The sequence below is a fragment of the Streptomyces sp. NPDC060184 genome (assembly GCF_042728795.1).
In the GTDB taxonomy this organism is placed as follows: Bacteria; Actinomycetota; Actinomycetes; order Streptomycetales; family Streptomycetaceae; genus Streptomyces.
On record NZ_JBHWYX010000048.1, the window covers coordinates 1 to 57671 of the forward strand.

Annotated in this window: 47 protein-coding genes (1 of these 47 running past the window's edge); 9 read left to right on the top strand and 38 right to left on the bottom strand. The window is 72.6% G+C overall.

The annotated features are described in order from the left end of the window. Nucleotides 1-104 precede the first annotated feature (104 nt). From fxsT to fxsA, 4 genes are all read right to left on the bottom strand, one after another. Nucleotides 105-4037 (bottom strand): FxSxx-COOH system tetratricopeptide repeat protein, encoded by a 3933-nt coding sequence (gene fxsT, locus ACFWEE_RS26615; RefSeq protein WP_386892793.1) that lies wholly within the window; start codon nt 4035-4037, stop codon nt 105-107. After that, nucleotides 4034-5359: a TIR-like protein FxsC gene (locus ACFWEE_RS26620; RefSeq protein ID WP_386892794.1), complete on the bottom strand. Its 1326-nt coding sequence runs from the start codon at nt 5357-5359 to the stop codon at nt 4034-4036. Before ACFWEE_RS26620 ends, fxsT begins: the two co-directional genes overlap by 4 nt. A gap of 153 nt (nt 5360-5512) precedes the next feature. Beyond that, entirely contained in the window at nt 5513-7783 is a 2271-nt protein-coding gene (fxsBH, locus tag ACFWEE_RS26625; RefSeq protein WP_386892795.1) for a radical SAM/SPASM protein FxsBH, inactivated beta-hydroxylase extension form, read from the bottom strand. An 84-nt stretch (nt 7784-7867) separates the two neighbouring features. Further along, nucleotides 7868-8035, bottom strand: coding sequence for an FxSxx-COOH cyclophane-containing RiPP peptide (gene fxsA, locus ACFWEE_RS26630; RefSeq protein WP_386892797.1), 168 nt, complete (start codon nt 8033-8035; stop codon nt 7868-7870). 211 nt (nt 8036-8246) lie between these two features. Between fxsA and ACFWEE_RS26635 the strand changes: the two genes are divergently transcribed. Beyond that, entirely contained in the window at nt 8247-9176 is a 930-nt protein-coding gene (locus ACFWEE_RS26635; RefSeq protein WP_386892798.1) for a DUF4231 domain-containing protein, read from the top strand. A gap of 28 nt (nt 9177-9204) precedes the next feature. On the opposite strand, the gene ACFWEE_RS26640 is transcribed toward ACFWEE_RS26635, so the two are convergent. From ACFWEE_RS26640 to ACFWEE_RS26675, 8 genes are all read right to left on the bottom strand, one after another. Next, nucleotides 9205-9684: a hypothetical protein gene (locus ACFWEE_RS26640; RefSeq protein ID WP_386892799.1), complete on the bottom strand. Its 480-nt coding sequence runs from the start codon at nt 9682-9684 to the stop codon at nt 9205-9207. Between the two features lie 304 nt (nt 9685-9988). Beyond that, nucleotides 9989-10888: a S1 family peptidase gene (locus ACFWEE_RS26645; protein ID WP_386892801.1), complete on the bottom strand. Its 900-nt coding sequence runs from the start codon at nt 10886-10888 to the stop codon at nt 9989-9991. A 264-nt stretch (nt 10889-11152) separates the two neighbouring features. Next, nucleotides 11153-11938 carry a DUF1684 domain-containing protein gene (locus ACFWEE_RS26650; protein ID WP_386892802.1) on the bottom strand — a complete coding sequence of 262 codons (786 nt, stop codon included), beginning with the start codon at nt 11936-11938 and terminating at the stop codon, nt 11153-11155. 4 nt (nt 11939-11942) lie between these two features. Next, entirely contained in the window at nt 11943-13223 is a 1281-nt protein-coding gene (locus ACFWEE_RS26655; RefSeq protein WP_386892869.1) for an NtaA/DmoA family FMN-dependent monooxygenase, read from the bottom strand. Nucleotides 13224-13237: 14 nt separating this feature from the next. Beyond that, nucleotides 13238-14314 carry an LLM class flavin-dependent oxidoreductase gene (locus ACFWEE_RS26660; RefSeq protein WP_386892804.1) on the bottom strand — a complete coding sequence of 359 codons (1077 nt, stop codon included), beginning with the start codon at nt 14312-14314 and terminating at the stop codon, nt 13238-13240. Between the two features lie 83 nt (nt 14315-14397). Beyond that, nucleotides 14398-15150: an amino acid ABC transporter ATP-binding protein gene (locus tag ACFWEE_RS26665; protein WP_386892871.1), complete on the bottom strand. Its 753-nt coding sequence runs from the start codon at nt 15148-15150 to the stop codon at nt 14398-14400. A 128-nt stretch (nt 15151-15278) separates the two neighbouring features. Further along, nucleotides 15279-17120 (bottom strand): FAD/NAD(P)-binding protein, encoded by a 1842-nt coding sequence (locus ACFWEE_RS26670; RefSeq protein ID WP_386892806.1) that lies wholly within the window; start codon nt 17118-17120, stop codon nt 15279-15281. Then, a complete protein-coding gene (locus ACFWEE_RS26675; protein WP_386892808.1) occupies nt 17117-18016 on the bottom strand; it encodes an amino acid ABC transporter permease in 900 nt (299 codons plus the stop codon). The genes ACFWEE_RS26670 and ACFWEE_RS26675 overlap by 4 nt, the downstream gene beginning before the upstream one ends. A gap of 554 nt (nt 18017-18570) precedes the next feature. Here ACFWEE_RS26675 and ACFWEE_RS26680 point away from each other — a divergent pair. Further along, nucleotides 18571-19503, top strand: coding sequence for an ABC transporter substrate-binding protein (locus ACFWEE_RS26680; protein WP_386892809.1), 933 nt, complete (start codon nt 18571-18573; stop codon nt 19501-19503). A 135-nt stretch (nt 19504-19638) separates the two neighbouring features. On the opposite strand, the gene ACFWEE_RS26685 is transcribed toward ACFWEE_RS26680, so the two are convergent. Next, a complete protein-coding gene (locus tag ACFWEE_RS26685; protein ID WP_386892811.1) occupies nt 19639-20838 on the bottom strand; it encodes a DUF5685 family protein in 1200 nt (399 codons plus the stop codon). Nucleotides 20839-21151: 313 nt separating this feature from the next. Here ACFWEE_RS26685 and ACFWEE_RS26690 point away from each other — a divergent pair, with 313 nt between their 5' ends. Beyond that, nucleotides 21152-21595: a cell division protein SepF gene (locus ACFWEE_RS26690; protein ID WP_327174961.1), complete on the top strand. Its 444-nt coding sequence runs from the start codon at nt 21152-21154 to the stop codon at nt 21593-21595. A gap of 61 nt (nt 21596-21656) precedes the next feature. Here the strand turns inward: ACFWEE_RS26690 and ACFWEE_RS26695 are convergent, their stop codons facing one another. Together ACFWEE_RS26695 and ACFWEE_RS26700 are read right to left on the bottom strand one after the other, a co-directional pair. After that, nucleotides 21657-22874 carry an acyl-CoA dehydrogenase family protein gene (locus tag ACFWEE_RS26695; protein WP_386892813.1) on the bottom strand — a complete coding sequence of 406 codons (1218 nt, stop codon included), beginning with the start codon at nt 22872-22874 and terminating at the stop codon, nt 21657-21659. A gap of 112 nt (nt 22875-22986) precedes the next feature. Beyond that, nucleotides 22987-24771 (bottom strand): MFS transporter, encoded by a 1785-nt coding sequence (locus tag ACFWEE_RS26700; protein WP_386892815.1) that lies wholly within the window; start codon nt 24769-24771, stop codon nt 22987-22989. Nucleotides 24772-25248: 477 nt separating this feature from the next. Here ACFWEE_RS26700 and ACFWEE_RS26705 point away from each other — a divergent pair, with 477 nt between their 5' ends. Further along, the gene (locus ACFWEE_RS26705) at nt 25249-26259 is read left to right on the top strand and encodes a phosphatase PAP2 family protein (RefSeq protein ID WP_386892817.1); all 1011 of its coding nucleotides are present in this window, start codon (nt 25249-25251) and stop codon (nt 26257-26259) included. 97 nt (nt 26260-26356) lie between these two features. Here the strand turns inward: ACFWEE_RS26705 and ACFWEE_RS26710 are convergent, their stop codons facing one another. After that, complete coding sequence (locus ACFWEE_RS26710; RefSeq protein WP_386892818.1) at nt 26357-26572, bottom strand: I78 family peptidase inhibitor; 216 nt, start codon at nt 26570-26572, stop codon at nt 26357-26359. A gap of 370 nt (nt 26573-26942) precedes the next feature. Beyond that, entirely contained in the window at nt 26943-27926 is a 984-nt protein-coding gene (locus tag ACFWEE_RS26715; protein WP_386892819.1) for a helix-turn-helix transcriptional regulator, read from the bottom strand. A 422-nt stretch (nt 27927-28348) separates the two neighbouring features. Between ACFWEE_RS26715 and ACFWEE_RS26720 the strand changes: the two genes are divergently transcribed. Continuing rightward, complete coding sequence (locus ACFWEE_RS26720) at nt 28349-29131, top strand: hypothetical protein (protein WP_386892820.1); 783 nt, start codon at nt 28349-28351, stop codon at nt 29129-29131. 137 nt (nt 29132-29268) lie between these two features. After that, nucleotides 29269-29589 (top strand): hypothetical protein, encoded by a 321-nt coding sequence (locus ACFWEE_RS26725; RefSeq protein WP_386892822.1) that lies wholly within the window; start codon nt 29269-29271, stop codon nt 29587-29589. 131 nt (nt 29590-29720) lie between these two features. Here the strand turns inward: ACFWEE_RS26725 and der are convergent, their stop codons facing one another. The 5 genes from der to aroH all read right to left on the bottom strand — a co-directional run bounded on the left by der (nt 29721) and on the right by aroH (nt 34244). After that, nucleotides 29721-31190, bottom strand: a complete 1470-nt coding sequence (gene der, locus ACFWEE_RS26730; protein WP_386892824.1) for a ribosome biogenesis GTPase Der — start codon at nt 31188-31190, stop codon at nt 29721-29723. Nucleotides 31191-31246: 56 nt separating this feature from the next. Next, entirely contained in the window at nt 31247-31915 is a 669-nt protein-coding gene (locus tag ACFWEE_RS26735; protein WP_386892826.1) for a lysophospholipid acyltransferase family protein, read from the bottom strand. After that, entirely contained in the window at nt 31912-32607 is a 696-nt protein-coding gene (gene cmk / locus ACFWEE_RS26740) for a (d)CMP kinase (RefSeq protein WP_386892827.1), read from the bottom strand. The genes ACFWEE_RS26735 and cmk overlap by 4 nt, the downstream gene beginning before the upstream one ends. Before the next feature lie 189 nt (nt 32608-32796). After that, nucleotides 32797-33882: a prephenate dehydrogenase gene (locus tag ACFWEE_RS26745; protein WP_386892829.1), complete on the bottom strand. Its 1086-nt coding sequence runs from the start codon at nt 33880-33882 to the stop codon at nt 32797-32799. After that, a complete protein-coding gene (aroH, locus tag ACFWEE_RS26750; RefSeq protein WP_386892830.1) occupies nt 33879-34244 on the bottom strand; it encodes a chorismate mutase in 366 nt (121 codons plus the stop codon). Before aroH ends, ACFWEE_RS26745 begins: the two co-directional genes overlap by 4 nt. Nucleotides 34245-34585: 341 nt before the next feature. Here aroH and ACFWEE_RS26755 point away from each other — a divergent pair, with 341 nt between their 5' ends. Beyond that, nucleotides 34586-35020, top strand: a complete 435-nt coding sequence (locus ACFWEE_RS26755; protein WP_386892831.1) for a Rieske (2Fe-2S) protein — start codon at nt 34586-34588, stop codon at nt 35018-35020. A 191-nt stretch (nt 35021-35211) separates the two neighbouring features. Further along, the gene (locus ACFWEE_RS26760) at nt 35212-35910 is read left to right on the top strand and encodes a DNA polymerase beta superfamily protein (protein WP_386892833.1); all 699 of its coding nucleotides are present in this window, start codon (nt 35212-35214) and stop codon (nt 35908-35910) included. 16 nt (nt 35911-35926) lie between these two features. Here ACFWEE_RS26760 and ACFWEE_RS26765 read toward each other — a convergent pair whose 3' ends face one another. From ACFWEE_RS26765 to ACFWEE_RS26840, 16 genes are all read right to left on the bottom strand, one after another. Further along, nucleotides 35927-38110: an MMPL family transporter gene (locus ACFWEE_RS26765; protein WP_386892834.1), complete on the bottom strand. Its 2184-nt coding sequence runs from the start codon at nt 38108-38110 to the stop codon at nt 35927-35929. 490 nt (nt 38111-38600) lie between these two features. After that, a complete protein-coding gene (locus ACFWEE_RS26770; RefSeq protein WP_386892836.1) occupies nt 38601-39269 on the bottom strand; it encodes a response regulator in 669 nt (222 codons plus the stop codon). Beyond that, nucleotides 39266-40426 carry a sensor histidine kinase gene (locus tag ACFWEE_RS26775; protein WP_386892837.1) on the bottom strand — a complete coding sequence of 387 codons (1161 nt, stop codon included), beginning with the start codon at nt 40424-40426 and terminating at the stop codon, nt 39266-39268. Before ACFWEE_RS26775 ends, ACFWEE_RS26770 begins: the two co-directional genes overlap by 4 nt. Before the next feature lie 121 nt (nt 40427-40547). After that, nucleotides 40548-41573 carry an ADP-ribosylglycohydrolase family protein gene (locus ACFWEE_RS26780; protein WP_386892839.1) on the bottom strand — a complete coding sequence of 342 codons (1026 nt, stop codon included), beginning with the start codon at nt 41571-41573 and terminating at the stop codon, nt 40548-40550. Next, nucleotides 41570-42337: an NUDIX domain-containing protein gene (locus tag ACFWEE_RS26785; protein WP_386892840.1), complete on the bottom strand. Its 768-nt coding sequence runs from the start codon at nt 42335-42337 to the stop codon at nt 41570-41572. The genes ACFWEE_RS26780 and ACFWEE_RS26785 overlap by 4 nt, the downstream gene beginning before the upstream one ends. Continuing rightward, nucleotides 42334-43413: an AAA family ATPase gene (locus tag ACFWEE_RS26790; RefSeq protein ID WP_386892842.1), complete on the bottom strand. Its 1080-nt coding sequence runs from the start codon at nt 43411-43413 to the stop codon at nt 42334-42336. Before ACFWEE_RS26790 ends, ACFWEE_RS26785 begins: the two co-directional genes overlap by 4 nt. Further along, a complete protein-coding gene (gene pnuC / locus ACFWEE_RS26795; RefSeq protein ID WP_386892844.1) occupies nt 43410-44081 on the bottom strand; it encodes a nicotinamide riboside transporter PnuC in 672 nt (223 codons plus the stop codon). The genes ACFWEE_RS26790 and pnuC overlap by 4 nt, the downstream gene beginning before the upstream one ends. A gap of 134 nt (nt 44082-44215) precedes the next feature. Next, on the bottom strand, nt 44216-45418 hold the full coding sequence (locus ACFWEE_RS26800; RefSeq protein WP_386892846.1) for a pseudouridine synthase: 1203 nt from the start codon (nt 45416-45418) through the stop codon (nt 44216-44218). Then, nucleotides 45418-46095, bottom strand: coding sequence for an SMC-Scp complex subunit ScpB (gene scpB, locus ACFWEE_RS26805; RefSeq protein WP_386892873.1), 678 nt, complete (start codon nt 46093-46095; stop codon nt 45418-45420). The genes ACFWEE_RS26800 and scpB overlap by 1 nt, the downstream gene beginning before the upstream one ends. Before the next feature lie 98 nt (nt 46096-46193). Beyond that, complete coding sequence (locus ACFWEE_RS26810) at nt 46194-47243, bottom strand: segregation and condensation protein A (protein WP_386892875.1); 1050 nt, start codon at nt 47241-47243, stop codon at nt 46194-46196. Nucleotides 47244-47393: 150 nt separating this feature from the next. Further along, nucleotides 47394-47984 carry a hypothetical protein gene (locus ACFWEE_RS26815; protein WP_386892877.1) on the bottom strand — a complete coding sequence of 197 codons (591 nt, stop codon included), beginning with the start codon at nt 47982-47984 and terminating at the stop codon, nt 47394-47396. Further along, complete coding sequence (locus ACFWEE_RS26820; RefSeq protein WP_327174979.1) at nt 47981-49099, bottom strand: ParA family protein; 1119 nt, start codon at nt 49097-49099, stop codon at nt 47981-47983. Before ACFWEE_RS26820 ends, ACFWEE_RS26815 begins: the two co-directional genes overlap by 4 nt. A 380-nt stretch (nt 49100-49479) precedes the next feature. Further along, nucleotides 49480-50595 carry an alanine dehydrogenase gene (gene ald, locus ACFWEE_RS26825; RefSeq protein ID WP_386892879.1) on the bottom strand — a complete coding sequence of 372 codons (1116 nt, stop codon included), beginning with the start codon at nt 50593-50595 and terminating at the stop codon, nt 49480-49482. Nucleotides 50596-50773: 178 nt separating this feature from the next. Beyond that, nucleotides 50774-52894: a tetratricopeptide repeat protein gene (locus ACFWEE_RS26830; protein ID WP_386892848.1), complete on the bottom strand. Its 2121-nt coding sequence runs from the start codon at nt 52892-52894 to the stop codon at nt 50774-50776. Nucleotides 52895-53122: 228 nt separating this feature from the next. Next, nucleotides 53123-53749, bottom strand: coding sequence for an NUDIX domain-containing protein (locus ACFWEE_RS26835; RefSeq protein ID WP_386892849.1), 627 nt, complete (start codon nt 53747-53749; stop codon nt 53123-53125). A gap of 84 nt (nt 53750-53833) precedes the next feature. After that, entirely contained in the window at nt 53834-55498 is a 1665-nt protein-coding gene (locus tag ACFWEE_RS26840; protein WP_386892850.1) for a CTP synthase, read from the bottom strand. A 443-nt stretch (nt 55499-55941) separates the two neighbouring features. Here ACFWEE_RS26840 and ACFWEE_RS26845 point away from each other — a divergent pair, with 443 nt between their 5' ends. After that, on the top strand, nt 55942-57671 hold the 5' portion of the coding sequence (locus ACFWEE_RS26845) for a glycoside hydrolase family 15 protein (RefSeq protein ID WP_386892881.1). Its footprint extends 100 nt past the window's final position; only the first 1730 of its 1830 coding nucleotides appear in the window; it begins with the start codon at nt 55942-55944; its stop codon lies off the right edge, out of view.

The following is a 57671-nucleotide window of genomic DNA, read 5'->3' on the forward strand; positions in this document are numbered from 1 at the left end:
GGTTGGTGTCCGCCGGGGGGGGGGGGGGGGTCTTTTTTACTTCACCACCCCCCCGGGGGGGGGGGGGGGGCCCCCGGGGGGGGGCCCCCGCCCCTCCCGTGCGCTCACACCTGGATCGGTTCAAGCTCCCGCTCGAACCTCCTCCCGTCCCGCGCGATCCGCGTCATCGGGTGGTCGTCACCGAGCTGGCGGGCCAGCTCCCCCACGATCCGCGCCCGCAACTGCTGGGCCTCCTCGCGCCGGCCGAGGTCCTCCAGCGTGACCGCCGTGTTCCCGATCATGGCCAGCGCCTCCGGGTGCTGCGGCCCGAGAGCCTTGCCGAGCTGCCCGGCGAGGACTTGCTCCGTCTCCAGCACCAGCTCCGCGTCCCCGAGCACCGCCGTCGCGCTGGCCAGGTTCATCACGCAGAAGAGCGTGTGCGGGTGGTCCCTGCCGAACAGCTCCCGCATCAGGTCGACGACCCGCCGCGACATCTTCGCCGCCTCCTCGGCCTCCCCCGATCCCAGCAGGTAGACGGCCAGGTTGTTCTGCGCGGCCAGGGTGTACGGGTGCCGCTCCCCCGGCACCACCAGGTACTGCTCGACCACCTCCCGCGCCGCGTCCCTCGCCTGGACCGCCTCACCGATCGCGTAGAAGTCGGCAGCCAGGTTGAGGTCGCAGGCCAGCGACTCCGGGTTGGGCGTGGAGTACTTCGCACGGTACCTGGCCCGGGTGGCCAGCGTCAGCCTGCGGGCGTCCTCCAGCTGACCCGCCCGTCGCAGCGCCACCGCGAGCGCCTTGGCGGCGGAGAGCGTGCCGGGGAAGGCGGGACCGAGCGTCCTCTTGTAGCTGTCGTACGTACGGCTGAGCAGCGCCACGGAGTCCTCGTACCGGCCCACGTCGCGCAGGTCGCGGGCGAGGCTCACCGCGGAGGACAGGCTGTACGGATGCTCCGCGCCGAGCACCTCGCTGCGCCGGTCGTACACCTCCTGGTCGATCTCCCGGGCCCGGGAGTACTGCCCGACCAGTCGCAGGTTGAGCGCCAGGTTGTTCGCCGCCGCGAGGGTCCTCGGGTGGCCGTCGTGGAAGATCTGCCCGAACCCCTCACGGGCCTCGTTGGCCAGCTCGATCGCCCGGCCGTACTCCCCGAGCATGCCGAGGTCGGTCGCCAGGCTGCTCGTCGTCATGTAGGTGTGGGGGTGCTCCGCGCCCAGGATGTCGCGCTGCCGCTGGAGGGTGATCTCATCGAGCTCCTTCGCCTCCACGTAACGTCCGCGCGAGCGGTAGATGTTGGAGATGTGGAAGCAGAGGTAGAGGTACTGGATGTCCTCCTTCCCCAGCATCTCCGCCCAGGCGGTGCGGAGTTCGGCACCCAGCGCGCCCGCCGTGCGGACGTCGCCGCGCTTCCAGAGGTAGCGGACGCGGTCGATCAGCAGTCTGCGGGTCTCCGGCTCCCCGCAGAGGCGTGCCCCGGACGGCCCCAGGTGCGGCCAGATGGTGGCGAACCGCGCCCAGTTCTCCGGGTTGTCGATCGGCTCGTCGTCGTCCGGCCGGGCCCCGGCCAGGACGCGGTGGACCACGTGCCGGGCCTCGCGCTGCTCCTCCTCGCTGAGCTGCGCCTTGATGACGGCCTGCACCAGCCGGTGCACCTGGATCGAGTTGGAGACCTGGTCGACCTTGGCGAGCGCGAAACGGCCGATCTCCCGGATGACCCGGCCGAGGACGAGCTTCTCCTGGAGGGAGGAGTCGTACGGCTTGAGCGCCTCGATCATCTCCTTGCTGTAGAGGAGGCTCGCGCTGATCGGCTCGGGTGCGAAGAAGGCGCAGAGCTGGAGCAGCCGCACCGCGGCGGGCGACCGTTCCTTGAGCCGCTCGATGGAGACGTTCCAGGTGGCGGCCACCGGTTCCGGGTAGCCGGCCGGCTGGTTGAGGGACAGCACCTGGGCGGCCTGCTCGGCCAGCTGGTCGAGGTAGGTGTCGACGGGGGTCGCGGTCTCCGCGATCCAGGCGGCGGCCTGTTCGACGGCGAGCGGCAGGTCGCCGACGGCCGTGGCGACCCGCGCGGCGTCCTCCTCGCTGAGGCCGGGGGCGCGGCGGCGGAGGTGTTCGACGGACTCCTCGCGCAGGAAGACGTCGACGGGCAGCGCGTCGCCGTGCTGCGACCAGGTCTGGTTCCGCGACGTCACCAGGATGTGGCCGGAGCCCCCCTGCGGGAAGTAGCGCCTGATCCGTTCGGGGTCGTCCGCGTTGTCGAAGACCAGCAGCCACCGGTCGGTGGGTACCCCGCGGCGCAGCAGGTCGACGGCTTCCTTGGAGGCCGCCGCCATGTCGTCGCCGCCCTGGGTACCCAGCCGGGCGGCGAGTTCCGCGAGTCCGGCGACCACGTCGTCGGTCTGCTCGGAGGAGATCCACCACACCAGGTCGTAGTCGGCCATGAAGCGGTGCACGTACTCCAGCGCCACCTGCGTCTTGCCGACGCCGCCGAGGCCGTACAGGGTCTGCGGCTGGGGCAGCACCACCGCCATGCCGCCGCCGAGCTGGTCGCGCATGCGTTCCAGCACCAGGGAGCGGCCGGTGAATCCGGGGTTGCGCGGCGGGGCGTTCCAGATCTTCGGGACCGTGCCGGGGAACCGGGGTCCCGGCGCCGACCCGTCGCCCAGGTGGGGCGGGCGGTCCAGCGCGCGCAGCAGGGCCGCCGCGGCGTGGGCCTCGTCGAGCCGGAAGAGGTCCACCGGGTTGCGGTCGATGTAGGCGGAGGTGAGCCGGACGTCTCCGACGCGGAACAGGATCTGGCGCCGGCCGCCGGCCTGGTCCTCGGCGCTGGAGCGCTGCCACAGTTCGGTGGCGCGCTGGGACTTGAGGTAGGCGCTGGAGAGCAGGACGACGGTGCGGGCGGCGGTCTCCGGCGCGGTGACGGGCGGTTCGCGGTCCTCGCGTTCGGTGGAGACGTCGCGCGGTACGACACGGAAGCCGGCCCGGGTGAGGACGGACTCGATCCAGTCCGCCCACATCCGGTTCTCCGCCACGTAGTTGAGGAAGATGTCGGCGGGGAGCGTGGGCCGGCGCCGGGTGAAGGCGTCGCGGATGCGCAGCCGGACGTCCTCCGCGACCGGCGGCATGGAGGTGACCTCCTGGTCGGTGACGACCGCCACGAGCCGTTCGAAGGCGGAGAGCAGCGAGTTGGTGAGTCCGGCTTCGTCGCCGAAGGTCGCGAGCGTCTCCTCGTACGCGTAGTAGGGGCGGTACGGGATCTCCACCGCCCCCCAGTAGGCGGTGAGTTCGTCGCCGGACAGGTCGCGCGGCAGCCGGTCGAACTTGAAGCGGGCGAGGGCCCGTCCGGCGTCGGCCTTCTCCTTCTCGCCCTCGTCGATGCGCATCGGGACGGGGTAGATCGCGATGGGCCGCCCGCTGTAGCGCTCGGCGGTCTGGCGGGCCACGGAGGCGGCGCCGTCGATGGACTGGTCGCTGAGGGTGAAGCAGTCCACCAGGACGTCGGGGAGGTGGACGGTGCAGATGTCGGCGATGTCGCTGAGGCCGGTCCGGCTGTCGATGAGGACGTAGTCGTAGTTGGACTTCATGTCGTCGCGCAGGGCGTCGAAGAAGCTTCCGCCGCCGAGCCGGTCGTAGAAGTTGTCCCAGTCGAACGTGGAGACGGCGGCGGAGTACTCGCGGTTCTGGCGTCCGGCCGAGACGAAGTCGAGGGTGCCTCCCCGGGGGAACTCCCAGCCGAGCGTCTCCGGTGTCAGGGAGACGGCGTGCTGCTGGATGCGCGCGTAGTCGCGGTGCCAGTCGTCGGGGCGCTGCGCGGGGCTGGTGGCGGCCCAGGCGTATTCGGTGATGAGGTCGATGACACCGGTGGTGGCGCCGAGGGTGGCGGGGTCGAGGAAGGGGTGGAAGAACCGGTGCAGGCCCGGTGCCTCCAGGTCCCAGTCGACGGCCAGGACCCGCTTGCCGTTGGCGGCCAGGATCCAGGCGGTGTTGGCCAGGGCCATGGTGCGCCCCGTGCCTCCCTTGTACGAGTAGAAAGTGACGATCCGCCCGTCACGGCCGGCTGTCATACGTCCTCCGCTTGCGTCCCAGGGTCGAGCGTGTCGGGTATGAACTGTGTGTGGCCCATGGGCCCCGTCAGCCGGGTGCGTTCGCCGTGGCCGCCGCCGCTGCCGGGCGGGTAGACGGTCGCGTTGCGCAGATACTGCTGCGCGGCGACTTCGACGACCTGCGGCAGGATCTGGCCGAACGCCTCCATCGTGGGCACTCCTTTGGCCGCGACGCGGCAGAAGGCGCGTCCCTGGCTCATCTTGACGGGCATGGTCCGTTCGAGGAGCGCGGTGAGTTCCGCTTCCTCGGCGGTGCTCTGCGGGTCGTCGCGGTTCCACGGCACGACCAGGGTCACCCAGGGCCTGTTGTCGGCGTCGAGCGCGGCGAGTCTGCGGCGGCGGTCCTCGTCCCGGAGCGCCCACCGGTCGAGTATGAGGATCTCCGGTGTGGTGGGCGCCCGCTTCTCCGCGGAGAGTCCCCGGTCCTCGGACTGTCCCTGGTCCTCGTCGAACGAGCCGATCACGGCCTGGTAGTTGAGCGAGCGGACGAGTTCCTCGGTGACGTAGGCCAGCGGGCGCGCGGCGGCCGGGTGGTAGGGGTTCCAGTCCTGCGGGTTGTCGCCGTAGTAGGCCTCGTCCCGTCCGGGCGGAAGATCGTGGCGGGTGGGTGCGGCGATGGTGATCCGCATCGGCTTCGGTGCCCCCGCACCGCTGCTGCGGGACCCGAAGGCACTGGGGGCGAGGCGGTAGTCGACGGGTCTTCCGGTGTCGATCCGCACGGTGTCGGCGACGGTGACGATGCGTTTGGCCAGCTCGTACACGGCTCTTTCGTACTCCTGGGCGAAGAGCCGGAGTTTGATCAGACCGTAGAGCCCGTCACTGACGTAGCGTTCCCCGAAGTCCCGGTGGTTGAACTGGATGCGCTCGGCGGAGCCCGGTAACTGGCTGGGCGGCACCGGCACCCAGAGTGCCGGGACGATCGCCTCGGCGGGCTGGTTGGAGCGGGCGCGATGATGGATCGCCCGCTGCTCGAAGGCGTACCACTCCTTGCCGCACATCTCACTGGCGAAGTAGCGCGGCGAGAACAGGGGAACGAAGACCCGGCAGGTGGCGAGCACCGCGCCGAGCCGTTCCGACCAGCCCTCGCCGGATCGTATTTCCCGGTCCATGAACCCCGCGGTGGTACCCGCGGGGAGATCGGTCATGGCCATCACATGGCCGCAGAGATCTTGGAAAAGGCGTTCGACCCACATATCCGGGTCCGTTCCACCGCCGTACCCCGGTGTGTGCGCGTAACTGAGAAAGAAGTACGGCCGATGGTCCGACGCTCGCTGTTGCATCATGCGTGCACACGACCCCCGTCCTGTGTGAGCACCCACATCCGATGCTACGGAGTGAATGCGAGCGAATTCATCATTCCGGAGCGGGCCGCTCTCCACCCCTTCGATCTTCGGTCATTCACCGCCCCTTTTCAGTCATCTCCCCAGCAGCATCGATCACTTACCTTCTTGATCGAAGATTGTCCCGGAGTCGTCGTTCCTGCCGACCCCCTGCGCACCGCTGAGTTCCTTTCGGATCACGTCCAACAGACGCTTCCCGTGGACGGTCGCCTCGGGAGCCTCTTCCAGCAGGTCGAGCGCTTCCTGCACGCCCGCGGGGAATTCCGGGTCGAACAGTCCGACACCCACGCGCTCATGGGTCTCGGCCAGCAGGCGGGAGAACGGAAGGGCGGTCCCGTCCCAGGGCGACAGATACTCCCAGTCCCCGTCCGCCGCGTACAGGTCCGCGACGTCGCACAGGGCCCTCAGCTCGCTTCTGCGGTGGGCCCGCACCATCCCGGCCGCCGCTCCGGGGCCGTCGGCGTCCACCGGGACTCCGAGCGCTCCGTGGCCGTGGGGCCGCTCGGCCCGGCAGCCGGGGGTCAGCGGGGTGACGGTGGTCACCGCTTCCGCCATGGCCGCGGCCACCGCCGGAGCCACCGCCTCGATCCGGGCCCAGGCGCGGGCGAGCGCCGCCCCGAAGGCCTCGAAGGCCTCGGGTTCCAGACGGTCCGCGGCGGGCGCCGCGTGGCAGTCCCGGTAGGGGTCGAGATCGTCGACGGCCCAGCCGGGCAGCCCGGCCACCGCGAGCCGGCGGACCGGCCGCCAGCCGCCGCCCGGCTCGCCGAACGCGACGCGCACCTCCTCGCCGCTCGCGCGCTCCACCACGAAGCCGCCGGGCACACCCCGGACGAGGACCGTCCCGTGGTCGTCGGCCCCGTCGAGCGTCAGCTCGCCGAGGGTGGGCAGGAACAGCCCGCCTCCCCGGTGGACCACCGGTACGGCGTCCGTCAGCCCGGCCCGCAGGACCGCCGCGGCCACGTACGAGGTGAGCCGCGAGGCCTCCGCGACGGCCCGGTCCGGGTCGGACCGGAGCCCTTCGACGGTCTCCTGGAGCCAGGAACGCGCGTACGGGTGGGCGAGTACGTGGTCGAGGCCCGCGACACCCGCCTCCGACTCCTCCAGGACGCCCGCCGTCCGCCACGCCCGCGCCCAGGGCTCGCCCGCCAGGCCGTCGAGCAGCGCGTGGAGGCCGGCCAGCAGCGTCCGGGTGAGCTCGTGGTGCTCGGCGGCCGTCCCGGCCGGGCCGGACAGGGCGGGAGAGACGAGGGCCGACCCCGTACGCTCCTCGATCCCGCGCACCAGCGCTTCGAGGTCCGCGCAGTAGACGGAAGGGTTGTCGAACTCGTTGGAGGAGCGGTAGCGGTGGGTGTAGAGCCCGCCGCCGCACGAACGTACGACGGGGCACCTGCGGCAGTCCTCGCTGACGCCCGCCAGCCCGAGCTGGCGGGCCTGGACTCCCGGATGGGCGGCGACCTGGTCGAAGGAGTGGGTGAAGACGTCGAAGCCCGTGGCCGCCGCGCCCTCGTACGCGCTCTTGAGCGAATCCACCTGTTCCAGCTGCCCGTCGGTCTCCACGACGACCAGGTCGGTGGGGGCCAGCCCGAGCGATTCGGTGAGGCTCGGTCCGCCGCTCAGGGTGGACAGCACCGAGGAGAACAGCCGGACCGGCACCGGACGCCCCTGCTCCTGCCAGCGGTCGAAGATCGCGAGAAGCCAGTCGGCGTAGGCGACGGGCGACCCGTCAGGACGCGGCGGCGGGTCGTCCCAGGTGGCGTGCGGAAGGAGGAAGTCGATGAGCGGAGGTTCGAGTTCGGTCAGGGCGTCGAGCACCGCGTGCGGGTCGTTGGCGATGTCGATCGTGCAGAGGAGGCCGAGGTTCAGGTGGCGGTAGCGCTCCTGCCGGAGCAGTTCCACGGCCTTGAGGACGAGGGGGTGGCTGCTGCGGCCGTCCGCGAAACGGCGGTGGCGGTCGTTGGCCGTACGGTCGCCGTCGAGGGAGATGCCCACCTTGACGTCGAACTCCGCGAAGAGGTCCAAGTACCGCGGACTGAGCTGAAGGCCGTTGGTGTGGATGCGGAGATCCAGTTCGGCGACTCCGGCGAGCGCGGAGCCGAACTCCTCGCAGACGCGGCGCAGACGCGCGGGGCCCGCGAGTAGCGGCTCCCCTCCGTGCAGGATCACTGACACGGAGGGCAGTGCGTGTGTCCCGGCGTGCTCGGCCAATCGCTGAGCCGTCCGCTGAATCACCTGGTCAGAGATTGTTTTCGGGCGGGTTCGCCAACTCTGGTCAGCATGTTCGTAGACATAGCAATGATCACAGGCGAGATCACATCTGCTGTGAACCTTCAGAACGATTTCACGGAATGGGACCGGGGGTCCTGTCATTCCGTCAGTCTAGCCATCGGCACCAGGTGCGTCGGCCGTGCGTGCGCGGCGCATTGTCGCTGCACGCCCCCGGGTGAACTCGGATCAGAGCGAAGAGTTGAACGTCGACGTCGTGTTCGAGCGACCGCCCGGAACCGAGACGATCCGTCCGAGCTTTTCGGCGGCGTCGCCCCCGGCGGTCTCGATCTTGGAGAGCGGCACACGGCTGATCTTCGCGGTGGCGAAGGAGGAGGGGAATGCGTAGGTCTTCACGGCCGTCCTTGATTGGCTCGTTCCGGACATGGAAACAGCACCGGACAGCTGCACCATTGCAGTGTCCGGCGTCACGACTTTACCCTCAGAATCTCGGCGGGCACATCTTCCCCGGCCTGTATACCTCCATTCGGGAACGGGAGTTGCCTCGATTGGCGGATTGGGTCATTCCACCAACAGGGATCTCCCTGTTTCGATCACCGGAGCGGACATGACTGCGATTCCTGAACCCCTGCGGTCCATGGTCTTCAGGGATGCCGACCTGCCCGAACTCTTCCACCGCACCGACGCCGTCGCCGTCGCCCGGCAGCGGGAGGCCATCCGTACGACCCGCCTCCAGTTGGCGCTCCTCGTCCTCGGAGCGATACCCGCCGCGCTGCCCTGGAGCGTGGAGGTCGGGGATTCGCTGCAACTCCTGGACTTACTAGGAGCGTTGGCCTACGCGGGCGTGCTGGTCGCGACCCTGTTCGCGTCGCACCGCAAAGCGAAGTCGCACTGGCAACTCAACCGCTCCGCAGCGGAGTTCATCAAGTCGAACTGCTGGCGCTACGCGGTGCACGGCTCCCCCTACGACACCACCACGCAGCACCCCGAGGCGGTGTTCGCCAACAGGCTGGAGGAGGGGCTCCAGGAGCTGCGGAAGGCCGGCTGGGACGATCCCCGCGACGGCCTGGACGGGCCGGACGGGGGACTCATCACCGCGTCCATGCGGGAGTTGCGGGACAAGGCGTTCACCGTGCGCAAGGAGACGTACGTACGGGACCGGCTCATCGAGCAGCGCCGCTGGTACCGGAGGCGGCAGCTGGTCTCGCGGCGGGGTGCGCTGGCCTGGTCGAGCACGGTCGCGGCGCTGACGGCGCCGGCACTGGTCCTCTGCCTCGTGCAGACCTTCGGGACGGGCCGGTCCTTCGGGCTGACCGGGGTGCTGTCGGCCGCCGCCGCGGCGTGCCTGGCCTGGAACGAGATGCGCCGCCACCACCCGCTGGTCTCGGCGCACTCCGTGGTCGAGAAGGACCTGGAGTCGATGCAGGCGGCCATGGAGACCTCGCTCACCGAACGCCAGTGGCCGGCGGCGGTCTTCGAGACCGAGCGCATCGTCTCCCCCGAGCACACGGACTGGCTGGCCCGGCACCGCATCTGACACGCCGTCGTGTGACGTGCGTGCGCACTCAGTCGCGGCGTACGCCGTCGCGCCAGATCACGGTGACCGGGCGGCCCAGGGCGCGTGCGTAGGTGACGATGTCGCCGGTGCCGCCCAGGCCCCGGGCCGGAAGGCCGTCCCAGACGGCCACGAGCCGGTCGCAGTGGTCGGCGATCCAGGTACCCGCCGCGTAGTACGCCTCGTCCGTGGAGTGCCGGAAGTCGAGCCGCACCTCCCGCCCGGCGAGGGACTTGAGGGCGAGGTAGCGCTTGAGGTCGCCCTCGTCGTCGAAGCACTCCTCGTAGTCGTCGCTGGGGATCACCGCCGTCAGCCGCGCGCCGCGCGCGAGGGCCAGCCGGGCGAAGAGCTGGTCCGCCCCCACGGCGAGGCTGGAGAGCGCCTCCAGCGGGTCCCCGGCCTCGCGCAGCGCCGTCCGCAGGGCCTCGCGCACGTGGGCGTGGGCCTGCGGGGGAATGGAACGGTGTCCGGTCACTCCGATGCGATGCACGGGCCTGGAACCCCCTGGGTGTCTGCGAGGGCCGGAGGGCGTACCTCCGTACGGACTCGGCGTCCGCCCCCGTCGCTCCTCTGCGTCCGACCGTACGGCCATCATCGCGCAGAGCGGGGGGCGCGCGGGAGCCCCCGTCCGGAGCGAACGGGGGCTCGGCGAGGCCCGCGGAGTCACGTGGCCCGGCCGCGGGCCGGGTCACGTGGGGCCACCGCGGCCCACGGGGCGGTTGAACCCCGTGGGCTTCGGCGAAGACCGCGGGCCCAGAGGTCGGCGATCAGGGGCAGGGGTCAGGGGTCAGGGGTCAGAAGACACTGACTCCGTAGGCGCTGAGTGCTTCGGTGACGGGCTGGAAGAAGGTCGTACCGCCCGAGGTGCAGTCGCCGCTGCCGCCCGAGGTGAGGCCGATCGCCAGGGTCCCGGAGTAGAGCGGGCCGCCGGAGTCGCCGGGCTCGGCGCACACGTTGGTGCGGATCAGGCCGGAGACGATCTCCCCGTTGCCGTAGTTGACGGTGGCGTTGAGGCCGGTCACCGTACCGCTGTGGATGCCGGTGGTGGAGCCGCGGCGGGTCACGGACTGGCCGACGGTGGCGTTGGCCGCGCCGGTGATGTCCACGCTGCCCACGGTGCCGCTCTTGGTGACGCTGCTGTTGGTGTAGGTCACCAGGCCGTAGTCGTTGCCCGGGAAGCTGGATCCCGAGGTGGTGCCGAGCGTGGTGGTGTGGGCCGAGTTGGACCACCAGGTGCCCGCACCGTCGGTGCAGTGACCGGCGGTCAGGAAGTAGTAGGTGCTGCCGCTGCGGACGTTGAAGCCGAGCGAGCAGCGCCAACTGCTCGCGTAGATCGCGTCGCCGCCCGAGATCAGCTTGCTGAAGGTGCCGGCCGTGCGCTCGATGCGCAGGGCGCCCGCCTCGTCGCCCGCGGTCTCCTTGATCTTCGCGATCTCGGCCTGGGTGACCGTGCTGTCCACGGTGACGACGAGGTGCTTGGTGGCGGGGTCGACGCTCCAGGCGGTGCCGGGGACGTCGGCGGTGAGCACGGCGTTGCCGGCGGCGGTGAGCTGGGCGGTGCTGAACGTTCCGGCCGACTCGGCGTTGGCCGCGGGGACGGCGAACGCCGCTACGGCGACCAGACCCGCCGCGACGGCGACGGCCCTGCTGCGTCTGGCGGTGGTGCTGCGGGGGGTGGTGCGCTTGATCCTCACTTCGCGTTCCTCCAAAGGGGAATCAGGGACCCGTCCGTGGGGTGGCGGACCCGTGAGGCGCAGTCGGGCGTCGGGCTTCCGACACGCGTCCGCTATGCGGATGCCGTGTTCCTGACAAGCGCTGGTTGGGAGTATTTGGGACCGGCCGCGCGTGGCGCAAGGGCGTCTTTCGGCCGCCCGGAGCCGTCCGGAGCGGAGGAACGCCCCGGCCCCGGCAGCGTGGATGCCGCCGGGGCCGGGGCGAAACGCGACCCGGGCGCGGGTTCAGCCGTCGAGCCGCTGCCGCTCCCCCACCGGGACGGCGATCGGGAGGGTGTTGCCCGGCGGCGGGAAGGGGCAGATGAAGTGATCGGCGAAGGCGCACGGGGGCAGCAGGGCCCGGTTGAAGTCGACCGTCACCGAGCCGTCGGCGGCGGGAGCGGCGGGGCGCAGGAAACGGAAGCGGAAGCTGCTGTCACCGCTGGTCGCGTCGGCGAAGACGATCCACAGCGAGCCGTCCGGCTCGACCGCGGCCTGCAGGGTGTGCTCGGTTCCGTCCACGACGAACGTTGCCTCGCCCGCGAGTTGGAGGCCCCGCTCGACTCCGTCGGCGTTCTTCACCCGGACGGTACGGTCCTCGTACCGGCGGAAGGTGCCGGACAGGTTCCAGCGCGCGTCGTAGGGCGTCGCCCCGATCGACGCGAACGCGTGCCGGTTCGGCGCCGCCGGGTCGAAGTCCCGCACCGCCCAGAGACCCTCGCGGCGGAGCACGAAGAACCGCCGTTCGCCGAGGGCCACGCGGGCGTCGTCGGCCGGCCCCGTGTCGGGACGCAGGCGTACCTCCCCGGTGAGCGGCTTGCCGTCGACGGTCAGGCCGTCCTCGGCCCCGGCGTCGAGCACCAGGTCGTCACCGTCCTCGCGCCACTGTCCCGGGACGGCCGGAATTCGCCCTTCCGGGTAGTCGGCGAGCCAGTGGGTACCGGCCAGCGCCAGTGGTCCGTAGGGCGCCGCCGCGGCGGCGATGCGCCCTTCGTGCCAGCTCTGCCACTCCTGTGCTGCGTTCGTGCTCATGTGCTCAACCTTTCCATACGGGTTCGGCCAGCCCGAGGTGTTCCCGCAGGGTGGAACCGGTGTACTCGGAGCGGAACGCCCCGCGTTCCTGGAGGAGGGGGACGACCCGGTCGACGAAGTCGTCGAGGCCGCCGGGCGTGAGGTGCGGGACGAGGATGAACCCGTCGGCCGCCCGCTGGTCGACGAAGCCGGTCATCTCGGCGGCGACGGTCTCCGGGCTGCCCACGAAGGACTGCCGGGTGGTGGTCTCGATCACGGTCTCCCGGATGGACAGCCCCTTCTCCTGCGACAGCGCCCGCCACCGCGCGGCCACGGCCAACGGGTCGGCGAACCCGGCCCGGCCCTGCGCGAACCCGGAGTCCGGGTCCGGGTCCGTCCCGGGGAACGGTCCGTCGGGATCGTACGAGGACAGGTCGCGGCCCCAGACCTGTTCGAGGGCGAGGATCGCGTTCTGCGGGGAGACCTGGAGGCGGCGGATCTCGGCGGCGTACTCCTGGGCCTCCTCGTCGGTGTCGGCGACCACGGCGCTGACCCCGGGCATGATCTTCAGGTCGTCGGGGCCCCGGCCGTACGCCGCCAGCCGCCCCTTGACGTCCGCGTGGAAGACGCGTCCGGCCTCCAGGGTGCCGTGCCGGGTGAAGATCACGTCGGCGGCCGAGGCCGCGAAGTCGCGGCCCTCGTCCGAGTCCCCGGCCTGGATCACGACCGGATGCCCCTGCGGGGAGCGCGGGAGGGTGAACTCGCCGGAGATGTCGAAGTGCCGGCCGCGGTGCGCGAACGGCCGGGGCGTTCCGTCCCGCGTCCAGGAGTCCCACAGCTCGCGTGCGGTGGAGACGAACTCGGCGGCCCGGGTGTAGCGGTCGGCCCGGTCGAGGAAGCCGCCCCGGCGGAAGTTCTCGCCGGTGAAGGCGTCCGAGGAGGTGACCACGTTCCAGGCCGCGCGACCGCCGCTGAGGTGGTCGAGGGTGGCGAACCGGCGGGCCAGCTCGTACGGCTCGTTGAAGGTCGCGTTGACCGTGGCGGCGAGCCCGAGCCGGTCGGTGACGGCGGCGAGCGCGTTCAGCACGGTGAGGGACTCCGGCCGCCCGACGACGTCGAGGTCGTGGACGCGCCCGCCGTACTCGCGCAGCCGGAGCCCTTCCGCGAGGAAGAAGAAGTCGAACTTGCCGCGCTCGGCGGTCCTCGCCAGGTGCTCGAAGGAGGCGAAGTCGATCTGGCTGCCGGAGCGGGGGTCCGACCAGACCGTGGTGCTGTTGACGCCGGGGAAGTGGGCGGCGAGATGCATCCGCCGGTGCTCGGTCATCCCCGCTCCCCGGCCGTCCGGGCGAGCGCGTAGCGGCTGGCGGGGCGGGCGAGCCCGAGGTGCTCGCGGAGGGTGTGGCCGGGGTGGAAGGTACGGAAGAGGCTGCGGTGCTGGAGGAGGGCCACGGTGCCGTTGACGATCCTTTCGAGGTCGCGGGCCGGGGTGATGGGGGTGAGGTGGAACCCGTCCGCCGCGCCCGCCCGGTACCACTGGGAGATGAGTTCGGCGAGGTCGACGGGGCCGCCCCGGAAGTAGGTGCCGTGGCCGGCCAGCGGCGGCCCGCTCGCCAGCCCGGGTTCGGGGGTGGTCTCCGCGTCGCCGAGGTCGACCGCGAGTGCGACCAGCACCCGCAGCTCGCGCGCGGAGCGGCCGTGCGCGGCGGCGAGCCGGTGGACGTCGGCGCGGGCGGCGGCTGCCTGTTCGGGCGAGGTGGCCCGGATGTGCACCACGTCCGCGTGGCGGGCCGCGACCGCCCGGGCGGGGGCGGTGGTGCCGTCGATCACCGTGACGGGCCGTCCCTGCGGGGGCCTCGGCACGATGGCGGGGCCCCGTACGGAGAAGGCGTCGCCCTCGAAGTCGATGTGGTGGACCTTGTCCCGGTCGATGAACCGGCCGGTGGCGACGTCCCGGATCTCGGCGTCGTCCTCCCAGCTGTCCCAGAGCCGGGCGCCCGCGTCGGCGACCTCGCCCGCCTCGCGCCACAGGGCCTCGGCGGGCTCGGCCGCGCGGCGGCCGAAGAGCCGGGCCACGGCCTCGGTGGTCGAGACGTCGGCCGTCCAGCCGGCCCGGCCCCGGCTCACCCAGTCCAGGGTGGCGACGGCGGACGACACGTGGAACGGCTCGGTGTGCGTGGTGTCGACGGTCGGCACGAGCCCGATCCGGTCGGTGGCGGGCGCGATCCGGGCGAGTACGGAGAGCGCGTCGGGCCCGGGCCGGGCGAAGGAGTCGCCGAGGGTCACGTAGTCGAGGGCGCCGCCCTCGGCGAGCCGTGCCAGGCCGAGGTAGTGGTCCGGCTCGTACCGGGGCGGGCCACCGATCTCGGCGGCCAGGTGGAGGGGTCTGCCGGTGGTCATGCGGGCCTTCCGGGATCAATGGGGGGGTCGGGGGACGGGGTCGGGCGGAGGGGCGGGCCGGTGTCCTGCTCAGGGGCTCGCGTTCACAGGACCTTGGAGAGGAAGGCGCGGGTGCGTTCCTGGATGGGGCGGTCGAGCACCTCGGCGGGCGGCCCCTGCTCGACGATGCGCCCCTCGTCCATGAAGACGACGGTGTCGGCCACCTCGCGGGCGAAGCCGATCTCGTGGGTGACCACGATCATGGTGGTGCCCTGCCCGGCCAAGTCCTTGATCACGTCGAGGACTTCGCCGACGAGTTCGGGGTCGAGCGCGGAGGTCGGCTCGTCGAAGAGGAGCAGTTTCGGCTCCAGCGCGAGGGCGCGTGCGATGGCGACCCGCTGCTGCTGTCCCCCGGAGAGCTGCCGGGGGTACGCCTGCGCCTTGTCGGCCAGGCCCACCCGCTCCAGCAGCCGCCCGGCGGCTGCGATCGCCTCGTCACGGGGGCGGCGCAGCGCGGAGACGGGCGCCTCGATGATGTTCTCCACCACCGTGAGGTGGGGGAAGAGGTGGAAGCTCTGGAAGACGAAGCCGATCCGGGTGCGCCGGCGCAGCACCTCGCGCTCGCGCAGTTCGTACAGCTTGTCGCCGTCCCTGCGGTAGCCGATGAGCTCGCCGTCCACGGTGATCCAGCCCTGGTCCGCCTTCTCCAGGTGGTTGATGGTGCGCAGCAGGGTGGACTTGCCGGAGCCGGAGGGGCCGAGGACGACGGTCACCTCGCCGGGCCGGACGGTGAGGTCGATGCCGCGCAGCACGTCGGTCGAGCCGAAGCTCTTGCGCAGGGAGCGGATCTCGACCATGGGTGGGGTTGCGGTGGCGGTGAGCGACATGGCGTTTCCTTGGACACGGTTCGGGCGGCGGACACGGTTCGGGCGGCGGACGCGTGCGGGACGGGCGCTGCCCGAAAAAAGGGCGCGGCCGGGCGGGTTCAGTTCGCGAGGACGGGGCGTTCGGAGAGGGCGCGCAGGAAGGTGAGCGCGGTACGGGCGGTGGCGTCGTTCTGGCTGAAGGCCGGGCCTCCGGTGCGCGGCCGGGTGAAGGCGCCCGACGCGCGGGCCGTGGTGAAGGGGCCCAGCGCGAAGCGGCGGGGGTGGGTGGTGCCGTCGCGGTCCTCGATCCCGCCGTCGAGCGGGGAGACCCGGAGGAGGCCGTTCACGGTGACGGCCGCCCCGTCCTCGTACAGTCCGCGCAGGAGCGGGCTGCTGGTGTGCCGCAGGGAGGGTGCCGGCAGGCGTGCCTCGACGAGCGCCCGGGCCTCGGTGTGCGCGCCGGGGACGGTGGGGCTGGCGGCCCGGAAGACGCCCCGTTCCTCGTCTGTCTCGACGGTCATGTCGGCGCCGACGAAGCGGACGACTCCGGCGCGTGAGAGCGCGAGCAGCTGTTCGAGCCGGGGGCCGGGCGGGCCGGAGGCGAGGTAGCTGAAGAACCCCTGCCAGCCGTCTCCGGTGTCCCCGAGGGCCATCAACTGCACGTAGGCGGAGAGGAGTCCGAAGAAAACGGCCAGATCCGCCGAGTGGGCGCCGTCGTGGCGTCGCGCCAGGTCGGCCGTGATGTGGTCGCGCAGGGCTTCCTGGAGGGCCTCCCCGTCGGGCAGGGTGACACCCTTCAGCGGCCGGTCGAGCGCGTCCAGGTCGAGGCGGTCCGCCGGGTCGGGTACGGACCGGAGCACCAGACCGGCGAGTTCGGCGCTGTCCGGCTCGGCGGCCTCGTAGTTCTGCCGGAACTCCTCCCAGCCGATGGCGGTGCGCTCGGGGTGGGCGGTGAAGAGCCGGTGGTAGTGGGCGTGGGCGAGTTCGCGTGCGACGAGCGGCCAGACGTCACGCCGGAAGTCCAACGGGCCCGGAGCCGCGAGGAGTTCCTTGACGTGTTCGGCTCCGAGGTGGTGCGGGAGCGGCGGTCGCTCGCCCTGCCAGCCGTAACCGATCTTCGAACGGTACGGAACGCCGCGCCGGGACCCCACGTACAGGACGGGTTCGCGCCCCGAGGGGTGGTAGACGCCGTCCTCGTGCCGGCCGCCCCGGCCCTCGGTGAGGAGCACCATCAGGTCCACGAAGGCCAGTCCGAAGCCCCGCACGATGACGGGCTCACCCGGGCGGAGCGCATCGAGGTCGGTGTCGGCGGTGAAGTCGGGCGGCAGGTGGACGAGTTCGTGGCGGAGCGCGAAGGCGGACAGCTCCGCCTGCTCGTCGTCCGGTTCGGCGTCCAGGTGGCCGACCGCGAGGACGACGAGGTCGGCCACGAGGGGTTCAGTGCGCCCCTCCAGCCAGACCCGCTGCCGGCCGTCGCGCGGGCCGGTGACGCGCAGGGCGCGGGTGGGGTGCTCGTGGACGGTGATCCCGGCGGGCAGGGCGGCGGCGGACTGCTCGTAGAACCAGCGCAGATAGGTGCTCTGGAGCCGACGGGTGGGGAAGTCCTGGCCGGTCAGGGCGTGGATCTCGGCGAGGACGGCGGGTTCGGCGTCGACGGTGATGCGGCCCGCCCTGACCTCCTCGGCCCAGGCGTCCAGGGCGGGCCCCGGGCGGACCGGGCCCTCCTGGCGCACCGTGTCGTCGGTGAAGACGGTGACGTCCTGGGCCATGGAGTTCATCCAGAGCAGCGGGGACTGGTCGTGGCGCCAGATGCGCCCGCCGCCGGCCGGATGGGGGTCCACGAGGTGGATGTCCAGCGGCCGTCCGGCGTACAGCTCGGCGGCGTTGGCGGCGATGCGCTCGATCAGTCCGGTGCCGCGGGGTCCGGCGCCGACGACGACGAGGGTGGGTGCGGGGGTCATCGGGCGTCCGCCGTTCCGCGTGCGTAGTAGCGCTCGACGTAGTGCTGGCCGACGCTGAGGAGAGAGGTGACGACGACGTACCAGAGGGTGGCGACCAGCAGCAACGGAATGATCTCGTAGGTGCGGTGGTACACGAGCTGGACGGAGTAGAGCAGGTCCTGCACGGCGATGATGCTGACGATCGAGGTGCCCTTGAGGGCACCGATCAGCATGTTGCCGGCGGGCGGCACGATGGACCGCATCGCCTGGGGCAGCACGATCCGGCGGAACCGGCGCCAGGGGCCGAGGCCCAGCGACTGCGCGGCCTCCAGCTGCCCGCGTTCGACGGAGAGGACGCCGCCGCGCACCACCTCGGCGGCGTACGCGGCTTCGTGCAGGGTGAGTCCGACGACGGCGACGGTGACGGGCCCGAGGAGGTTCACGGTGCTGACGCCGAGGATCGTGGGGTAGAGGGCGCCGATGTTGAACCAGAACAGCAGCTGGACCAGGATCGGGGTGGAACGGAAGAGCCAGACGTACCCCCAACTGGTCGCCTGGAGAACGCGGTTGCCCGAGAGGCGCATGACCGCGAGCAGGGTTCCCAGGGCGAAGCCGAGCACCATGACGACGGCCGTCAGCCAGAGGGTGAGGCCGAGCCCGCGCAGCACGGAGTCGGTGGTGAAGTACCGCGCGACGACGTCCCACTGGAAGGCTCTGTTGCGGACGACGGAGACGAGTACGAGGCCGAGGAGGACGAGGACCACGGCGGCGGCCACCCACTGGCCCGTGCGGCGCACCGGGACGATGCGGGGTACGACGACGTCCTTGCCGGCGCCCCCGGGGACGGGTGGGTCCGCCGCGGACGCGGTGTGGGAGGAGAGGGGTGCGGGCGTGAGGGATTCTGTCTGCGCGGACATGCGGGGGCTCCGTGGATGCGGGATCGAACACGGGGCGCGGCTTCACAGCGGGCACGAGGCGAACCAGGCCCCTCAGCACTGGTCCGCCTATGAGATAAGCGGCGTACGCGCCCCCCTGTCAAGCTTGTCCACACTGTGAGCCTCGCCCGGGCGGCAGTTGACGCACCACCGAATGCCTGTTCCACTGGGCGCATGTATTCGCAGCAGTGGCTGGTCACCCGCTCCCACATCGACTTCGGTCGTGTGTGGTCCTGTTCCTGTTGAGCTGACCCCCTGCTCCTCCCCGCACGCCCGCGCCCTCGCGCGTCTTCGTGCGTTCCTCCCCGCGTGACTTCACCCGCACGACAGCACCCTCCCCTCCCCTCGCACCACTGACGGCTTCCGCTCCGCTCGCGCCGCCCCCGGGCCGTGCCCGCGGGGCCGGTCGGCATACCCAGGCACTCCCGGCACCTCCCGGCACCTCCCGCACATCCCGGCAGATCCGGTACATCCGGCACTTCCGGCGCGCCCGGCACGTCCCGGCACGCCCCCGACGAATCTGGAGCAGCTCCGCCATGCCCCGCACCCGGCACACCGTCGCCTTCGCCCTGATCACCGCCGCCACCCTCGCCCTCGCCGGGTGCGGAACGGGCGACCCCACCACGGCACAGGCGGCCGGCACCCCCGCCCAGGACACCCCGAAGGACGACGTGGTGTCCTCCGTGAAGAAGGACGACGCCGCGGCGGCCCTGCTGCCGGCGGACGTCCGCTCGGCGGGCACGTTGAGAATCGCCAGTACGGCGGGGTCACCACCGAGTTCGTTCTACGAGGCGGACGGCAAGACGCTCTCCGGCGCGGACGTCGACTTCTCCGACGCGGTGGCCCGCAAGCTCGGCCTGAAGCTCCACCGCGAGATCGCCTCCTTCGAGGCGATCCTGCCGGCGCTCGGCAGCGGCAAGTACGACCTGGGCACCGGGAACTTCGGCGTCACCGAGGAACGGCGCAAGACGATCGACTTCGTCACCTACATCAACGACGGCCAGGGCTTCGCCGTGCGGAACGACAGCAAGCTCAAGGAGGTCACCGACCTGACCCAGCTCTGCGGCCTGAAGGTCGCCACGGGGGCGGGGACGACCTTCGAGGTGACGCTGGAGAAGAACAAGGGTCTGTGCGCCGCGGCGGGCAAGAAGCCCTACACCGTCCAGACCTTCGCCGACCCGACCTCCATCTGGATCGGGCTCCAGCAGGGCCGGATCGACGTGGTGATGTCGACCATCAACGGACTGCGTTACGCGGTGACCCAGCAGAAGGACGTCCGCTTCCTCAACGAGTTCAAACGGCTCGACGTCGGCTTCGCCTTCAAGAAGGGCACCCCGCTGGCCCCGGCCTTCCAGGCCGCGGTCAACAGCCTCAAGTCGGACGGCACCTACGACCGCATCCTGAAGAAGTGGGGCACCTCCGAGTCGGCGATCGAGACCTCCCAGATCTCGCCTCCCGAGATCAAGTGAGCCCACGGACCGAGTGAGGCCACGGACAGCTCGAACCCGCGGACAGCACGAACCCGCTGACAGCACGAACCCGCTGGCCGTGTGAGCCCGCGCGGGCGGCGCCGGACTTCCCGGCGCCGCCCCGCCGGGGCCGGCTCAGCAGTCGCAGCCGCAGTCGCAGTCGCAGCAGCCGCACCCGTCACCGCAGTTCGAACAGTTGGAACAGCAGTCACAGCACTCGCAGCAGTCCCCGCAGTCCGCCTGGCTGCAGATGCCCTCGCGCCGCTCGCGCGACCAGGGTCCTTCGTAGGTGCCGCAGCACATCTGACAGGTGCAGGCGAGCCCGGCCCAGACCAGGCAGCCGGCGATGAGCCCGCGCCGGTCGCGGGGCGGTCGCGGCGGCTCGGGCGGCGGCGCCGCAGGACCACCGGGAGCGTGCGGACCACCGGGGGCGTACGGATTGCCGGGAGGCGGCCCGTACGCACCCCGGTGCGCGCAGGAGTCGGTCGCGAAGGCGCGGTCCACCGCGCGGCGCAGTTCGTGCACCAGCAGGACGTGCACCAGCTTGCCGTCGCTGAACTCCGCGTCGGCCAGCGCGAGACGGACCCCGCGCACGGCGTCGTCGCAGAGTCGCCGGGCCTCGGCGAGCGGGGTCCCGGTGGCGGTGAGCGGGTTCCACGCCCCCGCCTCGGCGTCCGCCCGCTGGTCCTCCACGGCGTCCAGGAGGTGGGCCAGCCGCCCGAAGAGCCGTCCCGCCTCGGCGAGCGGGGCCGCGTTGCCCGGCCGCCCGGCGAGGACGGCGGTGTGCGCGAAGGCGGCGGCGGTGGCCGTCTCGGTGGGCTCGGTGACGACGAGCAACGGGGTGCCCGTCACGGCCAGCGCCTCGATCCCGGCCTGCCGGTCCACCGCGTCCAGCAGGACCGCGGTGTCGAAGCCGAGGGCCGCACCGCTCCGGGCCCCGGCCCGGTCCCAGCCCGCCGCGACCCGTCGGGCGGCGGCGGCGACCGGACGGTGCGCCAGCATCCCGTCCCGGTCGGCGACATGGTCGCGGACCTTGGCGGAGGCGAGCACGAGGGAGACGGCCGCGGCGAGCTTCGCCCCCTCGCCCATGGCGACGGGCGCGGTACGCATGGCGCGCAGCGGACATGGACCGGCGGTGCGCCGTCCGGTCGGGACCGGTCCGGTCTGAGCCTCCGTCAGGACCGAGACGATCAGTCCGTCATAGTTCGTCACGATCCGGGCGAACTGTCCGTGGTCGGCGCGGAGAGCGAGGCAGAGCCCGCAGAGATGGGCCATCCACTCGGCTTTGAGCCCTTCGCTCAGCCGGTGCGTGCAGGGCCTGACGATTCCGAACACGAGCGTTCCCCCCGAGAACCTGAACGGCGGGCCGGCGACGCATCGCACACCCGCGCAACGGTCATCGTACCGATCCGGTCGTTCACTCGTACGCCCTCTACCTCACCCGTACGGTCGCGGGCATCCTATTTTCTTCCTACAAGCCCCCTTATTCGGTCGTAACCCTGACGAACCGCCACATGTTCTGCATCAGTAGCGTCACGAATCGCCTGCGCGCCGACTATCCACTTGGCGCGCTATCCGCATGATGGACGACCATAGGGATACGAAAGACATGCGGAACATCAGAGAACCGCGGTGAGAGGAGGCGTCCATGGGATCGGTACGCAAGGCGAGCGCCTGGCTGGGCCTCGTGGAGGACAACGACGAGCGCTACTACGACGACGAGTACTCCGAAGGCGCCGAAACGGGTACGCACGGCCAGGCATGGGTGACCGACCCCCGGGTCCAGGTCGCCTCCGAGGCGGCCGAGGAGCGGGAGCGCCGCATCGCCACGGTGACCCCGGACAGCTTCCGGGACGCGCGCACCATCGGCGAGCTGTTCCGGGACGGCGTCCCCGTCATCCTGAACCTCACGGCCATGGACCCCGCCGACGCCAAGCGCGTCGTGGACTTCGCCGCGGGGCTGATCTTCGGCCTGCGCGGTTCGATCGACCGGGTCGCCACCCGCGTCTTCCTGCTGACCCCTGCCCACACCCACGTGGTCAGCGGCGAAGCCTCCGGCCGGCAGACCGGCGGCTTCTTCAACCAGAGCTGAGCAGGGCGCTCGCGAGGACGCCCCGGACTCCGGCCCCGCCGTCCCGCACGGCCGGGCGGCCCTACCGGAAGGCGTCCAGGCCGGTGAGCGCCTTGCCCAGCACCAGCTGGTGCATCTCGACGGTGCCCTCGTACGTGAGCACCGACTCCAGGTTCGTCGCATGCCGCATCACCGGGTACTCCAGCGAGATCCCGTTGGCACCGAGGACGGTGCGTGAGGTGCGGCAGATCTCGATCGCTTCCCGCACGTTGTTGAGTTTCCCGAAGCTGACCTGTTCCGGGCGGAGCGAGCCCGCGTCCATCCGGCGGCCCAGATGGTGGGCGAGCAGGATGCCCTTGTGGAGCTCCACCGCCATGTCCGCGAGCTTGGCCTGGGTGAGCTGGAAGCCTCCGATGGGCCGGCCGAACTGTTCCCGGGTCCGCGCGTAGTCGACGGCAGCCTCGAAGCTCGACCGCGCGGCACCCATGGCGCCCCAGACGATCCCGTACCGCGCGTGGCTCAGACAGCTGAGCGGCCCGCGCAGCCCCGTCACACCCGGCAGCACCGCGTCGGCGGGCAGCCGCACCCCGTCGAGCACCAGCTCGCTGGTGACGGAGGCGCGGAGCGACCACTTGTGCCTGATCTCCGGGGCGGAGAATCCGGGACGGTCCGTGGGCACCACGAATCCCCGGACGCCCCGCCCCGCGCCGCCCTCGTCGGTCTGCGCCCAGACGACGGCGACCCCGGCGACCGAGCCGTTGGTGATCCACATCTTGCGGCCAGTGAGGATCCAGTCGTCCCCGTCGCGCTTGGCGTGCGTCCGCATCCCGGCGGGGTCGGAGCCGTGGTCCGGCTCGGTCAGTCCGAAGCAGCCGATGACCTCGCCCGCCGCCATGGCGGGCAGCCACCGCTCCTTCTGTTCCTCGGAGCCGTAGCGGTGGATCGCGTACATGGCGAGCGAGCCCTGTACGGAGACGAGGGAGCGGATCCCCGAGTCGGCGGCTTCCAGCTCCAGGCAGGCCAGGCCGTACTGGACGGCCGAGGCGCCCGCGCAGCCGTACCCCTGGAGGGACATCCCCAGCGCGCCGAGCGAACCGAGTTCGCGGGCCAGCTCGCGGATGACGGGCAGCTCGCCCTTCTCGTACCACTCGGCGATGTGCGGCAGCACCCGGTCGGCGGCCCAGGCGCGGACGGCGGCGCGGATCGCGAGGTCCTCGGGGCCGAGGAGGTCGTCGATGCCGATCGGATCGCCCGGGTCGAACGGGGGCGGCTTCGGCCGGTCGTGCTCGGTGCTCTGCATGGTGCCTCCGGCGGCTCGCGCGGTGTCCGGGGCTGCGGGCCGCGGCCCTGCCAGACGGTCCGGACCCTGAAAACCAGCGGTGGTGGTCAGACGTCGCGGGCGACGCTACGGCTCAGCGGGGCGCGCGTCCAGAGCCGGTCGCCCCGGCCGGTTCGCGTCGCGCGGGAGGCACCTCGCGGCCGGCCGGGAGGCCGCCCCGCTCCCGGTGGTCCGGCGCCGTGCGGGGGCCGGCGATCCGGGGCTCCGTCCCCGTGGCGCGGGGGTCCGCCGCGCACTCCATGGACCGCGGCAGCCGCAGCGCGGCCAGCGCGCCGAGCAGCAGCAGACCGGCGCTGACCAGCAGGGTGAGGTGGAGGCCGTGGACGAACGCGTGCCGCGCGGTGGACCGCACCAGCCCCCCGGCCGGGCCGCCCAGCCGGTCCGCCACCTGGTAGGCCTCGCCGAGCGAGTGCGCGGCGGCGCTGCCCGCGGCGGCCGGTACGCCCTCCTGGCGCAGGGCGGCGAGGCCGGGGGCGTAGGCGGCGTTCATGACACTGCCCAGCAGGGCGATCCCGAGCCCCGCGCCGAGCTGGTACGAGGTCTCGCCGATCGCCGCCGCACCGCCCGCGCGGTCGGCGGGAGCGTCGTTGAGCATCGACTCGTAGGCGCCGAAGAGGGTGGTCTGGAGCCCGAAGCCCAGCAGGACGAAGCCGGCCGTCAGCAGGACGGGGCGGTCGTGCCCGCCCATCAGCGTCAGCAGCAGCACCGACCCCGCCGTCAGTACGAAGCCGAGCCCGACCATCCTGCGGGGACCGAGGCGGCGCAGCGTGTACGTGCCGGTGGCCCCGGCGGCCATGGCCGCGAAGGTCAGCGGGAGCAGCCGCAGACCGGTCCGGAGCGGGCTGAGGTCCAGGACGAGCTGGAGGTACTGGACGGCGATGAGTTCGAGGCCGACCAGGGCCAGCATGGCGAGGACGATGCAGCCGACCGCCGTGGCGAAGGCGGGCCGGGCGAACATGGCGATGTCGATCAGCGGGTGCGCGCGCCGCCGCTGGCGGCGGACGAACAGCACGAGGAAGAGCACTCCGGCCACCAGCGGGACGAGCGAGGCCGGATCGAGGACGCCCTCCCCCGCGCCCATCCGCTTGACTCCCAGGACGGCACCGAGCACGCCGACGGCGGCCATCAGCGCGCCGAGCACGTCCCACGGGCCCTCGCCGGAGCCGCGCGACTCCGGCAGCAGCCGGCGCCCGACCGGGAGCACCAGCGCCATCAGCGGGACGTTGATCAGGAAGACCGATCCCCACCAGTAGTGCTCGACGAGGAATCCGCCGATGACCGGGCCGGTGGCCGCGCCGACGGCGGCGACCGCCGTCCAGACCCCGATGGCGACGGCCCGCTCGCGGCGGTCGGGGAAGACCTGGCGCAGGATCGACAGGGTGGCCGGCATGATCATCGCGCCGCCGACCCCGAGCAGGGCGCGGGCGGCGACGAGTATCCCGGGGCTGCCCGCGAAGGCGGCGAGCGCGGAGGCGGCGCCGAAGAGGGCGTAACCGCAGAGCAGCACCCGCCGTCTGCCGACCCGGTCGCCGAGGGTGCCGAAGAGGATCAGCAGCGAGGCGCAGACCAGCGGGTAGGCGTCCACGATCCACAGCAGGGCCACCGGGCCCGGCCGCAGGTCCTCGGTGACGGCGGGCACGGCGACGTGCAGCACGGTCGAGTCGAGTGCGACCAGCAGCAGGCTGAGGCAGAGGACGACGAGGACGACCCAGCGGTTTCGGGCGGGGCCGGGTCCGCCGGCGGGGGCGGCGCCCGTGTCGCCGGCGTCCTCGCCGCCCGGACGTGTGCCCGCGGGGGAGGCGGGGCTCTTGCCGGTGGCCGGGCGCGGGGCGCTCGGGGCCGTGTTCGTCCCGGACATCTGCGTACCTCCCATGTGTCCCTCGCGCTCGGCGGACCGGAGCGGCAATGGTGCGCGGCGCCCCCGGGGCCCGGCATCGACGGGCGAGTGAGCCGTCAGCGTACGCGAGTGCACCGCTGTCCCACGTGGCCCAGCTCATACCCTCCGTCACGGGTGTTGTGGCGTGCGCCACACCTCCGCCCGTCCGGGCGACCACTCCCCCGCCCCCGCTCCGGGAGGGCGGGCCCGCTCCCCTCCCGGAGAGCGGGGGGCGGTAAAAGAGGCCGGGAATTACCGGCGGCGACTTCCTCGGCGAAATGGAGCGGCCGTCACCGCCGCCTTGACGGAACTACCCGGAAGGAGGAGAAGACCCGATCCTCTTGGTTTTCCTCCGGGGCGGGAAAACGGCACGTCCGGCGACCTGGGTCACATCACATCGTCATCACAAACCCGTGGGATCGACCGGGTCACACACTCACTCGCTGTAACGTCGATTGGGTGCGTACCGACATCTTTGCCCGGCTGGACCGGGAGCCGGAACCGCCGAAGATAGAGATCCCGCGGATGAGCCGTCACCGTGTGGCCCTCTTCGGCGGGACGTTGGCGTTCTATCTCGTCATCGTCCACCTGGTCCTGATCTCGTCCTGGCTGGTGGCCCTGGACTGGAAGGTCATGCTCTTCCGGCCGTACCAGCAGTGGCCGTCACTCCACGCCTTCCTCGACTACTACGTCGTGCTGGGGCAGCGGGGACCGACCGCGGTGATGATCGCGAGCTGGCTCGGCTGGCGCTCCTGGCGGCAGCACACCCTGCGCCCCCTGCTCACGCTGGGGGCCGCACTGCTGCTGCTCAACGTCTCCGTGGGCGGCGTCAAGATCTTCCTCGGGCGTCTCGGCCCGCACTACGCGACGCAGATCGGCTCGGCCGAGCTCTTCGCCGGCGGCGATATATTTCCGTCCGGACACACCGCGAACGCCGTCGTGACCTGGGGAATCCTCGCCTACCTGGCCACCACCCCGAAGGCCCGGCGCTATCTGTCGGCCATCTCGGCGACGGTGTCGCTGGGCGTGGGGCTCACCACCGTGTACATCGGCACGCACTGGCTCAGCGACGTGCTGCTGGGCTGGGCGGCGGGACTCCTGGTCCTCCTGGCCCTGCCCTGGGTGGAGCCGCTCATCACCCTCGCCGAGCAGATGGTCCTGGCCGCGCGCGAGCGCTGGCGGCAGCAGCGGAGCCACCGGGCGAGCGTCTCCGTGCCGGTCGCCTCGGGCGGGCACCGTCCGGTGCTTCCGGCCGGCGCGGGCGACCCCGACGAGGCCGTGGCCGTGGCGGTGGGAACCGACGGTGTTCCGGGGCTCCTGCCCGCGGGTGCGGCAGCCCGTACCCGCCCGGCCCCGCACGCGGTACGCACGGAGCGCGCCCCGGGAGCACCGGCGGGCACCCGGCGGCCGTCGCACCCGGACCGGCCGCCCCGGTCCACCGCCGCCCCGGCCCGCCCGATGGGCGGCTGACGGCACCACCGCACATGACGAAGGCCCCGGCTCCGGCCGGGGCCTTCGTCGCGTCCGGGATCTTCGTCCCGCCCGGGGCCGTCGGGGCCCGGGCGGGTCAGCCGATCCAGCAGCGGGTCACGGTGGAGTCCTCGACCTGGAAGTTGATGCGCCCGGTGCGGAACTCCATGGTCAGGATCGTGCCCGGCGGGACGGCCCGGACCGTGGTCCAGCCGTGCGCCACGGCTCTCCGCTCGGCGGTCGTGGTGTCCAGGCCGACGTACGATCCGGGCGGGTCGTCGGGCTGGGCGGGCGGGGTCGGTAGGGATGCCATGCCTTCCACCGTAGAACGTGCGGGGCGTCCCCGGGCAGGCTCCGGCGGCGCCGGGGACCGTACGTCCGCCCGCTCGTCGGCCTCTTCCGGGTGCGGCATCGGTCACACTTGTGTCACAAGATCCACATCCGCATTCAACTCGAACAATTCACTCGAACAAGTGGCTCGGTGTAGCGGAAACGGTAATGCGGACGACCTCGCGCCCACGCGTCGGCACCATCGGGGAATTACGCCGGGGAACCCGTGGAGTGACCGGCCCGTCGACTTCTCCGGAATATGCGCGTACAGAACGATGCCGCCCGGAATTCATCTGCTCTTATGCCGGTCCTACTCGTCATCACCAATCCCTCACATCCGTCCGGCGCGTCCACTATGCGGAATGTCCAGACCTGCGCAAGGCCGAGGTCAGCAGGTCCCGTGCGGCCAGGATGCGCGCGGTCAGCTCCGGCGGCTCCACGACCTCGAACTCGAACCCCGTCGTCAGCACGTGGACGACGAGCACGTCCAGGCTCGCCGCTCCCGAGGTGAACAGGCAGCTGCCGTCGTCGACGGGCTCCAGCACGCCCGCCGACGGGCTGATCCGGGTGGCCGCCTCCGCGGCGGAGACCATCAGCCGGACCACCCCCCTGACCGGGTAGACGGTGGTCGAGACGCCTCGTGACACGTAGGCGGCCAGATCCTCGGCCGGGGGCGGACGGGGCGTGAAGCGGGAGCCGTGCGGCGGGGTGGGCGTGATCCGGTCGGCCCGGAAGGTGCGCCAGCCCTCCCGGTCCACGTCCCAGGCGACCAGGTACCAGCGGCGCTCGGCGCAGACCAGCCGGTGCGGTTCCACGTGCCTGCGCGACGGGGCCCCGCCGTGGTCCCGGTAGGCGAACCGGAGCCGCCGGCAGTCCCGGCAGGCCCCCGCGAGCTCGGTCAGCAGTCCGGGGTCGACCTCGCTCCCCTCCGGCCCGGACCCGCGCGTCATGGGCACCGTGAAGGCGCTCAGGGCGCCCACCCGGCGGCTCAGCCGGTCCGGCAGCACCTGTTCGACCTTGGCGAGCGCGCGGACCGAGGACTCGCCGATGCCCTCGACCCCGCGCCCGGCGGCGGTGCGCAGCCCGACCACCACCGCGACGGCCTCGTCGTCGTCCAGCAGCAGCGGCGGCAGCGCCGCCCCGGCACCGAGCTGGTATCCGCCTCCCGTACCCGGGCTGGCGTGGACCGGGTAGCCGAGCCCGCGCAGCTTGTCGACGTCGCGCCGTACGGTGCGCGGGGTGACGCCGAGGCGTTCGGCCAGCTGATGTCCGCTCCAGTCGCGGTGGGCCTGGAGCAGCGAGAGCAGGCGCAGCAGTCGTGCCGAGGTCTCCAACATGCCCGGGAGTCTGCCAGCACTCGCGGACACCTTCTGTCCGCTGCCCGCCGCCCGCCGCCCGAGCCGGGGACGCGTCCGGACCTCCTGACGGACCGACGGGGCGGACCCGCCGTCGAAAATCGTACGGTCGCTGCCCCCGATGCTGTACGCGGCCGTACGCGCGCGAAGGCCCGGCAGGCGTCCCGGAGGCCCCGGTACGCGCCCTCGTCCGTCTCCCCGCCCCCCGTCGGCGGCGGGCCGACCGGGCACGGAGCCGGAACCCGCCCCCGTACGGCGGCTCCGGCGGGGCGGTCCGGGCGCCCGTCGCACCCGGGGTACGCCGTTTCGGTGCGGCTTCGGGCGTGACCCGGGCGGCGGATCGTCCGTTGTTCTTGCATGAGCCGGGACCCGCCCGGCCACGCACCGACTCCTAGGAGCTCCCCGTGCCGCGCATGCTCGACGTCAGCGAGGACGTACGCGCCGAAATCGGCGACGCCGAAGCAGACCGGCTGCTCGTCGGCGACAACGCCCCGGGCAGCTACGACTGCACCTCCTGCCGCACCCCCGGCAACTCGGAGCAGGAACGCACCAGCACCGTGCTCTTCGTGGGGGACGAGACGGCCGTCCTGGCCTTCGCCCACGCCACCTGCATCCCGTCCCAGGTCGTGCGCGTCGCGGAGGACCAGCTCCAGGGCGCGGTGCGCAGTATCACCGGCAGCGAACCGCAGAACCCGGAGGGTCTCATGCCCGAACAGGCCGTCCTCGGCATCACCAGCGGACTCGTCCTCATCGAGGACGATCTCCGCCCGGCTCTGGTGGTCGAGCCGACCGGCCCGATCGCCCGGCCCGGCACCGACGGCAGCGGGGGCGACGAGTTCCTCCAGCTGCTCCTGGAGCAGGGCTTCCGGCACGCCCACGACCTCGACCGGCTGCCCGGGGCGCTGCCCGGCTGGTCGGTGCTGCTGGCCATGGGCCAGCTGCACGCCGTGCTGCAGCCGGGCACCGGCGGCGGCTCACCCGTCGCCTGGTGGCAGGCGCACCAGCCGCTCCAGGTCACCGACGGCTGGCGGGCGGCGGCCAACAAGTCGCAGCAGGTCCTGGTCTTCGCCGCCCCGGCCGGGGCGATCGGCCAGCAGCCCCGCGAGGACCTGCTGAGGGACGCGCTGGACAAGGCCGCGGTCAACGGTCTGCTCGTCGCGGCCTCGATGCCGCTGGCCGGGACCTGATCGTGTCCACGCCTCCCGCGGGCCTCCGTCGCGTGGCGATTTCTCCTCCGGGGCCGCATCCGACGGACGCCGGGGTCGTTGGCCCTTATGTGCACTCATACGATCCGCCCCGCCAGCATCTGAGCCCGATCCCCGGCATGCGCCCGTCCAGGGACTTCCCGGGGGGCTCGTCGCCCACCCCGATCTACGACGCGCTGTACTCCGAATACCTGCGGTCGTTCCGGGCACTTCCGGGAGACCGCAGCGGCGAGGAGAGTCTGGGCTTCCTGGGCTTCGGCGGTCCGGGCAGGCTCGCCGCCCGCCCGGGGAGCTTCGGGCACGCCGCTGCCGCCGCGCAGCAGGGACGTACGGCCGCTCAGAGCGGCGGCCCGGGCACGGGCGGCGCCTGGCAGCGGGTGGGCCGGCACGCCGGGCGTCCGCAGCCCGCGGCGCTGCCCCCGGGCTCGCGGGAGCCCTGAGGCGGACCGAGGTGGCACGGAGGTCCTGCGACGGGCCCCGCGCCAGGTCCCGTACGGACGACGGAGCCCCGGACGCTCCCTCCCGGTGAGGGGGAAGCGTCCGGGGCTCCGTCGTGTCCGGGGGCCGCGTGCTACTTGTTGCGACCGCGCTTCTCGCGGACCCGCACCGAGATGTGGATCGGGGTGCCGTCGAAGCCGAACTCCTCGCGCAGGCGGCGCTCCACGAAGCGGCGGTAGCCGTGCTCCAGGAAGCCGGAGGCGAAGAGGACGAACCGCGGCGGCTTGGTGCCCGCCTGGGTGCCGAAGAGGATGCGGGGCTGCTTGCCGCCCCGGACCGGGTGCGGGTGGGAGGCGACGATCTCACCGAGGAAGGCGTTCAGCCGGCCGGTGGGGATGCGGGTCTCCCAGCCTTCGAGAGCCGTCTCGATGGCGGGGACCAGCTTCTCCATGTGGCGGCCGGTCACCGCGGAGACGTTGACGCGCGGGGCCCAGGCGATCTGCGCGAGCTCCGTCTCGATCTCGCGCTCCAGGTAGTAGCGGCGCTCCTCGTCGAGGGTGTCCCACTTGTTGAAGGCGACGACGAGCGCGCGCCCGGCCTCCACGGCCATGGTGACGATCCGCTGGTCCTGGACGCTGATGGACTCGCTGGAGTCGATCAGGACGACGGCGACCTCGGCCTTCTCCAGGGCGGCGGCGGTACGCAGCGAGGCGTAGTAGTCCGCGCCCTCCTGGAGGTGCACGCGGCGGCGGATACCGGCCGTGTCGATGAACTTCCAGGTGATGCCGCCGAGGTTGATCAGCTCGTCGACCGGGTCGCGGGTGGTGCCCGCGAGCTCGTTGACGACGACGCGGTCCTCGCCCGCGACCTTGTTCAGGAGCGAGGACTTGCCGACGTTCGGGCGGCCGATGAGCGCGATGCGGCGGGGGCCGCCGACGGGGGTGCCGAAGCGCTGCGCCGGGGCCTCGGGGAGGGCTTCGAGGACGGCGTCCAGCATGTCGCCGGTGCCGCGGCCGTGCAGCGAGGAGACCGGGTGGGGCTCGCCGAGGCCGAGCGACCAGAGGGCGGTGGCGTCGGCCTCACCGCTCTGTCCGTCGACCTTGTTGGCGCAGAGCACGACGGGCTTGCCGGCCCGGCGCAGCAGCTTGACGACGGCCTCGTCGGTGTCGGTCGCGCCGACCGTGGAGTCGACCACGAAGACGACCGCGTCGGCGGTCTCGATGGCGTACTCCGCCTGGGCGGCGACGGAGGCGTCGAGCCCCAGCACGTCCTGCTCCCAGCCGCCGGTGTCGACGACCTTGAAGCGGCGTCCGGCCCACTCGGCCTCGTACGTGACGCGGTCACGGGTGACGCCGGGCTTGTCCTGGACGACGGCCTCGCGGCGGCCGATGATGCGGTTCACCAGCGTCGACTTGCCGACGTTGGGGCGGCCGACGACGGCGAGGACGGGCAGCGGGCCCGCTCCGGCCTCGTCGAGGGCGCCCTCGATCTCCTCGGGGTCGAAGCCTTCCTGCGCGGCGAGCTCCATGAACTCCGCGTACTCGGCGTCGCCAAGTGCTCCGTGCTCGTGGTCCGAGCCGTCGGAGTGAATCTGGTCGTTCATGAAGTCCGTTCCTCTGTACGTCATCATCGATGGGCCGCGGTGACGCGGCTCACTACTCAGGTCTTGACCGGACGCCCGGTGAGGCGCCTGGCGTCTTCCAGGTGCGCGGCCAGCTTCCGCTGGATCCGCACGGTGGCCTCGTCCAGGGCCTTGCGGGTCCGGCGTCCGCTGCCGTCGCCCGCGTCGAACGCGTCGCCGAAGACCACGTCCACCCGGCTGCGCAACGGGGGCAACGCGGATATCAACCGTCCCCGGGCCTCCGTGCTTCCCAGGACCGCCACGGGGACGATCGGCGCCCCGCCGCGTACCGCGAAGTAGGCGAGTCCGGCCCGCAGCGACGCGAAGTCGCCCTCGCCCCGCGTGCCCTCGGGAAAGATCCCGAGCGCCCCGCCGTCCGCCAGTACGCCGAGCGCCTGGGTGATGGCGGTGCGGTCGGCGGCCGTACGGTCCACCTTCAGCTGCCCGATTCCGCGCAGGAACGGGTCGAGCGGGCCGACGAACGCCTCTTTTTTGATCAGGAAGTGCACCGGACGGGGCGCGGTACCCATCAGCATCGGTCCGTCGATGTTGTGCGAGTGGTTCACCGCGAGTATGACGGGTCCGGCGGACGGAACCCGCCAGGCACCGAGGACCCGGGGCTTCCACAGCCCGTACATCAGTCCGATACCGATGCCGCGCCCCACGGCCGCTCCGCGTCCGGAGGGCACCGGGGTGGCTTCCGTCACTTCGCCGCCCGCTTCTCCTCGACGAGGGTGACGACGCACTCGATGACCTGGTCGAGGGTCAGCTCGGTGGTGTCCACCTCGACGGCGTCGCCGGCCTTGGCCAGCGGGGAGGTCTTACGGCCGGAGTCGGCCGCGTCCCGCTTGATCAGGGCTTCCTTGGTGGCCGCGACGTCGGCGCCCTTCAGCTCGCCGCTGCGGCGGGCCGCGCGGGCCTCCGGCGAGGCGGTGAGGAAGACCTTGAGGTCGGCGTCGGGCAGCACGGTGGTGCCGATGTCCCGGCCCTCCACCACGATGCCCCCTTCGGCGGTCGCGGCGATGGAGCGCTGGAGCTCCGTGATCAGGGCGCGCACCTCGGGGACCGCGCTGACGGCGCTGACGCTGGAGGTGACCTCCTGCGTACGGATCGGCCCGGAGGCGTCCTCGCCGTCGACGGTGATCGTCGGGGCGGACGGGTCGGTGCCGGAGACGATCACGGGCTTGGCCGCGGCGGTCGCGACGGCGGTCGCGTCGGAGACGTCCACGCCGTTGGTCAGCATCCACCAGGTGATCGCCCGATACTGCGCGCCGGTGTCCAGGTAGCTCAGGCCGAGCTTGGCGGCGACGGCCTTGGAGGTGCTCGACTTGCCGGTGCCGGAGGGGCCGTCGATGGCGACGATCACGGCGGAGCTTGCGGTTTCCACGGCGGTGGGCACCTTCCTGGTACACGGGGCGGGACGGGCGGGGACGGGACCGGCCGGCGACCGGCCTAGGCCAAGGTTACCGAGTGTGGGGGACACACCTGTACCCCGATCGGACGCACCCCGCGGCGGACCGGTCTCCGGGCCCCGTACCGGACGGCGTTCCGGGGGCGGGCGGTGCCCCCGGAACCGTACGGGCCGGTGTCAGGGGCGGAGCGACCAGCCGCGCTCGGTGAGGGCGGAGCCGAGCGCGGCGGCGGCGCTGGGCTCGACCATGAGCTGGACCAGGCCCGCCTGCTGGCCGGTGGCGTGCTCGATCCGGACGTCCTCGATGTTCACCCCGGCCCGTCCGGCGTCCGCGAAGATCCGGGCCAGCTCGCCGGGGCGGTCGCTGATGAGGACGGCGACGACCTCGTACGAGGCGGGGCCCGCGCCGTGCTTGCCGGGGACCCGGACGCGGCCGGCGTTGCCGCGCCGCAGCACGTCCTCGATGCCCTCCGTACCCGTACGGCGCTTCTCCTCGTCGGCGGACTGGAGCCCGCGCAGCGCCCGCACCGTCTCGTCGAGGTCGGCGGCGATGCCCGCGAGCACGTCGGCGACGGGTCCGGGGTTGGCGGAGAGGATCTCCACCCACATCCGGGGGTCGGAGGCGGCGATCCGGGTCACGTCGCGGATGCCCTGCCCGCACAGGCGTACGGCGGTCTCGTCGGCCTCCTCCAGCCGGGCGGCGACCATCGAGGAGATCAGCTGCGGGGTGTGCGAGACCAGGGCGACGGCCCGGTCGTGCGCGTCGGCGTCCATGACCACGGGGACGGCCTTGCAGACCGCGACCAGCTCCAGGGCGAGGTTGAGCACCTCGGTGTCGGTGTCCCGGGTCGGGGTGAGGACCCAGGGGCGGCCCTCGAAGAGGTCGCCGGTGGCGGCGAGGGGGCCGGAGCGCTCCTTGCCGGCCATCGGGTGCGTACCGATGTACGGGGTCAGGTCGAGCCCCAGCGCCTCCAGCTCGCGCCGGGGGCCGCCCTTGACGCTCGCGACGTCGAGGTAGCCGCGGGCGACCCCGTCGCGCATGGCACCGGCCAGCACCGACGCGGTGTGCGCGGGCGGTACGGCGACGACGGCGAGGTCCACCGGACCCTCCGGCGGCTCCTCGGTACCGGCCCCGAGCGCCGCGGCGGTGCGGGCGGACGCGGGGTCGTGGTCGGCGAGGTGGACGTGGATGCCACGGCCGGCCAGGGCGAGGGCGGCGGAGGTGCCGACCAGTCCGGTACCGATGACGAGGGCGGTTCTCACTGGGTGATGTCCTTGCGGAGGGCGGCGGTGGCGCCGAGGTAGACGTGCTGGATCCGCGCCCGGGGGAGGTCGGTCTCGATGTGCGCGAGTATCCGGACCACCCGGGGCATGGCCCCCTCGACGTCGAGTTCCTGGGCGCAGATCAGCGGGACATCGACGATACCGAGCCCGCGGCGCGCGGCAGCCGCGGGGAAGCCGTTGCGGAGGTCGGGGGTGGCGGTGAACCAGATGCTGATGAGGTCGTCGTGGCTCAGGCCGTTGCGTTCCAGTACGGCGGCGAGCAGGGCGCCCACCCGCTCGTCCATCTCCCCGGGCTCGTCCCGGTCCAGCTGGACGGCTCCACGGACCGCTCGTACCGCCACGTCGTTCTCCCTCGCTGTTCGTCTCCGGCGACGCTCTGTGGTCAGAGTAGAGGGGCGGTCCGGCGGGTGGGACCGGCGTTTCTCTCCGTGAGACACCGGGGGCGCGGGCCCGGGTGTCTCCGGGTACGGTCCGCTCTCCCCGTGAGACGCATGGGACGCGGGTGCCCGGGTGTTTCCGCGTACGGTCCGCCACCCGGGTGGCGGCGGCCCGGTTGCTTCGCCGGGGGAACGCCCGGCGCCACGATGCGTGGTGCCGGGGGCGGCTTCGCACCCGGCAGGGACGGATACGGGCGGTGCTCCGGGTGAAGACCGGGGCGGACGTCCGGGCGAGGGAGCGAACCATGGACGCACGGCGCAGGGCGGTCCTGACGGCCACGACCGCGGGCGCGGCGGCGCTGGTGACGGGGTGCGGGTCGTCCGGGGACGGCGGCGGGGACACCGAGAGCTCCCCGGCCTCGTCTCCGTCGGCGACGGGCGGGGGAGACGGCGGTACGGAACTGGCCAGGACCTCGGACATCCCGGTGGGCGGCGGGACGATCTTCAAGGAGCGGAAGATCGTGGTGACGCAGCCGGAGGAGGGCGAGTTCAAGGCGTTCTCCGCGGTGTGCACCCACGCCGGCTGCCTGGTGACGAAGGTGGCGGACGGCACGATCGACTGCCCGTGCCACGGCAGCAGGTTCAGCATCACGGACGCCGCGGTCGAGGCCGGCCCGGCGACCCGGCCGCTGCCGGCCGAGAGGATCACCGTCAGCGGCGGAGTCGTCCGGACGGCGTGAGACGCGGCCTGGACCGGCGGAGGACGGCCTGAGCGGCGGGAGACGGCCTGAGCGGCGGGAGACGGCCTGAGCGGCGGAGGACGGTCTGAGCGGCGGGCCGGGCTTCTCACCGTCCGGGAGGGCGTCCCCGATCCACCCGAGCGGCGAAAACCCGGGGCACCCGCGCCCCTCCCCCGCGTACCCTCACGCCCATGACCAGCCCCGACGCCGAAACGCTCGTCCGCGACCACACCGTCTACTCCTGCGTGATGGGGTCGCGCGCGTTCGGGCTCGCCACCGAGGGGAGCGACACCGACCGGCGTGGGGTGTTCCTCGCGCCGACCGCCTCGTTCTGGCGGTTCGAGAAGCCGCCGACGCACCTGGACGGGCCCGCGCCGGAACAGTTCTCCTGGGAGCTGGAGCGTTTCTGCGCGCTGGCCCTGCGCGCCAACCCGAACGTCCTGGAGTGCCTGCACTCCCCGCTGGTGGAGCGGATCGACGGCACCGGCCGCGAACTCCTCGCGCTGCGCGACGCCTTCCTGTCCCGGGAGGCGTACGCCACCTTCACCCGGTACGCGACGGGCCAGCGCCGGAAGCTGGACGCCGACGAGCGGACGCACGGTGCGCCGCGCTGGAAGCACGCCATGCATCTGCTGCGCCTGCTGATGTCCGCCCGGGACCTGCTGCGGACCGGGGTGCTCACCATCGATGTCGGCGAGCACCGTGGGGAGTTGCTCGCGGTGAAGCGGGGCGAGGTGGGGTGGCCCGAGGTGGAGCGCCGGATGGCGCGGCTGGCCGAGGAGTGCGGGGAGGCCGTCGGCCGGTCCCCGCTGCCGGACCGCCCCGACCGGGCCCGGGTGGAGGATTTCCTCGTACGGACCCGGCGGGCCTCGGCGCTGCGCGGCGTTTGACGCGGCAGGCGTCCGGTCAGCTCTCCGAGGGACGCTCCAGGGAGACCTTCGGCAGTCGTCGCGCGAGCGGGGCGGGAAGCCACCAGGCCCACCGGCCGAACACCTGCATGACGGCCGGGACGATCAGGCAGCGGATGACCAGCGCGTCCACCAGGATCGCCACGGCGAGGCCCAGGCCGAACTGCTGGAGCATCCGGTCGGGGCTCAGCACGAAGGCGGCGAACACCACGATCATGATGGCTCCCGCCGCCGTGATCACCTTGCCGGTGGTCGCCAGTCCCTCTCGTACCGCGAGGGAGTGGTCTCCCGTGCGTTCCCACTCCTCGTGGATGCGGGAGACCAGGAACACCTCGTAGTCCATCGACAGTCCGAAGACGATCGCGAAGATGAGCACGGGGAGGAAGGCTTCGATCGGACCGGGCTGCGCCCCGAACCAGCCGTGCTGGAAGACCAGGGTCATGGCGCCGAGCGCGGCGGAGATCGAGAGCAGGTTCAGCAGAGCCGCCTTCAGCGGGATCAGCAACGAGCGGAAGACCAGCAGCAGCAACAGCGACGACAGCCCCACGACGACGGCGACGAACAGCGGGAGCCGCTGCGACACGGTGTCGGCGAAGTCCTGGGAAGCGGCGACCGCACCGCCCACCAGCACCTCGGCACCCGTGTCGCGCTCCAGCTCCGGGGCCACCACGTCCCGCAGCCGGTGCACGAGGTCGGCGGTCCCGGCGGACTGCGGTGCCGTCTCCGGGTAGACGATCACGGTGGACAGGGCGCCGTCCTCGGAGGGCATCGCGGGACTGGCCCCGGCCACCCCCTCGGCCTCGGCCAGTCCGGCCCGCGCGGCCTGCCCGGCCGCCTCGTCGCCGTGGACCAGGACGATCAGCGGGCCGTCGAAGCCCGGCCCGAAGCCCTCGGCCAGCAGGTCGTACGCCTGCCGGGAGGTCGTGGTCCGCGGGTCGTTGCCCGCGTCGGCGAAGCCGAGCCGCATGCCGAGGGCGGGTGCGGACAGGGCGAGCAGCGCGAACACGGCGATCAGCAGCGCGGGCAGCGGGCGGCGCTGCACCGCGCCGGCCAGGGCGCGCCAGCGGCGGCCTTCGGCCGTGCCCGCGGCGGTGGCCCTGGCCGCGCGCTTCCGTACCTGCCGTTGGACGCGTGTGCCGACGACGGCCAGCAGGGCGGGCAGCAGGACCAGCGAGGCGGCCATGGTGGTCAGTACGGTCAGGGCCAGGGCGAGGGCCACGCCCCGCAGCGAGCCGAGGCCGAGCGCCACCAGTCCCAGCAGGGCGATGATCACGGTGCAGCCGGCGAAGAAGACCGTACGGCCGGCCGCGTCCAGGGCCGTGCGTCCCGCTTCGGCCGGCTCGGCACCCCGGACGAGTTCATGGCGGTAGCGGTAGAAGATCAACAGGGCGTAGTCGACGCCCACCCCGAGTCCGACGAGCATCGTGATGGGCGGGGTGAAGTCGGCGACGGTGAAGACGTGCGAGGCCAGGACGATCAGCCCGAAGGCGCCGCCGACCGCGAAGAGCGCGGTGACCAGCGGCACGGCCGCCGCCACCACCGAGCCGAAGAGCAGCCCGAGGATGACCACGGCCGCCACGATCCCCGCGAGTTCCGCCGTCGGTCCGCCCTGGTCCTGGGCGCCGCGCACGGCGTCTCCCCCGAGTTCGACGCGGAGCCCGTCCGTCGCGGCGTGCGCGGCCGTGTCGATGATCGCGGTGATGTCGGCCTTGGGCACCTCCTCGGACTTGCCGTCGAGCGTGACCGTGGCGTAGCCGATCGTGCCGTCCTCGGACACGGCGGAGGTGTCGGCGTACGGGCTGCGTACGCCGACGACGCCCGGCAGCCCCTTCACCTCGGCCAGCATCCGCTCGACGGCGGGGCGGTGGCCCGCGATGCCCCGGGCGTCCTGGAGCACGATGTCGACGCTGTCCCCGGCCTCGGCCGAGCCGTGCGCGGTGAACAGATCGGTGGCGGCCTGGGAGTCGGTGCCCGGCAGGGCGAAGTCGTTCTTGTACGCGGACCCGGCGGCCTGCGATCCCAAGGTGACCGCGGCGAGCAGGACCACCCAGAGCAGCAGGGCGGCCCAGCGGTGGCGCTGCGCCCAGCCTGCGAGGGCACCGAACCGGCCGACGCCCGGCCCGTCGGGTCCGGCCGTCGGGGGCGGGGCGGTGGACGCGGATGCGCCACGGGTGGGAGACATGGGTGACTACCTCGGATTCGAGCGGGAGGGCCTGGGACAAGGGGGTACGGAGCACGCACACCACGGCGCCGCCGAGCGGCCGTGCCGACCGCCGGAGCCGTCGGCACGCCCGGCCCGCGGGCCTCGGGGGCACACCGGCCCGCCGGCCGCCGGGAGCGGGGGCGGGGGCGCGGCAGCCCCGGTCGGCCGGCCCCGGGCTGCGGGTCCGGTCGGCGCGGCGTCCGAAGGCGTCCCGTGCACGTGGGTGCGTCCATGCCCCGAGCCTCCTCGAACGGACGGGTCCGGGGCGTCGGCCTCCGGATGACACCTGGCCTACCCCAGGGGTTGCGGGTCGCCGTCGCGGCGTACCACGGGAGTTGCGGGCCGGTGCCGGGCCCCTCCCCCGGCCCGTCGGCCACCGCGGACCGGGCCGAACGGCCCGCCGGGCCGGCGCCCCGCCCCTTCAGCCCTTCAAGCCGTCAAGCCTTCAGGCCGCCGGGCCGCCGGGCCGTCAGCTCTTCAGCCACCCCGGGCTGACCATCCCGGACTCGTACGCCGTCACCACGAGCTGCGAGCGGTCCCGCGCACCGAGCTTCGTCATGATCCGGCTGACGTGGGTCTTCGCCGTGGACGGGGAGAGCACCAGCCGGGCCGCGATCTCGTCGTTGGTGAGCCCGGCGGCCACCAGCCGCATGACCTCGCCTTCCCGGTCGGTGAGGACGTCGAGGCGGGGGTCGGGTTCCGGGCCCTTCACCCGGCCCGCGAACTCGGCGATGAGCCGCCGGGTGACCGAGGGGCTGATGAGGGCGTCGCCCCGGGCGGCGACCCGGACGGCCTGGAGCAGTTCCTCGGGTTCGGTGTCCTTCACCAGGAAGCCCGTCGCCCCGGCGCGCAGGGCCCCGTACACGTAGTCGTCCAGGTCGAAGGTGGTCAGGATGACGACCTTCACCGCCGCCAGCCTCTCGTCCGAGGCGATGGCCCGGGAGGCTTCGAGGCCGTCCGTTCCTGGCATCCGGATGTCCATCAGGACCACGTCCGGGCGGAGTTCACGGCAGGCCGCCAGAGCCGCCTCCCCGTCCCCGGCCTCGCCGACCACCTCGATGTCGTCCTCGTCCTCCAGGATCGACCGGAACCCGGCCCGGACGAGTCGCTGGTCGTCCACCAGCAGCACCCTGATCATCGCTCGCCCCGCTCCGTCCGTTCTCCCCCGGTGCCGTACGGCAGCCGGGCCCTCACCGTGAATCCGCCGTTCTGCCGGGGGCCCGCGGTGAGTTCGCCGCCCAGCACCCGGGCGCGTTCCGTCATTCCGGTGATCCCGCTGCCGCCGGCCGTGGCGGGGCGGTCCGCCGCGCCCCGGCCGTCGTCCTCGACGGTGAGCGTCAGCTCCCCGGTCCCGTACCCGAGCCGGATGGTGACCAGCGAGGCGCCGCCGTGCCGGGCGGCGTTGGTCAGCGATTCCTGGACGATCCGGTACGCGGCCAGGTCGACCGGGGCGGGCAGCGGGCGTTCGGTCCCGGTGCTCACGGTGCGAACCGTGAGCCCGGCCGGCTCCGCCGAGGCCACCAGTTCGTCCAGCCGGGCGAGCCCCGGTACGGGGGCCGTGGGCGCCTCGTCGTCCACCCGGCGCAGCACCCCGAGGGTGGCCCGGAGTTCGCGCAGGGCCTCCTTGCTGCCCGTCTTGATCGCCCCCAGCGCCTCTTCCGCCTGGGCAGGGTCCTTCCTCAGCCGGTGCAGTGCCGCGCTCGCCTGCACGTTGATCATCGAGATGTTGTGCCCGATCACGTCATGGAGTTCGCGGGCGATGCGCAGCCGCTCCTCGGTGGCCCGCAGCCGCGCCTCCTCCTCGGCGTAGGCCACCCGGCCGTGCCGCACGCCGCCGAGGGCGACCACGGCGACCAGCCAGCCGGTGAGCATGAACACCGCCGTGCCGTTGACGTCACTGTGGCCCGCGAGGGCGCCCGCGCCCACGCCGACGACCATGGCCGCCGCCATCGCGGTGGCCGCTCCGGTCCGGCCCTGGGCCGCGAGGGCGTAGAGCGCCACGACCGGCACGATGACCAGCGGGCCGTCGACGGAGCTCAGCAGGTAGTAGGCGCCCGTGGCGAGCACCGTGAACCAGCCCACCGCCACCGGGTGCCGGCGCCGGAACATCAGCGCCCCGCAGACGGCCGTGATCAGCAGCCAGGACGCGACCAGCGAGGGCAGCGCCTCCCCGCCCCGGTTCAGCCGCTGTCCCTCGGCCCCGACCGCGACCACCACGAACACCGCTGCCGCCAGTGCGGCGTCGGCGCGGGCGCCGCGGGGCAGCCGGGAGCGGATCCGGTCGAGGGGAGTCATGGGGGCCATTCTCCCGCAGCGCCGCCGAGGAGCCCGTCGCGCCGGGTCGGGAGGTGGGCGAGGATCCCACCGGTACGCCTCGCGTCGACTCCGGTGAGCAGGGGGCGCGCCCTGTCCGTGATCAAGCGTCCCAGAGCGCCCCCAGCGACAGCAGGTCGCTCCGGTACTCGATCCGCTCGGCCCACTCCTTGGGCCAGGCCGAGGCTCCCAGGTGGGCGCCCGCGAGCGCGCCGGTGAGGCAGGCCAGCGAGTCGGAGTCGCCCCGGGTGCAGGCGGCCCGGCGCAGGGCGGTGACGGGCTCCTCGGGGAAGAGCAGGAAGCAGTGCAGGGCGGTGGCGAGGGCCTCCTCGGCGATCCAGCCGTCCCCCGTGCGCTCGCAGGGGTCGGTCTCCGGGGACGGGTCGCGCAGGGCGTCCTGGAGGCGGGCCAGCACCTCCAGGCACTCGTCCCAGCCGCGCTGGATGTAGGACCGGGCGGAGGCGTCGTGGGTGTGGCGCCAGAGATCGCCGAGCCAGCGCTCGTGGTAGCGGCTCCGGTTCTCGTAGGCGTAGCTGCGCAGCTGTCCGACGAGGCCGAGGGGTTCGGTGCCCTTGGCGAGGAGGAAGACGGCGCGGGCCGTCAGGTCGGAGGCGGCCAGGGCGGTGGGGTGGCCGTGGGTCAGGGCGGCCTGGAGCTGGGCGGCGCCCGCGCGCTGGTCGTCGCTCAGTCCGGGGACCAGTCCGACCGGGGCGACCCGCATGTTGGCGCCGCACCCCTTGGAACCGGTCTGGCTGGCTTCCTGCCAGGGTCGGTCGCCGTCGAGGAGCCGGCAGGCGACCATGCAGGTGCGGCCGGGGGCGCGGTTGTTGTCGGGCGAGTGGTACCAGTCGACGAACTCCTCCCGGACCGGCCGGGCCAGCCGGAACCCGGTGAGCAGGCCCCGGTCCATGGCGGTGCGGATACCCCGTCCGAGGGCGAGGGTCATCTGGGTGTCGTCGGTGACGAACGCGGGGCGGGGAAGTTCCATCCCGCGCCACGGGCCGCACTTGGCGAGGATGGCGGGCACGTCGTTGAACTCGGTCGGGAAGCCCAGTGCGTCGCCGAGGGCGAGCCCGACGAGCGAGCCGGTGGCGGCCTGTTTGGTGCGGGTTGCGGTGGCGACGGTCATGGGGTTCTTCCTTCCGGTCGCAGGAGCGGGGGGTGCAGGGCGGTGGCGGTGCCCGCCCGGTAGAGGGCGGCGGGTTTGCCCCGGCCCCCGGTGCGGCGCGGGGGCCCTTCGACGGCCTCGACGAAGCCGGTCGTGGCGAGGACCTTGCGCCGGAAGTTGGGGCGGTCGAGCGCGGTGCCCCAGACGGTTTCGTAGACCTGCTGGAGCTCTCCGAGGGTGAACTCGGCGGGGCAGAACGCCGTTGCCAGGCAGGTGTATTCGAGCTTGGAGCCGATGCGGTCGTGGGCGTCGGCGAGGATGGTGTCGTGGTCGAAGGCGAGGGGTGCGGGCACCCCGGCGGTCCCCTCGCCGAACCCCCACCAGCGGGCGCTGAGCGCGTCGCCGCCGCCGCGCGGTTCGGGCAGGTCCGGCAGGAGCGCCGCGTACGCGACGGAGACGACCCGCATCCTCGGATCGCGGTCCGGGTCGGTGTAGGTGCGCAGTTGTTCGAGGTGGACCTCGCCGACGGTGTCCTCGTCCAGGCCCGTCTCCTCGGCCAGTTCACGGCGGGCGGCCTGCGGGGCGGACTCACGGGCGGCGACGAATCCTCCGGGCAGCGCCCAGCGCCCCTTGTACGGTTCCTCGCCGCGTTCCACGAGCAGCACGTGGAGCCGCCCTTCGCGGACCGTGAAGACGGCGAGGTCGACGGTGACGGCGAACGGGGTGAAGGCGTACGGGTCGTAACCCTCCGGAGCTCCTGCGGGCTCCTGCGCACGGGTGTTCATCGTCGCTCCGGAAGTGGTGGGTTGAAGTGCCAGCCGGACGCGAGGAGTTCGTCGACGGCGGCGACCGCGGTGGCGAGCCGCTCCTCGCGGGTGCCAGTGACCTCCACGAACCGGCGTCCGGTGCGGGCGAGTTCGGCGCGGAAGCGGTCCGTCATCCAGGGTCGCAGCTCCTCGCCGTCGCGCAGTCCGTCGTCCTCGAAGGGCACGCCCTCGTGGTCGGTGAGGAGCCACAGGTGGTGGTGGACGCGGTCGGCGGTCGCCTCGACGCGCGGGTTGCGCCCGCCGACGTACCGCTCGTGCCAGACGGTGGTGGCGAAGGAGTCGGTGTCGCAGAAGAGCACCGGCGAACCGGTCCGCGCGGCGGCCTCCTCGCGGTCGTTCTGGACGGCGGCGATCAGCGGGAAGTCGCCGGTGGTGAAGACGACGTCCTCCCACTGGGCGCCGGGGTGGTCGGCGCGCAGGGCGGCGAGTCTCTGTGCGCTGAACTCCCGTCCGTACTCCGGCACGCTGCGGGTGTGGGCCCACACCCCGCCGCGCCGGCGGTAGTGCTCGGCCAGGGCGAGCGTCAGGGTGGTGGTGCCGGTGGACTCGGCGCCGAGGACGACGACCCGGCGGGCGAGCGCGGCGCGTACCGGCGGCTCCAGGAAGCCCCAGCAGGCGACGGGGTCCTCGCGGACGGCCGTGCCGGAGACCGGGAAGGCGGTGCGGCCCGGGTCGACGAAGACGGGCTCGGCGCCGAAGCGCCGGGCGAGTTCGTCGCCGTACGCCTCCGAGGAGAAGACCGCGTCGACCCGTTCGGGGACGGCGGCGGTGAACACCGCCATGTGCGCGTCCCAGACCGCCGGGTCGTGGACGTCCATCCGTATGTCGTCCACCGCGCCCACGACCGTGGCGGCAGGGTGCGTCTCGCGCATCCAGGCGACCCGGTCGGCGAGCGGCACCGATTCGACCCCGGCGGCGCAGACGAGGACGGTCAGCCGCGCGCAGCGCTCCTGGGCGGTGCGGACGAGGTGGTGGTGGCCGGCGTGCGGCGGGTAGAACTTGCCGAGCACCAGGCCGTGGTCGTACTTCTTCACGCCGCCACCTCCGCGGGTGCGGCCGGAGTGCCGCTGGGGTCCTTCTCCGCCGTCAGGTCGCGCCGCCAGGAGCGCAGTCCGGCCACGCAGAGCGCGAGGAAGCCGACGTAGAGCAGCGAGGTCAGGTAGAGGCCCTTGTGGGCGTAGAGCGGGATGTAGACGAGGTCGGCGGCGATCCAGAGCCACCAGGACTCGACCCGTTTGCGGCTCTGCCCGTAGGTCGCCGTCAGGGAGAGCGCGGTGGTCAGGGCGTCCCAGAACGGCACGGTCGAGTCGGTGGCACGGGAGAGCAGGAGGGTCAGCGCGAGGGTCCCCACCGCCCCCGCCGCGAGCAGCCAGGTCCATTCGGCGCGCGGCGTCGTGCGCACCGGCAGGACGGGTGCACCTGGTCCACCCCCGTGGGTCCAGGTCCACCAGCCGTACGCGGCGAGGGCGATGAAGACGATCTGGAGTCCGGCGTCGGCGTAGAGGCCGGACTGGGCGAAGAGCAGCACGAAGAAGAGGTTGTTGGCGATGCCGACCGGCCAGTTGGCCAGGTGCTGGCGCACCACGAGCCAGACGCAGAGGGCCCCGCTGCCGAAGCCGAGCACCTCGGTCCAGCTGACCGGAGTGTCCAGCCAGGTCACCAGGGGTTGCTGCAAGGGGTCGAGAACATCCGCGAGACTCACGCCCGCCTCCTTAATGGTCACTCTGACTATAAAGAAGGTCCGGGGCGCGCGAAAGGCCCGCGGCCGGTTCCGTTCGGATTTTCTGAACGGAACCGGCCGCGGGCCTTCGGAGCGAGCCAGGGGCTCCCCAGGTGCTACAGGCCGACCTCGCGCATCAGCATGCCGACCTCGGTGTTGGTCAGGCGGCGCAGCCAGCCGGACTTCTGGTCGCCCAGCGGGATCGGCCCGAAGGACGTCCGCACCAGCCGGTCGACCGGGAAGCCGGCCTCGGAGAGCATCCGGCGGACGATGTGCTTGCGGCCCTCGTGGAGGGTCACCTCGACCAGGTAGTTCTTGCCGGTGTTCTCGACGACGCGGAAGTGGTCGGCGCGGGCGTACCCGTCCTCCAGCTGGATGCCGTCCTTGAGCCGCTTGCCCAGGTCGCGCGGGAGCGGGCCCTGGATCGCCGCGAGGTACGTCTTCTTCACGCCGTACTTCGGGTGGGTGAGGCGGTGGGCGAGTTCACCGTGGTTGGTGAGCATGATGATGCCCTCGGTCTCGGTGTCCAGCCGGCCGACGTGGAAGAGCCGCGTCTCACGGTTGGTGACGTAGTCGCCGAGGCACTGACGGCCGTCCGGGTCCTCCATCGAGGAGACGACACCGGCCGGCTTGTTCAGCGCGAAGAAGAGGTACGACTGGGTCGCGACGGTCAGGCCGTCGACCTTGATCTCGTCCTTCTGCGGGTCGACGCGCTTGCCCTGCTCCAGCACGATCTCGCCGTTGACCTCGACGCGCGCCTGCTCGATCAGCTCCTCGCAGGCCCGCCGCGAGCCCATGCCGGCCCGGGCGAGGACCTTCTGCAGCCGCTCGCCCTCCTGCTCGGCGCCCGGGTGGGTCTTGGGCAGCTTGATGTCCGGCTTGTCCGCGTACCGGTCGCGGTTGCGCTGTTCGATCTTCGCGTCCAGCTCGCGCGGCCGGGCCTGGCCCGAGGGGCCGCGCCGGAAGCCGCCGCGGGCGTTGCCCGGCTGCGGGGCCTTCGGGCCGCCCTTGGCGCCGCCGCGGGCCGAGGCGCCGCGGCCCCTGCGGGCTTCGCTGTCGCCCGCGCCCGAGGAGCTGGTCGAGGGGCCCACGTCGTAACGGCGCTCCTCCGGGCGGGGACGGCGCGGACGCTGCTCCTGCTGGTCGTCGCGCCCGCCGCGGCCCTGGGCCGGCCCACGGCCGCCCTGGCCGCGACCGCCCTGGCCACCGCCCTGGCCGCCGCCCTGGGGCTTCCGGAAGGACCCGCCGCTGCCGCCCCGGGGGTTCCGGTTGCCGCCGCCGCTGCTGCCGCTTCCGCTGTTCCTGCCACTGCTTCGCATCAAAATTCCGTCTTGTCGTCTGCGTGAGTATCCGGGGTGTCCGGTGCGTCCGGATCGAACGACGGCACACCCTCTAGCGTCTCAGCCTCGATCGCGTCCGCTTCCGGGAGGAAGGGAGCGAGTTCCGGGAGCTCGTCCAGACCACGCAGGCCCATACGCTCCAGAAAGTAGTTCGTCGTCCTGTACAGGATCGCACCTGTTTCGGGTTCCGTCCCCGCCTCCTCGACCAGAGCGCGCTGGAGGAGGGTCCGCATGACCCCGTCGCAGTTCACTCCGCGCACCGCCGAGACCCTCGAACGGCTGACCGGCTGGCGGTACGCGACGACCGCCAGGGTCTCCAGTGCCGCCTGGGTGAGACGGGCCTGCCGGCCGTCGAGGACGAAGCTCTCCACGGCCTCGGCGTAGGCGGGCCGGGAGTAGAACCGCCAGCCGCCCGCCACGAGCCTCAGATCGAATCCGCGGCGCTGGACGGTGTACTCGTCGGCCAGCTCCCGCAGCGCGAGGGCCACGGCCCTCGGGGGCCGCTGGAGGACCTTGGCGAGGTGCTCCTCGGTGGCCGGCTCGTCCACGACCATCAGGACCGCCTCCAGGGCGGGCTTCAGCTCCAGGTCCGCGACGCTCCCGGACCCGGCGGGCCCATCGTCGTACCCGGGCTCCGCCTCGTCGGCGAACCCCAGCGCCCCCCGGCGCCCCGGTGCGCCCCGGTGCCCCGGTGCGCCCCCGTGCACCGGCCCGTCCGTGACGCCGGCGGATCCACCGGCTCCAGCGACTCCGCTCACGGCTCCACGCCCTCCTCCTCGTCCGGCTCCACTCGCCTGTCGAACTCGTCCGTCACGACGGGCTCCGCGCCCTCCTCGCCGCACCACCGCACGAGGAGTTCGCCGAGCGCCTCCTCCTGGTCCAGCGCGACCGCCTTCTCCCGGTACAGCTCCAGCAGCGCCAGGAAGCGGGCCACCACCGTGAGGGTGTCGGCCGCGTCCTCGGTGAGTTCCCGGAAGCTGGCCCCGCCGGACCGGCGCAGCAGCGCGACCACGATCCCCGCCTGCTCGCGCACGCTGACCAGCGGGGCGTGGATGTGGTCCACGTAGACCTGCGGTTCGGGCCGGGGCTGCATGGCCTTCGCCGCGAGCCGCGCGAACCCCTCGGGGCCGATGCTGAGGACGACCTCGGGCAGCAGTGCCGCGTGGTGCGGCTCCAGCCCGACCGTACGGGGGAAGCGGCGCGACTCGGCGTCCAGCCGGTCGCCGAAGATGTCGGCGACGCGCTTGTACGCCCGGTACTGGAGCAACCGCGCGAACAGCAGGTCCCGGGCCTCCAGGAGGGCGAGGTCGGCCTCGTCCTCCACCTCGGCGGTGGGCAGCAGCCGGGCGGCCTTGAGGTCGAGCAGGGTCGCGGCGACGACCAGGAACTCGGTGGTCTGGTCGAGGTCCCAGTCCGCGCCCGTCGCGCGGATGTGGGCCATGAACTCGTCCGTGACCTTGGAGAGCGCGACCTCGGTCACGTCCAGCCGGTGCCGGGTGATCAGCTGGAGCAGCAGGTCGAAGGGGCCTTCGAAGTTCGCCAGCCGTACGGTGAACCGCCTGCCGTCCTCCGGCGGCCCCTGAGGGCCCTCCGGCGGCCCGGGAGGCTCCTCGGGCTCCTGGGGCGCCCCGGGCGACTCCAAAGGCGCTGGAGAGGCGTGCAGCGCTTCGGGGACCGCGGGGGCCTCCGGGACCGCGGGAACGCCGGGTGCCGCTCCTCCCGACGGCTGCGGCGCCCCGGCCGCCCCCGGCCCGCGCCCGAGGGCGCGGCGGCGCGGGGCGGCGGAGTCGTCGGTCGTGGGCAGCGGCACGTGAACAGTCCAGGTGTACGGAGGGCGGCGGACCGGCCGTGCCGTCTCGTACGGGCCCGGCGTCCGGCGGGAGCGGGAGCCGGCCGCACGGGGCGGGCGGCAGGGTTTGCGGCCCTGCCGGGCAGGCTACCCGCGGCGGACCGCTCAGCGACCGCGCAGCCGCCGTACGAGGATGCTCGCGTCGCCGCGGGATTCCAGGTCGGCGAGGACGACGGCGACCGCCTCGCGGACGATGCGCCCGCGGTCGACGGCGAGGCCGTGCTCGCCGCGCAGGACCAGGCGGGCGTGTTCGAGGTCCATCAGTTCCTCGGCCGAGACGTAGACCGTGATCTTCTCGTCGTGCCGCTCCCGGCCGCTGGGCCGCCGGTTGGCGCCCCTGCCCTGGCCGGTACCGCGTCCGCGCTGCTGCTGGGGTGCCCCGGTCTGCTCCTGGGCCGGCGGCCGGCCCTGGGGTCCGGGGCCGGTCCGGGGGACCGTCACGCGTTCGGGGCCGCCGGCGCGCCCGCGCGGGTCGACCCCTTCGGTGTCGGGCGCGGACGTGCCCTCGCGCCCCGTCGGCCGCTCCGGTGGGGCGCCGACGCCCGCCGGGGAGGACGGCGCCGCGTCGCCCTCCCCGGCGGGTGCGGGCACCCGTGCCTCGCCGTTCGCCTTGCGCCGCCGCTCCGCCGGGGAGGAGGACTGGAGTCCCGTGCCCCCGGTGGTGCGGAACAGTTCGTCGGCACCGGGCAGACTCACTCGGCGTGACACCGGGCGAGCACCTCCCTGGCGAGCTGTCGGTAGGCGGCGGCACCGACCGAGTTCGACGCGTACGTCGTGATGGGCTCACCGGCGACCGTGGTCTCCGGGAAGCGCACCGTGCGCCCGATGACCGTGTGGTACACGTGGTCGTCGAAGGCCTCCACCACACGGGCGAGCACCTCGCGGCTGTGCACCGTGCGGGAGTCGTACATCGTGGCGAGGATGCCGTCGAGCTCCAGCTCGGGGTTGAGCCGCTCCTGGACCTTCTCGATGGTCTCGGTGAGCAACGCCACACCGCGCAGCGCGAAGAACTCGCACTCCAGCGGCACGATCACCTTGTGAGCGGCCGTCAGGGCGTTCACGGTGAGCAGGCCGAGCGAGGGCTGGCAGTCGATCACGATGTAGTCGTAGTCGGCCATCAGCGGCTTGAGCGCGCGCTGCAGGGTCGACTCGCGGGCCACCTCGCTGACGAGCTGCACCTCGGCGGCGGACAGGTCGATGTTGCTGGGCAGCAGGTCCATGTTGGGGACCGCGGTCTTCAGCAGTACCTCGTCGGCCGACATGCCCCGCTCCATGAGCAGGTTGTAGACGGTGAGGTCCAGCTCCATCGGGTTGACGCCGAGGCCGACCGAGAGGGCGCCCTGCGGGTCGAAGTCGACGAGCAGGACGCGGCGTCCGTACTCGGCGAGCGCGGCGCCCAAGTTGATGGTCGAGGTGGTCTTGCCCACCCCGCCCTTCTGGTTGCACATCGCGATGATCTTGGCGGGACCGTGTTCGGTCAGTGGTCCCGGGATCGGGAAGTAGGGCAGGGGGCGCCCGGTCGGGCCGATCCGCTCACGGCGCTGGCGCGCCGCGTCGGGGGCGAGTGTGGCCGCGTACTCCGGATCGGGTTCGTACTCGGCGTCGGGGTCGTAGAAGTGCCCCTCGGGCATCTCGGCGAAGTCGGCGAGGTGGGCGGTGTCGCGGCCACTCTCGTTGCCGGCCATGGCGTTCACGTGTAGGCCGTCCATCATCTGGGGGGGCGTCGTCATGTGCTGGTGGGTCGCGAAGGTGCGGACCGCGACGGAGCCGACAGCTTCGAGCCCGTTCGGGCCCTGACCCCGTGCAGGCATCCCTGGTTGACCACCCCCGGGAGTAAATGTCGACTCATTCACAAGTCGTCTTACCTCCTTGGATGTGACCAGGAAACTTATCGATAGGTCAGCGTGGCACCATGCCGACGATGGGCGACTCTATGGCGTGTCACCGGTCCGCAGCAACACAATCCGCCGGACCCGGCCCGATGTGTCTGCAATCGAACACCCCCCTGTCAAGGGTGCACGGGAAGCAAGGCGCACTTTTCGCGAGGGAATGAATCGGGAGAAGACGGACTTCCAGCGCGAGTTGACCACCGCTCACGGAGCCCCGGCGCACGACCGGCCGGACCTTGGCGCACAAGGTCCGGCCGGAGGTACGGGATTGACGGAACGACGGGCGAAACGGGTCCGGCGCGTCAGCCGAGGATCGAGCTCAGCTCGACGTGCGGAAGGTCGTGCGCGTCGGCCACTTCGCGGTAAACGACTTGCCCGTCATGGGTGTTGAGGCCCTTGGCCAGGGCTGGGTCGCGGCGCAGCGCCTCGACCCAGCCCCGGTTGGCCAGCTCGACGACGTACGGGAGCGTGGCGTTGGTGAGGGCGTAGGTGGAGGTGTTCGGAACCGCGCCGGGCATGTTCGCGACGCAGTAGAACACCGAGTCGTGGACCGTGAAGGTCGGTTCGGCGTGGGTGGTCGGGTGCGAGTCCTCGAAGCAGCCGCCCTGGTCGATCGCAATGTCGACAAGAACACTTCCGGGCTTCATCTTGGCGACGAGCTCGTTGGTGACCAGCTTCGGAGCCTTCGCGCCCGGGATGAGGACGGCGCCGACGACGAGGTCGGCCTCGACGACCGCCCTCTCCAGCTCGAAGGCGTTGGAGACCACGGTCTGCACCCGGGTACCGAAGACCTTGTCGGCCTCGCGCAGCTTGCTGACGTCGCGGTCGAGCAGGGTGACGTGGAAGCCGAGCCCCACGGCGATCTGGGTGGCGTTCCAGCCGGAGACGCCGCCGCCGATGACGACCGCCCTGGCGGCGGCCGTGCCGGGGACACCGCCGGGCAGCACGCCCCGGCCGCCCGCCGAGCGCATCAGGTGGTACGCGCCGACCTGCGGGGCCAGCCGGCCCGCGACCTCGGACATGGGGGCGAGCAGCGGCAGCGCGCGGTTCGCGGTCTCGACCGTCTCGTACGCGATGGCGGTGGTGCCGGACTCCAGCAGCGCGTCGGTGCACGCGCGGGAGGCGGCGAGGTGGAGGTAGGTGAAGAGGGTCTGGCCCTTGCGCAGCCGGTGGTACTCCTCGGCGACCGGCTCCTTGACCTTGAGCAGCAGGTCGGCCGCGGCCCAGACCTCGTCGGCGGTGGGCAGGACGTGCGCCCCGGCGGCGGCGTACTCCTCGTCCGTGATGGACGAGCCCGCTCCGGCGTTCCGTTCGACGACGACCTCGTGGCCGTGGCGGACCAGCTCGTGCACTCCGGCGGGCGTGATCGCCACCCGGAACTCGTTGTTCTTGACTTCGCGGGGGATGCCGACCTTCACGTCGATCACGGTCCTTGGCTCGGAGGGACGCCCGGCAGCGGACGACCGGCCGGGGGCCGGAAATACGCCGGTTTGCACGGACTCGCACAGAAATGCGCATCACCCGCGGGGACATCGCGGGGACATGCGGCAGAGCCAGTCTAATGAAGGACTTCCCGCTGTCTAGCCTTGCAAAGAACTAATTTTCGACCGAGACGCCAATGTTTTCGCAGGCAGACCCTTCCTCGCCCAGCAGTCTCTGAGCCGTCGCCCGGTGCAGCGAGGCCGCGGCGGGGTCGCCGAGCCGGTCCAGCGTGTCGGCCAGCCGCAGCTCCAGCGCCGCCTGGAGCCGCACGTCCTCGGCCCGCCGGGCCAGGTCGACCGCCTCCCGGCAGGTACGCAGCGAGTCGTGCGGGCGGCCCGCGTACTCCTGGACCCGGGCCGCCTCGCTGAGCGCCCTGGCCTGGGCCGGAAGGTCGCCGAGCCTGCGCAGGCCCGCCGAGGCGGCCCGCCAGTTGCGCAGCGCCTCGCCGTACCGCCCGGCGTACGCGTGCACCGCGCCCAGCCGCCCGTAGAGCCGCGCCTCGCCCTCCCGGTCGCCCTGTGCGAGGCGCTGCGCGAGCGCCCGGCCGTACCAGTCGGAGGCGCGCGGATAGTCCCCCAGCTCGGCGTAGGCGCCTCCGACGGACTCCATCGCGCGGCCGGTGGCGTACAGGTCCTTCGCCTCCCGCCCGGCGTCCAGCGCGGCGCGGTAGCGGGTCAGGGCGGTACGGGTGCGGCCGGTGGAGGCGTCGAGGTCGGCGAGGTTGAGCAGCGCGGCGGCCCGCTCCCGGTGCAGCCCCCGGCGCTCCGCCACGTCGAGCACCAGGCCGTGCAGCCCGTACAGCTCGGGCGCGGCGGCCTCCGTGCCGAGGTGGGCCGCGAGCGCCCGCACCAGGGCGGCGACCAGGCGGCGGGCGAGGGTGTCCAGCTCTCCGTCCGCCACCGCCATGCGGGCGGCGGCCACCAGCGAGGGCAGCCTGACGCGGAGCCAGACGGCAGCCTCCTCCGGGCCGGGGAACCGGAGCGCCCTGGGGAGTCCGGCGAGCTTGCGGCGGGCCGGGGAGCCCTCCGGCTCCGTGACCGCCCGGCAGGAGTGGAGCAGCCGTACGGTGCGCTCCAGCATCCGGGCCCGGGCCAGCTCGGTCTCCGCCGGCCGGTCGCGTTCCTCCAGGAGCGCCCGCACCAGGGGCGCGAGGCAGCCCGGTACCTCGTACTGGGGCTCGGGGGCGCCGTCGGTGCGCAGCAGGCCGAGGCCGACGAAGTCGTCGAGGGTCCGGCGGGCGGCGGAGACGGAGCAGCCGGCCAGCGCGGAGGCGGTGTGCGCGTCGGCGAGACCGGCGGGCGCGAGCGCGAGCAGTCGCAGTATCCGGGCGGGGGTCTCCAGCAGGGAGTCGTGCGCCATCCGGAACGCGCGGGCCAGTGGGCGGGCGCCCACCGGCTGCTCGGTGTCCTCCGGGGTCCCCCGCAGGTGCTGGGTGGCGTCGGCGACGGAGGCGGTCGGCCGGGCGGCGATCCATCCCGCGACGAGCAGCAGTGCGGCGGGCTGGCCGCCGCACTCCTCCACGAGGGTCTCGGCGGTCCGCGGGTCCACGGTGATCCGCACCTGCCCGATCACCCCGGCGAGGAGGCGCACGGCGGAGCCGGTGTCCAGTCCGCCGATGGTGCAGGGGCGGACGTCGGGGACGCCGGTCAGCGGGCCGGTGGCGGTGGCCAGCACCAGGCAGCCGGGGCCGTCCGGGAGGAGGGGGTCGACCTGCTCGGCGTCCACCGCGTCGTCGAGCACGAGCAGCAGCCGCCGCACGGCCAGGGCCTCGCGGACCATCTCGGTGAGCTCGTCGGCGTCCGCGCCGGGCGGGGTGGCGAGGGAGAGCAGGCCGAGGATCTCGCGGGCGGTGCGTTCGGTGGGCACCCGGGTGCCGCCGGAGTCGGTGAGGGCGACCCGCAGCACGCCGTCCGGGTAGTCGCCGCTTCCGGTCCCGGGCGCGGCCCAGGGCAGCGGGCCCGCGGAGCCGCCGGCGGGAGCCGTTCCGGTCAGGGTGTGGGCGAAGGCGGCGGCGAGGGCGCTGCGCCCGGACCCGGCACGTCCCGCGATCAGCAGAACGCGGGCGCGCGCCGCCTTGCGGCCGGCCAGCGTGTTCAGCCCGGCCCGTTCGATGTCCTCCTGAAGGGCCTTCAACTCGCGCTGACGGCCGAACAGTTCGGGTGGTGCCGTGCCGGAGGGCTCCTCGGTGCGGGGCGTTCGGGCCGGGCCGCTGGTGTCCACCGCCTGATCCGTCACGAGCCACGCTCCACTTCGCCGCACCCGGTGCCCGCCGGAGTTCCGGCGGGCCTTTCGAGCCTAGTTCAGCGGTGCCGCCGATCAGGGCGGAGCGGGGCGGAGACATCGCCCGATCGGATCAGCGATTCTTACGATCGTCCGACGGATATCGGGTGAGCGGAGGCTGCGACAACGCGGCGGGGTGCCGCAGCCGTCGTCGCGCGCCCACCAGGAAGTGCGGGACAGCCCCTACGCCTCGAACGGACGCGCCGGCCACGGGGATTCGGCCGTGCGCAGCGAGCCCTCGCCGTCCCCCGCGCGGGCCGCGGTCAGCGCCAGGACGCCCATGACCAGACAGCTGTTGTGCAGTTCGCCCGCGAGAACGCCCCGCACCAGGTCCGCCAGCGGGACCCGCGCCTGCTCCATGTCGGCCTCCTCCTCGGAGACCTCGAAACGTTCGCCGACCGCCTCGGAGAGGTCGCGGGCGAGGAAGATGCGGACCGCCTCGTCCGAACCGCCGGGGCTGGTGTAGACGTCGGTCAGGACCCGCCAGTCCTCCGCCTTGACGTGCGCCTCCTCGTACAGCTCGCGCTGGGCGGCGGCCAGCGGGTTCTCGCCGGGGACGTCGAGCAGTCCGGCCGGGATCTCCCAGAGTTTCTGACGCACCGGGTGGCGGTACTGACGGAGGACCAGGACGTGGTCCTCCTCGTCGATCGCCAGGATCGCGACGGAGCCGGGGTGGACCTGGTAGTCACGTCCGGCGACGGTGCCGTCGGGCATCACGACGTCGTCGGTGCGGACGCTGGTCTTGTTGCCGGTGAAGGGCGTCACCGTCGCGGTGACCCGCCATTCCTCGGCCCTGTCCTCGATGCCCATCTGCGTCCTCCCGCTTCACGAACGAAAAACCGGGGCACCCGTCCTCTGCGGACGCGTACCCCGGTCAACGGTAATGCCTCGGGACTACTCGCCGGACGCGGCGGCCTCCGCCTGGCGGGCGACGGCGGCCTTCACCAGACCCGCGAAGAGCGGGTGCGGGCGGGTCGGGCGGGAGCGCAGCTCCGGGTGGGCCTGGGTGGCGACGAGGTAGGGGTGGACCTCGCGCGGGTACTCGACGTACTCGACGAGCTTGTTGTCCGGGGAGGTGCCGGAGAAGACCAGTCCGGCCTTCTTCTCAAGCTCCGAGCGGTAGGCGTTGTTCACCTCGTAGCGGTGACGGTGGCGCTCCTCGACGTACGGCTCACCGGCGTACGCCTCGCGGACGAGGGAGCCCTCGGCGAGCTTCGCCGGGTAGAGGCCCAGGCGCATGGTGCCGCCCAGGTCGCCCGCGCCCTCGACGTAGGCGAGCTGCTCCTCCATGGTGGAGATGACCGGGTGCGAGGTCGCGGCGTCGAACTCGGTGGAGTTGGCGTCCGGGATGCCGGCGATGTTGCGGGCCGCCTCGATCACGATGCACTGGAGGCCCAGGCAGAGGCCGAGCAGCGGCACCTTGTTCTCGCGGGCGTACTGGATGGCGCCCACCTTGCCGTCGACACCGCGCTCGCCGAAGCCGCCGGGGATGCAGATGGCGTCCACGCCCGCGAGGTGGCGGGCGGCGCCGGCCGGGGTCTTGCAGTCGTCGGAGGTGACCCACTCGACCTTGACACGGGCCTTGTTCGCGAAGCCGCCGGCCCGGATGGCCTCGGTGACCGAGAGGTAGGCGTCGGGGAGGTCGATGTACTTGCCGACCAGGGCGACGGTGACCTCGTGGTCGGGGTTGTGGACGCGGTCCAGCAGGTCGTCCCAGGTGGACCAGTCCACGTCGCGGAAGGGCAGGTCGAGCTTGCGCACGACGTAGGCGTCCAGGCCCTCGGTGTGCAGCACCTTCGGGATGTCGTAGATCGACTTGGCGTCGACGCAGGCGACGACGGCGCTCTCGTCCACGTCGCACATCAGCGAGATCTTGCGCTTGATGGCGGTGGGGACGTCGCGGTCGGCGCGGAGCACGATGGCGTCCGGCTGGATGCCGATGTTGCGGAGTGCGGCCACCGAGTGCTGGGTCGGCTTGGTCTTCAGCTCGCCGGAGGGGCCGATGTAGGGCAGCAGCGAGATGTGCACGACGAAGACGTTGTCCCGGCCGACCTCGTGGCGCACCTGGCGGACGGTCTCCAGGAACGGCAGCGACTCGATGTCGCCGACGGTGCCGCCGACCTCGGTGATGACCACGTCGACGTCACCGGTCGCCATGCGGCGGATGCGGGACTTGATCTCGTTGGTGATGTGCGGGATGACCTGGACGGTGTCGCCGAGGTACTCGCCGCGCCGCTCCTTGGCGATGACCTGGGAGTAGACCTGCCCGGTCGTGACGTTGGCGGAGCCGTCGAGGTCGACGTCGAGGAAGCGCTCGTAGTGGCCGATGTCCAGGTCGGTCTCGGCGCCGTCGTTGGTGACGAACACCTCACCGTGCTGGAACGGGTTCATCGTGCCGGGGTCGACGTTGAGGTACGGGTCGAGCTTCTGCATCGTGACCCGGAGACCACGCGCCTTGAGCAGCGCACCCAGGCTGGAGGCAGTCAGACCCTTGCCGAGGGAGGAGGCGACACCCCCGGTGACGAAGATGTGCTTGGTCGTCGTGGATGTGGGCTGCATAGCCAAGAGGGGGCTCCCGTGGTAGCGAATCTGGGGTACGTACCGGCTGCCGAACCGGAGATTCCGGGGGTGCCGTCGCTGCGGTTCGGGGGCCTCGTCCGCTCTCGCGTCCGACCACCGGTCCACGGGCTACCAGCCTAACAGCGACCTGAGGACCCTGCTTCCGGCCACACGCTCCGCACGAGCCTCACGAAACGTCCGCACCTCTTCCACGCCCCACCCGTTCGGCTCCGACAAGATCCCTGAACCGTCGCGCGGATCACATCGGTGCGTCGTATCCTGCTCGGACACTCGCTGACGAGCGGGACGGCCGGCCCGCGGCATCACCCCCGCCCGCTCCCGCCGGTCACAAGGGCTCTATCGACCCCTCCGAACTTTTTCTTATTTCCGCAGCAAGCGCCCCCTCAGCGGGGCGGTACATGGCCGTTCGACTGGAGACGCACGTGGCCGGGCGCATCGAGGATTACGCACTCATCGGAGACATGCAGACAGCGGCGCTGGTCTGCCGGGACGGCACGGTCGACTGGCTCTGCCTGCCACGCTTCGATTCCCACGCCATCTTCGCGGGACTTCTGGGTACCGAGGAGCACGGCTTCTGGCGGCTGGGGCCGCTGGACCCCTCGTCCGAGGGCGCCGACGGGGCGGGAGCAGCCGCCGAGCCGCCCGCCGCCGACCGGCGGCGCTACCGCGGCGACTCGCTCATCCTGGAGTCGGAGTGGGACACGCCGCGCGGCACCGTGCGCGTGATCGACTTCATGCCGCCCCGTGACGGCGCCCCCCAGCTCATCCGCATCGTGGAGGGCGTCAGCGGCCGGGTGACGATGCGCTCGTCGCTGCGGATGCGGTTCAGCTACGGCCGGATCACCCCCTGGGTGCACAAGGTGGACAGCCGCACGGTCGCCGTGGCCGGACCGGACTCCGTCTGGCTGGACACGCAGGCGGAGACGTACGGCAAGGACCTGACGACGTACTCCGACTTCACGGTCTCCCCCGGCGACCGCGTCGCCTTCACGATCAGCTGGCAGCCCTCGCACCACCAGCCGCCCGCCCTGCCGGAGCCGGAGGGCTCGCTGGAGGCGACCGAACGGTTCTGGGAGGAGTGGGTCGCGCAGTGCACGTACCACGGCCCCTACCGGGAGGCCGTGACCCGCTCGCTCATCACCCTGAAGGCGCTCACCTACGCGCCGACCGGTGGCATCGTCGCGGCGCCCACCACCTCGCTGCCCGAGGAGATCGGGGGCGTGCGCAACTGGGACTACCGCTACACCTGGCTCCGCGACGCCGCGATCACCCTCTCCTCGCTGCTGCGCACCGGCTACCGCGAGGAGGCCCGCGCCTGGCGCGAGTGGCTGCTGCGGGCGGTGGCGGGCGACCCGGAGAACCTGCAGATCATGTACGGCATCGCCGGCGAGCGCGAGCTCGGCGAGGCGGAGCTGGACTGGCTGCCCGGCTACGAGAACTCCGGCCCGGTCCGCGTCGGCAACGGCGCCGCCGACCAGCTCCAGCTCGACGTGTACGGCGAGGTCACCGAGGCGCTGCACCTGGCGCACATGACGGGCCTGACCCGCAACGACTACGCCATGGGCCTCCAGCTCAAGCTGATCAGCTACCTGGAGCAGCACTGGTACGAGCCGGACGAGGGCATCTGGGAGGTGCGCGGCCCCCGCCGCCACTTCGTGCACTCCAAGGTGATGGCCTGGGTCGCGGTCGACCGGACGATCAAGCTGATCGAGTCCGGCGACGTGGAGGGGCCGCTGGAGCGGTGGCGCGAGCTGCGCGACGACATCCACCGCGACGTCTGCGACCGGGGCTACGACCCCGAGCGCAACACCTTCACCCAGTCCTACGGCTCGAAGGAACTGGACGCCTCGCTGCTGCTGATCCCGCAGATGGGCTTCCTCCCGCCGGACGACAAGCGGGTCATCGGCACGATCGAGGCGATCCAGCGCGAGCTGTCGACCGAGGACGGGTTCGTGCTGCGCTACCCGACCTCCGGCGACGACGCGGGCGTGGACGGCCTGGAGGGCGACGAGGGCGCGTTCCTCGCCTGCTCCTTCTGGCTGGCGGACGACCTGGCGATGATCGGACGGGTCGACGAAGCCCGCCAGCTCTTCGAGAAGCTGCTCTCGCTCCGCAACGACCTGGGGCTGCTCGCCGAGGAGTGGGACTCCCG

Excerpts from the sequence above, each read along its gene's own strand:
- fxsT (WP_386892793.1), bottom strand. The coding sequence starts at position 4,037 with ATGACAGCCGGCCGTGACGGGCGGATCGTCACTTTCTACTCGTACAAG.
- ACFWEE_RS26620 (WP_386892794.1), bottom strand. The coding sequence starts at position 5,359 with ATGATGCAACAGCGAGCGTCGGACCATCGGCCGTACTTCTTTCTCAGT.
- fxsBH (WP_386892795.1), bottom strand. The coding sequence starts at position 7,783 with ATGACAGGACCCCCGGTCCCATTCCGTGAAATCGTTCTGAAGGTTCAC.
- ACFWEE_RS26635 (WP_386892798.1), top strand. The coding sequence starts at position 8,247 with ATGACTGCGATTCCTGAACCCCTGCGGTCCATGGTCTTCAGGGATGCC.
- ACFWEE_RS26650 (WP_386892802.1), bottom strand. The coding sequence starts at position 11,938 with ATGAGCACGAACGCAGCACAGGAGTGGCAGAGCTGGCACGAAGGGCGC.
- ACFWEE_RS26655 (WP_386892869.1), bottom strand. The coding sequence starts at position 13,223 with ATGCATCTCGCCGCCCACTTCCCCGGCGTCAACAGCACCACGGTCTGG.
- ACFWEE_RS26660 (WP_386892804.1), bottom strand. The coding sequence starts at position 14,314 with ATGACCACCGGCAGACCCCTCCACCTGGCCGCCGAGATCGGTGGCCCG.
- ACFWEE_RS26665 (WP_386892871.1), bottom strand. The coding sequence starts at position 15,150 with ATGGTCGAGATCCGCTCCCTGCGCAAGAGCTTCGGCTCGACCGACGTG.
- ACFWEE_RS26670 (WP_386892806.1), bottom strand. The coding sequence starts at position 17,120 with ATGACCCCCGCACCCACCCTCGTCGTCGTCGGCGCCGGACCCCGCGGC.
- ACFWEE_RS26675 (WP_386892808.1), bottom strand. The coding sequence starts at position 18,016 with ATGTCCGCGCAGACAGAATCCCTCACGCCCGCACCCCTCTCCTCCCAC.
- ACFWEE_RS26680 (WP_386892809.1), top strand. The coding sequence starts at position 18,571 with ATGCCCCGCACCCGGCACACCGTCGCCTTCGCCCTGATCACCGCCGCC.
- ACFWEE_RS26690 (WP_327174961.1), top strand. The coding sequence starts at position 21,152 with ATGGGATCGGTACGCAAGGCGAGCGCCTGGCTGGGCCTCGTGGAGGAC.
- ACFWEE_RS26695 (WP_386892813.1), bottom strand. The coding sequence starts at position 22,874 with ATGCAGAGCACCGAGCACGACCGGCCGAAGCCGCCCCCGTTCGACCCG.
- ACFWEE_RS26700 (WP_386892815.1), bottom strand. The coding sequence starts at position 24,771 with ATGTCCGGGACGAACACGGCCCCGAGCGCCCCGCGCCCGGCCACCGGC.
- ACFWEE_RS26710 (WP_386892818.1), bottom strand. The coding sequence starts at position 26,572 with ATGGCATCCCTACCGACCCCGCCCGCCCAGCCCGACGACCCGCCCGGA.
- ACFWEE_RS26715 (WP_386892819.1), bottom strand. The coding sequence starts at position 27,926 with ATGTTGGAGACCTCGGCACGACTGCTGCGCCTGCTCTCGCTGCTCCAG.
- ACFWEE_RS26725 (WP_386892822.1), top strand. The coding sequence starts at position 29,269 with ATGCGCCCGTCCAGGGACTTCCCGGGGGGCTCGTCGCCCACCCCGATC.
- der (WP_386892824.1), bottom strand. The coding sequence starts at position 31,190 with ATGAACGACCAGATTCACTCCGACGGCTCGGACCACGAGCACGGAGCA.
- ACFWEE_RS26755 (WP_386892831.1), top strand. The coding sequence starts at position 34,586 with ATGGACGCACGGCGCAGGGCGGTCCTGACGGCCACGACCGCGGGCGCG.
- ACFWEE_RS26760 (WP_386892833.1), top strand. The coding sequence starts at position 35,212 with ATGACCAGCCCCGACGCCGAAACGCTCGTCCGCGACCACACCGTCTAC.
- ACFWEE_RS26765 (WP_386892834.1), bottom strand. The coding sequence starts at position 38,110 with ATGTCTCCCACCCGTGGCGCATCCGCGTCCACCGCCCCGCCCCCGACG.
- ACFWEE_RS26770 (WP_386892836.1), bottom strand. The coding sequence starts at position 39,269 with ATGATCAGGGTGCTGCTGGTGGACGACCAGCGACTCGTCCGGGCCGGG.
- ACFWEE_RS26775 (WP_386892837.1), bottom strand. The coding sequence starts at position 40,426 with ATGACTCCCCTCGACCGGATCCGCTCCCGGCTGCCCCGCGGCGCCCGC.
- ACFWEE_RS26780 (WP_386892839.1), bottom strand. The coding sequence starts at position 41,573 with ATGACCGTCGCCACCGCAACCCGCACCAAACAGGCCGCCACCGGCTCG.
- ACFWEE_RS26785 (WP_386892840.1), bottom strand. The coding sequence starts at position 42,337 with ATGAACACCCGTGCGCAGGAGCCCGCAGGAGCTCCGGAGGGTTACGAC.
- ACFWEE_RS26800 (WP_386892846.1), bottom strand. The coding sequence starts at position 45,418 with ATGCGAAGCAGTGGCAGGAACAGCGGAAGCGGCAGCAGCGGCGGCGGC.
- ACFWEE_RS26820 (WP_327174979.1), bottom strand. The coding sequence starts at position 49,099 with ATGCCTGCACGGGGTCAGGGCCCGAACGGGCTCGAAGCTGTCGGCTCC.
- ACFWEE_RS26835 (WP_386892849.1), bottom strand. The coding sequence starts at position 53,749 with ATGGGCATCGAGGACAGGGCCGAGGAATGGCGGGTCACCGCGACGGTG.
- ACFWEE_RS26840 (WP_386892850.1), bottom strand. The coding sequence starts at position 55,498 with ATGCAGCCCACATCCACGACGACCAAGCACATCTTCGTCACCGGGGGT.